Below are 53695 nucleotides of genomic sequence, written 5' to 3'. Positions count from 1 at the left end.
TGGCGGCTTTAGCGCGGTGGTCCCACCTGACCCCATGCCGAACTCAGAAGTGAAACGCCGTAGCGCCGATGGTAGTGTGGGGTCTCCCCATGTGAGAGTAGGGAACTGCCAGGCATCAAATTTAGCGTGCTGATATGGCTCAGTTGGTAGAGCGCACCCTTGGTAAGGGTGAGGTCCCCAGTTCGACTCTGGGTATCAGCACCACTTTATACTTGGGTTAAAGTTCGGCAAGAAGTAAAAGAATTTGTCTGGCGGCTTTAGCGCGGTGGTCCCACCTGACCCCATGCCGAACTCAGAAGTGAAACGCCGTAGCGCCGATGGTAGTGTGGGGTCTCCCCATGTGAGAGTAGGGAACTGCCAGACATCAAATAAGTGAGAAGGCCATCCGAAAGGATGGCCTTTTTGCGTTTCTACGCTACACAAACTGTAGGCCGGGTAAGGCGAAGCCGCCACCCGGCATAACAAAGGATTAATGAATCACCTGCGATAAAAATGCCCGCGTGCGTTCTGACTTCGGATGCGCAAAGAACTCATCCGGTGGTGCCTGTTCGACAATCTCTCCACGATCCATAAAGATCACCCTGTCAGCGACAGTTCTGGCAAACCCCATCTCATGCGTCACGCACAGCATCGTCATCCCGGATTGCGCCAGCCCAATCATGGTATCCAGCACCTCTTTCACCATTTCTGGATCCAGCGCTGATGTCGGCTCATCAAACAACATTATCTTAGGTTTCATGCATAGGGAACGGGCGATGGCCACACGCTGCTGCTGACCGCCGGATATCTGCCCAGGGAATTTATTGGCATGTTCAGCAATACGCACACGCTCCAGATAATGCATTGCCAACGCTTCGGCCTCTTTTTTCGGCATCTTTTGAACCCAAATGGGGGCCAGCGTGCAGTTTTGCAGAACGGTCAGATGCGGGAACAGATTGAAGTGCTGGAACACCATCCCCACTTCCTGTCGTACACGGTCGATATTGCGAATATCTTCATTCAACTCGATACCATCAACCACAATACGCCCCTGCTGATGTTCTTCAAGATGGTTAATACAGCGAATAGTTGTGGATTTGCCTGAACCGGAAGGACCACAAAGTACGATACGTTCGCCCTGCTTCACCTTGAGATTGATATCCTTCAGGACATGAAATTGTCCGTACCATTTATTGACGTTTTCCAGCGTAATCATCGCGTCGGCAGGTGTCATAGTAATCTGGCTCATAATTTCCTCAGTGCGGTGTACGCCCGGTGTTAAAGCGCTTTTCCAGATGCTGGCTATAGCGCGACATGCTAAAACAGAAGATCCAGTAGATCAGGGCAGCGAAGACATATCCCTCGGTGGACATACCCAGCCAGACAGGGTCAACGGTAGCCTGCTGCACGCTGCTAAAGAGATCGAACAATCCGATGATGATCACCAGACTGGTATCTTTGAAGAGGGCAATGATCGTGTTGACCAGACCCGGAATGACCAGCTTGAGTGCTTGCGGGAGAATGACCAGACCCTGCGTTTTCCAGTAACCGAGTGCCAAAGATTCAGCGGCTTCGTACTGGCCTTTAGGCAATGCCTGCAGACCACCACGCACAACCTCAGCAACGTAGGCTGACTGAAACAGAATCACCCCGACCAGGGCGCGGATCAGTTTGTCTATCGTTGTGCCTTCTGCCATAAACAGCGGCAGCATGACCGACGACATAAACAGAACGGTGATAAGCGGTACGCCACGCCAGAACTCTATGAAAATAACGGAGAGGACGCGTACGACCGGCATTTTTGAACGCCGTCCCAGAGCCAGTAAAATCCCCCACGGCAGAGCGCCAGCGATCCCCACAGAAGCAATAATGAGCGTCAGCGTCAGTCCGCCCCACTGACGGGTTTCAACACGCTCGAGCCCCAGAAAACCGCCATACAACAATACCCAAACAATAATCGGATAAACAACAGCCCAGCTCGCAATGTATCGGCCACGGTGAGGAAGCTTTTTCCAGAACATTACGGCGATGGAGAGCAGACCGATAACCAGCGCCAGATTAATCCGCCAGCGCTGTTCATGTGGGTACAATCCATACATGAACTGACCAAAACGTTCGTGGATAAAGACCCAGCATGCACCCGCTTTCGTACAATCCGCGCGTGTGGAGCCCACCCAGTTCGCCTGCAGGAAAGCCCAGTTAAGCAGCGGCGGGATCAGTTCCCAGATTAACCACAGGCACACAATCGTCAGCAGGCTGTTACTCCAGCTGGAGAACAGGTTCTTACGTGCCCAGATAATGAAGCGCCCACCTGTTGTGCTGGCAGGACGCGAGGAGTGCGACAATATCGCTTTTGTCATCATGGATCCTTAGCGCTCAACCAGTGCTATACGGCGGTTATAAAGGTTCATCAACAATGAAATCATCAGACTGATGATCAGATAAACAGACATGGTAATGGCAATAGTTTCAATCGCTTGCCCGGTCTGGTTAAGCACGGTCCCAGCGAACAGTGACACCATATCGGGGTAGCCGATGGCTGCGGCCAGTGATGAGTTTTTGACAATATTGAGGTACTGGCTGGTCAGTGGCGGGATGATGACCCGTAAAGCCTGCGGAATAATGACCTGGCGAAGCGTCACGGTATTTGGCAAGCCCAGTGAGCGCGCCGCCTCGTGCTGCCCGTAAGGAACAGCCTGGATCCCGGAGCGGATGATCTCCGCAATAAATGCGGAGGTATAAATCGAGAGCGCCAGCGTCAGCGCGGCCAGTTCAGGAATTAACACCATGCCGCCCTGGAAGTTAAAACCACGCAGATGCGGAATATCCCAGTGCAAGGCTGCGCCAAAAAGCCAGTGGGCGACTGACGGCAGGCCAATAATCAGTGCAGCGCCAACCGGCCATGTTTTACGCAACTGTCCGGTTTTGATCTGATGCTTACGGTTATAGCGGAACACGCCGACAGAAATCGCGAGTGCAATAATTATTGCGATGATGAAGGCATAAAGCCCTTCAGCGACCTGCGGAGAGGGTATGTATAACCCGCGGTTGCTCAGAAAAAGAAGATCGAAAGCATCCACGGCCTGGCGAGGACCCGGAAGGTTACGCAGGACAGCGAAATACCAGAAGAAAATCTGCAGCAATGGCGGGATATTACGAAAGGTTTCGATATAAATGGTCGACAGTTTCCGCAGCAGCCAGTTTTCAGAAAGTCGGGCCAGACCAAGGAAAAAGCCGAGTACGGAAGCGAACACAACACAGAGCGCTGACACCAGCAGCGTATTCAGCAAACCTACGATGAATACGCGTCCATACGTATCGCCTTCCTGATAATCAACAAGATGCTGAACAATGCCAAAACCCGCGCTGCGATCCAGAAAGGCAAAACCCGAGGTGATGCCTCGGTTATTCAGGTTGGTAACGGTGTTGTGGATTAAATAAATGGCGATAACCACAACCACGACAACAGCAATAATCTGGAAAAGCCAGGCGCGGACCGCGGGATGAGAAAAGGACAGCGATCCTTTTACGGCTAAGCGGCGATGGGACATAAAAAACCTCGGTAACCATGACTCTGGACTGGGCACTGCGCTTGCAGTGCCCGTTACAGCAAAGACTTAACGTACAGGCGGCGCGTACTGAATACCGCCGTTATTCCAGAGATTGTTCTGGCCGCGTTTGATCTTCAGCGGGCTTTCCGAACCCACGTTGCGCTCAAAGATCTCGGCATAGTTACCGACCTGTTTAATGATGTTATAAGCCCACTTGTTATCCAGCTTCAGGTCCTTGCCGAAATCACCCTCTTTGCCCAGAAGATGTGCCATATCCGGCGTGGACGGATTAGCGGTTTTCTCATCGACGTTTTTCGAGCTGATGCCCATCTCTTCGGCATTCAGCATGGCAAACAATGTCCAGCGAACAATGGAGAACCAGTCCTCATCGCCGCGGCGAACGACGGGGCCAAGAGGCTCTTTGGAGATCACTTCAGGCAGGACAATCCACTCGGCAGGGTTGCTCAATTTGATGCGTAATGCGTAGAGCTGTGACTGGTCAGACGCCAGGGTATCGCAACGGCCTGACTCCAGCGCCTTAGCCGACTCATCGGAGCGATCAAAGGTGACTGGGGTGTACTTCATTTTATTGGATTTGAAGTAGTCCGCGACGTTAAGCTCTGTGTCAGTACCCGCCTGGATGCACACAGTCGCACCATCCAGCTCTTTAGCGCTTTTCAGACCGGCTTTATTGTGAGTAAGGAAGCCGATGCCGTCGTAATAGGTGACGCCGGTAAATGACATTCCCATTCCCGCGTCGCGCGAGGAGGTCCAGGTCGTATTGCGGGAGAGCATATCAACTTCGCCAGACTGTAGCGCAGTGAAACGTTCCTTCGCCGTCAGTGGAGTATATTTTACTTTGCTGTCATCACCGAAAACCGCTGCGGCAACGCCACGGCAGACATCAACGTCAATACCGGTAAACTTGCCGTTCGCGTCGGCATAGGAAAAGCCTGGCAAACCGTCACTGATACCACATTGTACAAAACCTTTCTTTTTAACGGCATCCAGCGTCGTGCCCGCCTGCGCCTGTCCGGCTACAGCAAACAACACGCTCGCGGCGGCCAGGCTGGCTATCATCGTCTTTTTCATAATGGATCCTGTGTGGCGAAATTTATCGTTATAGAGGCGTTTTAAAACGCTTTTACCTGTCTGTGGCTTTGGCCAACGTTTATAAAGCAAACGTAATGCCAGGTTTTGCGCTCGATTAAATAAAGACAAGTGAACGCATAATGCTGAGTGTAGACAGGCTTAAATAAATCGAATGCCCCGAAACGGTGCGAAATTCCAACCTGCGCCACAAATTAGAGCAAAAGTTGGTTGAAGGATAAGGTTAAAGCCAGAGGTAGTTTCTGCCGTGAATATTGGCAGGGTATTAAATGGATTTAATATGTGAATATCATCACGATGGAATTGGTAATTCGTCAAGATAAGCAATAAAGATGTGACGTAAATCTTATAAAAAATACCAAGCGTGAATAAAAGAGGGCTCTTTTTTTACTTATATGAAATTAGTGCACTATTTAAAAGCAAAAGCGCGGACAGAGCCGCGCTTTCAGGAATGAGTCATGCCCCAGTGGTTATTTGGTCAGAGCCACGATACCCAGCGTCAGACCCGCTATTGCGGCAGCACCGCCAGCGATAGCACCGGCTGTTTCCCAGTTATCCTGGGTGGTGCCTTTCATGCAGGTGTTGGTATGAACCAGTCGGCCTTGATCGTCGTATACCGGTACACATGGAGAATCGTGCGCGCAACCAGCAAGCAGCGCAGCGAGAAGTGCAACGGAAATGAATCTTTTCATGATGTTACCTCAGTGTTTTCTCACATTCGCCATAAAGCCAAAACGGCAATTAACGAATTAGAGGCTATTTTACCACCGGTAGAAGTTCGCGTTGCAGGGGGAATAATCTCAAATTATGTGAATTGTAAAAATCATGGAGAAAAATGAGCGACAAAAAGAATTAATGGAGAAAATATGAAGCTGAAGAAATTTAAAACTGTTGTTTACCTTAAATAAAAAGGCACCAGAGGTGCCTTTTAGGGATGGGTTATTCTTTATGGCTTGTGAATCGCCGACGGACAACCACGAAGAATACGGGTACGAAGAAGATAGCCAAAAGCGTTGCGGATAGCATTCCCCCCATAACGCCCGTACCGACGGCGTTTTGCGCGCCGCTCCCGGCACCGGTGCTTATTACCAACGGCATGACACCCAGAATAAAGGCCAGCGAAGTCATCAGGATAGGACGAAGGCGCATCCGGGACGCTTCCAGCGTCGCTTCAATTATCCCTTTGCCCTCCTTCTCCATCAGATCTTTGGCAAACTCTACAATCAGGATGGCATTTTTGGCCGATAATCCAATTGTTGTCAGAAGGCCGACCTGGAAATAGACGTCATTGTTCAGTCCTCGCAATGATGCTGCGAGAAGCGCGCCTATCACCCCCAATGGCACAACCAGCATGACGGAGAATGGAATAGACCAACTCTCATACAGCGCAGCCAGGCATAAGAACACCACTATCAGTGAGATAGCATACAACGCTGGTGCCTGGTTGCCTGAAAGTCGTTCCTGATATGACATACCTGTCCAGTCGTAGCCGATTCCAGAAGGCAGTTTTGAGGCGAGGCTTTCCATCATGACCATTGCTTCACCGGTACTTTTGCCTGGTGCGGATTCACCGAGGATCTCCATTGATGGCATGCCGTTGTAGCGTTCAAGGCGAGGAGAACCATACACCCAGTGGGCGTTGCTAAAGGCCGAGAACGGTACCATTTCACCATTTGCGCTACGCACGTAAAGGTTGTTGATGTCTCCCGGCAACATGCGGAAGCGGGCATCGGCCTGGACGTACACTTTTTTCACGCGGCCATGATCGATAAAGTCATTTACGTAAGTGCCCCCTAATGCCGTCGAGATTGTCTGGTTGACATCAGAGAGGCTGATACCCAGTGCCTGTGCTTTCTCCTGATCGACATCCAGTTTGAACTGAGGGGTATCTTCCAGACCGTTAGGACGCACTCGAACCAGCAGGTCGGGGTGCTCCTTTACCATGCCGAGCAGTTTGTTACGCGCCTGAGTTAACTGCGTATGTCCCAGGTTGGCCTGATCGATCAGTTCGAAATCGAACCCTGTTGCAGTCCCTAACTCGATAATTGCGGGCAGGTTAAAGGGAAACACGAGGCCATCTTTGATCTGGCTGAACGCTTTCGTCGCGCGACCTACAATGGCTTCAACGCTATTCTTCTCACCCGGGCGTTCTTCCCAGGGTTTCAGGCTGACGAAGGCGATACCGGAGTTTTGCCCCTGGCCGCTAAAGCTAAAACCATTAACGGTAAAGACGGACTCAACATTCGCTTTCTCTTTGGTCAGGTAGTAATCCTGAACCTGGTCGAGGACCTGCTGCGTACGCGTCTGGGTTGCACCTGCCGGGAGTTGAACCATCGTCATAAATACCCCCTGATCCTCTTCGGGCAGGAAGGAGGTAGGTAAGCGCAGGAAAAGCACCGCCATCCCACCGACAATAATGACGTACACCACCAGATAGCGCCCTGTCTTACGCAAAATACCACTCACGCTGTTGCTGTAGTGCTCCACGCTTTTATCAAAGAGCGCATTAAACCAGCCGAAGAAACCACCTTTTTTCTCATGATGGTCGCCGGATACGGGCTTAAGCAACGTTGCACAAAGGGCGGGCGTCAGGATTAGCGCAACCAGTACGGACAAGGCCATAGCGGAAACGATAGTCAGCGAGAACTGGCGATAGATTGCCCCCGTCGAGCCGCCAAAAAAGGCCATCGGAATAAAGACCGCCGAGAGCACCATGGCGATCCCCACCAGTGCGCCCTGGATCTGCTCCATCGACTTCTGCGTGGCCTCTTTCGGTGGCAGCTTGTCCTCGACCATGACACGTTCAACGTTCTCAACGACCACGATAGCATCATCGACCAACAGGCCTATCGCCAGCACCATCCCAAACATCGTCAGGGTATTGATGGAGAAACCAAACGCCGCCAGAACCGCGAAGGTACCCAGCAGAACGACCGGCACCGCGATAGTCGGGATGAGCGTCGCACGCAGGTTTTGCAGGAACAGGTACATGACCAGGAAGACGAGAATGATCGCCTCGAACAGGGTTTTCACCACTTCGTGGATGGAGATTTTCACGAACGGCGTGGTGTCATAGGGATAGACAACCTTCAATCCTTGCGGGAAGAATTGCTGCAGCTGCGCCAGCTTACTCTTAATTGCTGCCGCCGTATCCAGCGCGTTTGCCCCGGTTGCCAGCTTGATCCCGAGACCCGTAGCCGCCTGCCCGTTGATCTTGGTGACCATGTTGTAGTTTTCGCCGCCCAGCTCAATGCGAGCCACATCCTTCAGGTGCACCATGGAGCCGTCTTGGTTTACCTTCAGCGTCACGCGGCCAAACTCTTCCGGCGATTTTAGGCGGGTTTGCGCGATGATAGAGGCGTTCAATTGCTGGCCCGGAACAGATGGCGTTCCACCTAGCTGACCGGCCGCAATCTGGTCATTCTGCGTTTTCAGCTGATTGATAATATCCAAAGGCGTCAGCTGGTATTTATTCATCGCATTGCTGTCAAGCCAGATACGCATCGCATATTGCGCACCGAACAGCTGCACATCACCAACACCCGTTGTGCGACTAATCGCATCTTTCACATTCGACGCGACGTAGTCAGAGATATCATCCTGTGTCAGGTTTTTATTGTCCGATACAAAGCCCGCAACCAGCAGGAAGCTACTGCTGGATTTTTCAACGCCAATCCCTTGCTGCTGTACTTCTTGTGGCAGCAGCGGCATGGCGAGCTGAAGTTTGTTTTGAACCTGAACCTGCGCGATGTCCGGATCTGTACCCGACTCGAAGGTCAGAGTGATGGTGACGTTACCCGCAGAATCGCTGGTGGACGACATATACATCAGATTATCGATGCCGTTCATGTTCTGCTCGATAACCTGCGTCACGGTATCCTGCACCGTCTGGGCGTCAGCGCCAGGGTAGGTTGCTGTGATGGCAACAGCAGGAGGGGCGATGGTCGGATACTGCGCAACGGGCAGTTTCAGAATAGCCAGCCCGCCCGCAATCATCAAAATAATAGCGAGTACCCAGGCGAAAACCGGCCTTTGAATAAAGAAATTAGCCATGTCGTTGTCCTTAACTGGCAGGCGTTGCAGCGGTGTCAGGTGTCGCCACGACGGTGACGCCAGGACGGACTTTTTGCAGGCCGCTGACAATCACGCGGTCGCCATTTTTCAGCCCTTCCGTCACCAGCCAGCGGTCGCCAATCGCCTGAGGTGCAACGACGGTCCGCGATTCAACCTGGTTTTTATCGTTAACCACCATCACCGTTGCGTCACCGCGCGGTGTGCGGGTCACGCCCTGCTGCGGAACCAGAATGGCATTCGGCTGTGTGCCTTCATCAATGCGCGCGCGGACAAACATACCGGGTAAGAGTTGATGCTGAGGATTTGGGAAGATCGCGCGCAGGGTAATCGAACCGGTGCTTTCGTCGACCGTCACATCGGAGAACTGCAGCGTACCCTTCTGCGGGTATGGCTGACCGTTTTCCATCAATAGCTCAACGGTGCTGGTGGCGTCCCCTTTTTCCAGGCTGGTCTGTTTCAGGCGCATAAAATCATTGCTGGACTGAGTCACATCGACGTAGATGGGATCAAGCTGCTGTACCGTTGCCAGGGCGGTAGCCTGCCCGTTAGTGACGAGAGCCCCTTCAGTGACGCTGGATTTGCCGATACGTCCGTTGATGGGTGATGTCACTTTGGTATAGGCAAGATTGATGCGGGCGCTTTCAACACCGGCCTTCGCGGCAACGACGCTGGCATCGGCCTGTTGCGCCGTCGCCACTGCCTGATCGTATTCCTGCTTGCTGACATACTGGGTGCCGACCAGCGGGACATAGCGTTTCACCGTCAGATGCGCAATATTCGCTGCCGCCTGCGCTTTCGCCAGTTCGCCTTTCGCACTGTCATAGGCCGCCTGATACGTTGCAGGATCGATTTGATAAAGGGAGTCGCCTGCCTTCACATCACTGCCTTCTGTGAAGTTACGGCGCAGAATGATGCCGCTAACCTGAGGACGAACCTCCGCAACGCGATACGCATCTGTCCTGCCAGGAAGTTCCGTTGTGACTGCCAGTGGAGCGCTTTTGACAATGTGTACACTCACCTGAGGGGCTTGTGGATGTTGTTGCTGGTTTTCCTGCCCATCGCATCCGGTGAGCAGTGCGGCGCAGACAATAAAACCGGCTAAGGGTAAGAGTCTGAAATGATTCGTCATTACTGTTCCTTTAACTACCCATTAACCGATATTTGCCGTAAATCGGTGACAGGGGCAGGGTACAAATACAAAAATGTAGCTGCATATAATAATGAGGGTATTTAATGTTTTTTAATTTATAAGTGCGAATGAAGAGGGGGGGAAGACAAAAATCAGAATCAGACCGGGTCCATTAGACGATATACTTACGCATGAATAATCAAGTAAATGGGATTTAATGGTCTTATTCATATCCGGGGTGAATTTAATTACCTTCATACATTCATCTTAATTATAAATTAAGAGGATTGACTTTTTTTGTGCAAAATTAAAACCGATTTTAGGGAATACTTTGTTACCTGACTCCAAAATTAAGTCTTCAACGTGTGAATAACGAGTAACTGTCTATGGCGCGTAAAAAGAAAGAAGATGCCCAGAAAACCCGGCAATTGCTGATCGAGGCGGCAATCGGTGAGTTTGCTACCCGTGGCGTAGCCAACACGACGCTTACGGACATCGCTGATGCCGCAAAGGTTACGCGCGGCGCAGTCTACTGGCATTTTTCCAGTAAAGCCGAAATATTTAATGCCATTTGGGAGCAGCAGATCCCCCTGCGTGAAATTATTCGTGACAGGCTATCGCTCACCGAAAATGATGACCCATTGTTAATGCTCCGTGAGCAATTTATCACAGCGTTGCAATATATCGCGCGTGAACCACGGCAGTGTGCGCTTTTACAAATCCTGTATCATAAATGTGAATTTAAAAATGATATGATTTCAGAGTGTGAAATTCGTAAACGTATTGGTTTTAACAATGATTATCTGCGCGCGACGCTGGAGAATTGCATTTCACGGAAAGTGATTTCACCGCAGGTTAATGTTGATTTGACGCTGATCGTTCTCCATGGCTTTTTTAGCGGGATAATTAAAAACTGGTTAATGAATAGCGACAGTTTTAATCTTTATCAGCAGGCACCCGCTCTGGTCGACAACATCCTGGGGACACTCCCTGTGATACGCGTGTCGCCGCAGGATGACGTTTATACTTCCGCGCCGGGCAACATCTCCCCATGTTCACAAAGTGCCTCAATGGTTTGAGCACTGACCGGCTTACCTAACAGATAGCCCTGGAGCGTGTGACAGCCCAGCTCTGTCAGAAACGTTTGCTGTGCTTCGGTTTCCACACCCTCCGCCACCACTTTTAGATTGAGCGTTTTTGCCAGCGCCACGATGGCTGAGACAATGGTGGCATCTTCACTTTCCCCACTCAATTCCTGCACAAAAGCACGATCAATTTTCAGTTCACTGGCGGGTAGGCGCTTAAGGTATAGAAGGCTTGAATACCCGGTTCCGAAGTCATCAATGGAGGCTTTCACCCCGGCATTGGTCAGTTCTGTCAGTACCCGCACGCTTTCGTCAGGGTTGCTCATCGCTGTGGTTTCGGTCACTTCAAGGATCAGCATTTCCGGAGGGACGTCGTGACGGGTCAGGCAGTCGAGCACCGTTTTTACCAGTGAAGGTTGTTCAAACTGCAGCGTCGACAGGTTCACTGCCATCGACCAGTTACGGTGCCCCTGTAGGTGCCACTCACGCAACTGGCGACAGGCTTCATTGATAACCCAGTTACCGATGGGAATAATCAGACCCGTTTTTTCTGCCAGCGGCAGGAAGAGTTCGGGCGCCAATAATCCCTGCTTCGGATGCTGCCAGCGTAGTAGTGCTTCAAAACCGAGGAGGGGGCCAGCAGGTGCATGGAATTTAGGCTGATAGAGCAAACGAAGTTCATCGCGATCGATGGCCAGCCACAGATCGTTCATCAACTGCAGATGGGTCTGCGCCAGCGTATTCATGGAGGGCTGGAAAAAATGATACCCGTTCCGGCCCATATGTTTTGTGTGGTACATCGCCGCATCGGCATTGAACATCAGCTCGCGATCGGTTTGGCCGTCATGCGGGTAAAGCGCGATCCCAATGCTGAGGGTCACCACCAGTTCATAAGGTTCCAGGTTAAACGGGTTATCTATAGCGCGAACCAGCGAATTGGCCAGCGAGGCCGCATCATCCGGGCCTTCACTCTCCGCCAGCAGAACAAATTCATCGCCACCGATACGGGCGAGAGTGAACTGGCCCTTCAGTGGCAGCAACAACCGCTCCGTCACGGCGACCAAGAGTTTATCGCCGACATCATGTCCGTAGGCGTCATTGATGGTTTTAAACCCGTCGAGATCCATGAACATCAGCGCAAAGTGCGTACCCTCGCGGTCTGCTTTACTGATAGCCTGATCGAGTCTGTCTTCCAGCAGGATACGGTTGGGCAAACGCGTCAGGGTATCGTGCAGCGCCAGTTGCGCGAGTTCCCGGTTCGCTTCTGCAAGCGACGAGGCCAGAAGGGCAGTACGTGCCTGAAGGCGGGCATCCAGCATCGACACCAGCAGGGTGATCCCGAGAATAGAGAGTGCGACGACGCTGACCAGCACCGCCAGCCAGCTCCCGTTGATACCTTCATGGTGAACCATTGTGGACATCGGAAACTGCGCCGCTTTCATGCCTGCATAGTGCATCCCGGCAATCGCAATTCCCATCGTGATGGCGGCCCCCATGCGCATCAGCACGACCTGCGCGGCTTCGTGACGCAGGCGGAAGGTCAGCCATAATGCTGCGAGTGAAGCGGCAAGCGCAATCGCGACCGAAATGGCCACCCAGACCTTGTCCCAGATAATCCCGGGCATCACTTCCAGCGCCGCCATGCCGGTGTAATGCATGGCAACAATACCGCTTCCCATCACCAGCGCGCCGGGCAACAGTCGGCGCAAGCGTAATTGCTCGCAGCTCACGAGCCATAGCGCAAAAAGCGACGAACCCACGGCGATAAGCATGGATAACACCGTCAGGGAGGCGTTGTAGCTCATGCTCATGGAGAGGTCCATCGCCAGCATGCCGATAAAATGCATGGCCCACACGCCAATACCCATTGCAATACCGCCGCCAGCCAGCCAGACGCGGGCAGCGACGCCCTGGCTCCCGGCAACGCGTGCAGCCATGTTCAGCGCGGTATACGCAGCAAGGATGGCAATAACAAAGGAGAGGACTACCAGGATATGATTGTATTGGCTGACCAGCATGGACGGTTCTACTCGAGTGTGAGGTTACGCAAGAGCGGTTGGGAAGGGCGAGACATTATCACCGTAAGGTAATGACTCAAAGGGATTTAAATCCCCGTTTTTACTGTGTGATTATCGTGTTTTTGGCGATGTTCGCAGGCTAGTCGAGCTCAGCGCAATTGACCAGTTTTAGAGGATTCACGGAATTCATATTGCGGCACTTATCGGTTTCGGTGCTCATCAGTTCAATCCACTGCATCAGCAGCGCATCGAAAATGAAAACAGAGACAGCAAAAACAACCAGCCACCAGTATTTACGAATCATTGTGCCATTCCGCAGGAAAGAACCAGTAAGGTGCTGGAAATATACACGAAAAGTCGCGCTTTAAAAGCGGGAGAGGTGAAGGTTTACAAAGCGTTGACGGTTGCCATTATGGGCAATAAAAAAGGCGCTTCCCCATGCCGAAGAGCGCCTTTTTAAACAAGCATTTAACTGATTAGTATCAGTTCATGCCGTATTTTTTCAATTTCTTACGCAGAGTACCACGGTTGATACCCATCATCAGCGCAGCGCGGGTCTGGTTACCGCGGGTGTATTGCATCACCATGTCCAACAGTGGCTGTTCAACTTCAGCCAGTACCAGCTCATACAGGTCATTAACATCCTGACCGTTCAGTTGAGCAAAATAGTTCTTCAGTGCCTGTTTAACCGAGTCACGCAGGGGCTTTTGAGTTACCTGGTCCTGGGAGTTAACGGTAGATACGGTCAGTACGTCAGAATTTACGCGTTGTTCGAACATAGTTCTGTCAGCTCTTTATTTCATTACGCAAGATTTTCGAAGTATGCCTCCAACGCCTCCAGCTGTACGCTGGCATCCTCTATGGCGTTGAATGTGCGCCGAAACTGGTCATTTGGAGCGTGCTCCTGGAGATACCAGGAGACGTGTTTACGCGCAATTCGGTACCCTTTTGCCTGACCGTAGTGGTCATGCAGTTCCCGAACATGCGAACAAAGCAAGCGCTTAACCTCTGCCAGAGGCAGCGGAGCAAGCAGCTCCCCAGTGTCCAGATAATGCTGGATTTCCCGAAAGATCCAGGGTCTTCCCTGAGCGGCACGTCCTATCATCAGAGCATCAGCTCCCGTATAGTCGAGCACAGCTCTGGCTTTAAGCGGGTCAGTAATGTCACCATTCGCGATAATCGGAATGGAAACTTTCTGCTTAACTGCCCGAATGCTGTCGTATTCAGCTTCACCGTTGAACAAACAGGCGCGAGTGCGTCCATGAATGGTCAGGGCCTGAATGCCACAGTCTTCGGCCAGTTGGGCAATCTCTACACAGTTACGGTGTTCCGGCGACCAACCCGTGCGAATCTTTAACGTAACAGGAACGTCCACTGCGCTGACAACCGCCGTCAGGATTGACTTCACCTGGTCGGGGTATTGCAGAAGGGCTGAACCTGCAAGCTTGCGATTCACTTTCTTGGCCGGGCAACCCATATTGATATCAATAATTTGGGCACCACTTTCCACGTTGATACGCGCGGCGTCTGCCATCTCTTCAGGCACGCTTCCGGCAATTTGCACGGTGCGAATACCTGGCTCATCCACATGCACCATCCGCAAACGGGACTTATCGCTTTCCCACACTTGTGGGTTAGACGACATCATCTCGGAAACGGTTAATCCTGCTCCCATCTCGTAGCACAACGTCCTGAACGGCCGGTCGGTAATACCTGCCATTGGCGCTGCGATCAGGCGATTTCTGAGCTGGTGGTGTCCGATGCGCATGAGTTAAGAAATGACCATACTGTGACTGCAAGGCGGCGTATATTACGCATTTTTTGCACGAGATGAAAGGCCAAACTTTGAACAATCCACTGCTGTAGATCAAGGAATCGCCGCTAAGACTATTCGGGGAAAATTATTCACTATTTAAATCATTGTGTTATGCATTAATGGTTATTTTATGGGCGCTTACAATTTCCCGTAACTTCTCATCATTTCTGAATAAATGAATCACTTCAGCGGGATAATCTGCTGTTTTTAACAGCAGATTATCCCGCTTCTTTGCGATCTGCGTCGCATTTTAGAACATCATCTCAGCGCGAAAAATGCACATTATTCAACGACGACGCGGCCATGAAGTGACTGTACCGGACGGTTATTATCGTGATGCATCGTGTGGGTGAATTTATCCAACTGTTCTGCTGAGACGGTCAGCGGATGCTTGAGCACAATCCAGGTGACGCCCTCGGAGCACGGTGGGGTGGTGAGTGACCCGCTAAAGCGCCAGTACGTCTTATCTTTTGGCAGCAGCTGGTTCATGTCGAGGTTTGGCTTGATGCTGACGTTCTGGTCAACCTGGCCCGGCATCACGCCCCAGAGTTTATCCAGCTCAGCGTTAGCGGTACCTTGATTAAACATCACGGCAACCACCACCAGCTCACCCTTCTCGTTCTTATGCACCAGATGCATTTCCATTGCGAACGCCTTACCGTGCACCGTGTTTTCACTCGGCGCGTGGAAGTGGAACTGCTGTAAGGTCCAGGTTTGGTTATCGAGGGTAATGCTGTCGCGGGTGTCTGCCTTTTCAACGGCCTGAATAGTATGTCCGTTGTTTGTCAGCGTAACGGGGCCGTCAATATAGTGTGTTTCCAGGGGGGAGAGGTGTGCTTTCGCGGTGGAATCGATGTTAATGGGAGACTGGTTCATCCCGTTTTTACAGGTCTTGTACGCCTCGTCCAGTTCGCCCCAGTGCTCCGGTGCGCCTTCTCCTTGATAGCTCCAGTGTGATGCGATAGCGGAAGCCGAGACCATGCTCAGCGCCAGCAGTGCTGCCTTGCCATAAACGTGTTTCATTACATTCTTCCTGTGAATTTTATTATTCAAATCAAAATTAAAACGCATGATTTGTGTGGTTATTTTAGCGGAGACAGGTGAAAGGCGGGAGAAATATCAGAGGGAAAAAGGCGTGGTCAGAGGACCACGCCAAAGGCTTATTTTTTACGACCGGTAATGCGGCACCACTCTTCTTTCTCAACCACCGGGTCGAGCGCGAAGAGATCGGCATAGGCTTCACAGACGCTGTCAGCCTGGCTTGCCAGAATACCAGAAAGCCCCAGCAGACCGCCCTCAACGGGCAGCACGCTGATTAACGGTGCCAGTTCACGTAATGGGCCAGCCAGGATGTTTGCCACTACCACGTCGGCTTTCATGGCCTCAGGTTGAGCATCAGGCAGATACAGCTCCAGACGGTCGGAAACACCGTTACGTTCGGCATTATCGCGGCTGGCCTGAATCGCCTGCGGATCGATATCGATCCCGATGGCTTTTGCCGCGCCCAGTTTCAGGGCAGCAATCGCAAGGATCCCGGAACCGCAGCCGAAGTCGATCACTGTCTTGCCTTCCAGATCCAGTCCGTCCAGCCACTGCAAACAGAGTGAGGTTGTTGGATGGGTGCCGGTCCCAAACGCCAGACCCGGATCAAGCATCACGTTGACCGCATTCGCGTCCGGAACGTCGCGCCAGCTTGGGCAAATCCATAAACGCTTGCCGAACTGCATCGGGTGGAAGTTATCCATCCACTCGCGTTCCCAGTCTTTGTCTTCCAGCTGTTCGATTTTATGCACAAAGCCTGCGCCCAGCAGCGGATGGTTTTCCAGAAGGGCAACCACCTCTTTCATATCGGTTTCCGCATCGAACAGGCCGATAACGTCGGTATCACCCCACAGGCGGGTTTCGCCCGGCAGCGGCTCAAAGACCGGCGTGTCATGCGTGTCCTGGAAGGTGATTGAGACCGAACCGGCCTCCATCAGCGCATCGCTCAGCTCTTCGGCATTCGCGCCGGTTGTGTTCAGTTTTAGTTGGATCCACGGCATGGCAAAACTCTTTATTTATCAGTAGAAATCATAGCGGGTTGTGGAACGGGCTGACCGAAACGGTTCCCCACCACAAACGCCAGTAAACTTAGCAGTAACGAAGGCACAATCGGATGGAAGCCCAGATACTGAATTTTAAATGTTGCGAGCACGGCGTAAAGCACGCCGCCGACAATCATGGCGCTCAGCGCGCCTGCAGCATTCGCGCGCTCCCAGTAGAGCCCTAACACCAGCGGCCACAGGAAGACGGCTTCAAGTCCACCAAATGCCAGCAGATTCAGCCAGATGATCATCTCCGGTGGGCGCCATGCGGCTAACAGCAGCAATGCGCCTAACACCAGCGTAATAACGGCCGACATGCGCTTCAGGCGTCGCTCATTTTTGACCTGCTCCGGGCGCAGGTTCAGATAAAGATCTTTAATGATCGTAGCGGAACTTTGCAGCAGCTGAGCGTTGATTGTCGACATGATGGCGGCCATCGGTGCGGCAAGGAAAATCCCGGCAGCGAACGGCGGAAGCACTTTGACCATCAGCGTTGGGATCACCAGATCCGGCACGGTGAGATCGGGGATCACCGCGCGCCCTAATGCGCCCGCCAGGTGCATACCAAACATCAGGATCGCGACAACGATAGTGCCGATAATGATACCCCGGTGCACGGCTTTGCTGTCTTTATAAGAGATACAGCGCACGGCCGTATGCGGCAGACCGATAACCCCAAAGCACACTAATACCCAGAACGAGGTCATAAATGCTGGAGAAAGGATGTCATCGGCGCCCTGCGGCGAAACCAGTTTTGGATCGATCGCCTCGAGCGTTTCAACCGCATGGCTCAGGCCGCCCGCGGCGTGGACGATGCCGACCAGCAGGACGATAGTGCCGATAAGCATAACCATGCCCTGCATCGTGTCGTTCAGCACGCTGGCGCGGAATCCACCAAACGCGGTATACAGCGCAATGCTGACCCCGAAGATGATCAGGCCTGTCTCGTAGGGGATCCCGGCAGCCGTTTCCAGCAGGCGCGCCCCACCGATAAACTGTACCGTCATCGCGCCAATAAAGGCCACCAGCAGGCTTAAGCTGGCCAGCCACACCAGTAAACGGCTCTGGTAACGTGCAAACAGCATATCGTTGAGCGTCACGGCATTGTAACGGCGCGCCAGAATGGCAAATTTTTTGCCCAGTATGCCGAGCGAAAGCCAGACGGCAGGCAGCTGGATCATTGCCAGCAGCACCCAGCCTAACCCGTACTTATAGGCGGCACCGGGTCCACCGATAAATGAACTGGCGCTGATGTAGGTCGCGGTCAGCGTCATGGCCAGCACCACGCCGCCCATCGAGCGGCTACCGAGGAAATACTCGTTCAGGAAGCTACCTGTCGTGCGTTTCCGCATGGCGTAAACGGATAAACCAAACACCACTAACAAGTACGCGATAAGCGGCAGAATGACTTCAAGCTGCATCATCGTCCTCCAGCGGAATATCGCGGTAGATGAATTTGACCATTGCCCAGCACAGCAGGATAAACACCACAGGCACCAGCAGGCAGGCCATTTCGAACCAGTGCGGCAGGCCGGTGATGCCAATAGCGGAGTCTGGTAAGTAAGCAGTTACTAACCATGCGGCAAGATAGAGAAGGGTCAGCCACAGCGCCCAGCGCGCTTCTTTATGGGCCTGAACAAAACGTTTGTCCATTTTTTGTCCCTTGTGGATGAAGAAAGCGGGGATTGTACATGATGAGGCTTTCCAGGCCCCAGAAATAAAAAAGGCCGGATAATCCGGCCTTTTCGCGTTGCTGCAGTCTTACTTCTCGTGCAGACCGAGTTTTTTCTCCAGATAGTGGATGTTAGTCCCACCATTCTGGAAGTGCTCGTCGCTCATGATGCGCATCTGCAGATCGACGTTGGTTTTGATACCGTCGATGATCAGCTCCTGCAGGGCGTTCTTCATGCGGGCAATCGCCACGTCACGGTTTTCGCCGTAGCAGATAAGCTTACCGATCATTGAGTCATAGTACGGCGGTACGGTGTAGCCGGCGTAGATATGAGACTCCCAACGCACACCAAAGCCACCCGGCGCGTGGAAGCGCGTGATTTTACCCGGGCTTGGCAGGAAGGTATTCGGGTCTTCGGCGTTGATACGGCATTCCACCGCATGGCCTTTCACCACAACTTCTTCCTGTTTGATGGACAGCGGCTGGCCTGCAGCGATACGCAGCTGTTCTTTGATCAGGTCAACGCCGGTGATCATTTCTGTCACAGGGTGTTCAACCTGAATACGGGTGTTCATTTCGATGAAATAGAACTCGCCGTTTTCGAACAGGAACTCAAAGGTACCTGCACCGCGATAGCCGATATCGACACACGCTTTGGAGCAACGCTCGCCGATATAGCGACGCAGTTCCGGGGTAATGCCCGGTGCTGGCGCTTCTTCGACCACTTTCTGGTGACGACGCTGCATGGAGCAGTCACGTTCTGCCAGATAGATGGCGTTACCCTGACCGTCAGCCAGCACCTGAATTTCGATGTGGCGTGGGTTTTCCAGGTATTTTTCCATGTACACCATGTCATTGCTGAAAGCGGCTTTCGCTTCTGCTTTGGTCATGGAAATGGACTGAGCCAGTTCAGCATCGCTGCGCACAACGCGCATACCGCGACCGCCGCCACCGCCGGACGCCTTGATGATAACCGGGTAGCCAATGCGTTTAGCATGAGCACGGTTAGCATCCATGTCGTCGGTCAGAGGGCCGTCAGAGCCGGGTACGGTTGGAACACCGGCTTTTTTCATCGCGGTGATTGCAGACACTTTGTCACCCATCAGGCGAATGGTGTCGGCTTTCGGGCCGATGAAGATAAAGCCAGAGCGTTCAACCTGCTCAGCAAAGTTGGCGTTCTCAGAGAGGAAGCCGTAACCCGGATGAATTGCCACCGCGCCGGTGATTTCAGCGGCGCTGATGATAGCCGGGATGTTCAGATAGCTTTTTACGGACGGAGCCGGGCCAATACAGACCGTCTCATCCGCCAGCAATACGTGTTTTAAATCGCGATCCGCGCTTGAGTGCACGGCCACGGTCTTGATGCCCAGTTCTTTACAGGCACGAAGAATACGCAGTGCAATCTCGCCACGGTTGGCGATAACAATTTTATCCAGCATGTTCGCCTCGTTACTCGATGACGACCAGCGGCTCGTCAAATTCTACCGGCTGACCACTTTCGACCAGAATCGCTTTCACAGTACCTGACTTGTCAGCTTCGATCTGGTTCATCATTTTCATCGCTTCAACGATGCACAGGGTATCGCCTACGTTGACTTTCTGACCCACTTCGATGAACGCCTTCGCGTCCGGGCTCGGGGTGCGGTAGAAAGTACCAACCATTGGGGAACGTACGATGTGACCACTGATTTCTGCAGCTGCTGCAGGTGCGGCTTCTGCGGCTGGCGCAACGGCTGCGGAAAGCGCAGGCTGCTGCACTGGCGCAGCATAAGCTTGCTGCATTACCGGGAAGCTAGCGGCTGGGGCTGCACGGCTGATGCGTACAGACTCTTCGCCTTCAGAAATTTCCAGTTCGGAGATGCCTGATTCTTCAACCAGCTCGATCAGTTTTTTAATCTTACGAATATCCATGAGTGGGTTCCGTACTCTTGTTTAGTTTGATTGTGACAAGCGTTTTACCGCTGTCTGTAAAGCGTATGAATAACCGTCTGCACCCAGACCACAGATCACGCCAGCAGCGATATCTGACAGATAGGAATGGTGGCGGAACGGCTCTCGGGCGTGCACGTTACTCAGGTGGATCTCGATAAACGGGATACTCACCGCGAGCAGTGCGTCGCGAATAGCTACACTGGTGTGCGTAAACGCGGCCGGATTGATCAGGATATAGTCCACATTGTCTTTAGCCTGATGAATACGGTCGATGATTGCGTACTCCGCATTTGACTGAAAATGGTCCAAATCGACATTCAGCGAAGCTGCTTCCGTCATCAGACGGTTAACAATTTCACTCAATGTTAGCGTGCCGTACTTCTCTGGCTCACGGGTGCCGAGCATGTTCAGGTTCGGTCCGTTCAAAACTAAGATCTGGAATTTATCCGCCATTGTGCCGCTATCTCCTGCGAATTTCCGGTAAAAAACAAAATATACCTTCGATGCGCGATTGTCACCTAATCAGAGTCTGAAAACTCCATCAGGAAAACCAAAGTCGCACATTATAACGATTTCGTAGCATTTGGCAGCTAAATACTGGTCTTATCAGGGAAGATTATCAACCGCTATCGGAAAAAGATTCACGGTCGATAAGTAATCTGCGGGAAAACGCACAGTTTCGCGAACTATCGCAACCACTGGCGGAACTTCTTGTAACGCCACGCTAAAAGCGCCAGTGCCAGCAGGGCATAGATGACCGGCTGAGGTGATAAAATCTTCACTGACCACAGGTAGTGGATGGGCGCGAGGATCGCGACAAGATAGACGAAGTTATGCAAGAGCTGCCAGCGCCTGCCCAGTTTTCGCTGGGCATATTGCGTGGAGGTCAGCGCTAATGCCAGCAACACCAGCCAGCTGACGATACCCAGCGTCAAATACGGGCGCGTAACCAGCTCGCGGCCTAACAGTGCCAGATTATTAATGCCCAACTCCAGAAGCGCGTAGCTGGTGAGGTGCAGCGTCGCCCAGGCAAAACACCATAACCCCAGCAGCCGACGGGTGCGTATCAAAAGTGGCTGTTTAGCGTAGCGTGCCAGCGGCGATATCAGCAAGGTTGCCAGTAAAAATTTCAGAGCCATCCTACCGGTAAAATGTTGAATATCTTTCGCTGGATCGGCGCTGAATGCGCCGTGACTGACCGCCCAGAACAGCCAGATAAAAGGAAGCAGCCCGGCCAGGTGCAATAACACTTTGAGCCAGGTGATATGCTTAACGGTTAAACGCACTCAGAAGTTCTCCCGTAAATTCAGCCCGCGATAGAGTGACGCCACTTCATCCGCGTAGCCGTTAAACAGCAGCGTAGGCTGACGCTTCACATCCAATGCGCCGCCAGAGCCGATAAACCGCTCGGTGGCCTGCGACCAGCGCGGATGGTCAACATGGGGGTTCACGTTAGCAAAAAAACCGTACTCGCCGGGGGCCGCCAGGTTCCAGGTGGTCGGCGGACGTTCGCGGGTAAGCTTAATGCTGACGATAGATTTAATCCCCTTAAAACCGTATTTCCACGGTACGGTCAGGCGAACAGGCGCACCGTTTTGCGGTGGAAGCGCTTTGCCGTAAACCCCAACGGTCAGCAGGGTGAGCGGATGCATGGCTTCGTCGAGGCGTAACCCCTCCACATAAGGATACTCAAGCCCGCCGCCGATGAATCGGTCCTTCTGGCCTGGCATCTCGTCCGGGGCGTAGCGCGTCTGGAAGGAGACGTATTTTGCATTGCTGGTGGGTTCAACCAGCGCCAGCAGCTTGTGCAGCGGGAAGCCGACCCAGGGCACCACCATCGACCAGGCCTCCACGCAGCGCATGCGATAGATACGTTCTTCGAGCGGGAAACGTGTGGTGAGGTCGTGATGATCCAGCGTGAGGGGCTTTGCTACCTCGCCGTCGATTTTCAGGGTCCACGGATCGGTTTTCATGCTGCCTGCATTGGCGGCAGGATCGGCCTTATCCAGACCAAATTCGTAGAAGTTGTTATAGCCGGTAACTTTATCTTCCGGCGTGAGCGTCAGTTTGTTTTGCCATTCGGCCGGTTTCGTAAAGGTGAGCGGGGCACCGGAAGGGGCTTTCGGACGATCGTTGCCTTTAAACCAGTCGAGCAGATCGGCATGAGCCGCAGGAGTAAGGGTCAGCGCAGTGGCGCTGATGCCAAGCATTTTCAGGATCTGGCGGCGCTGTAACATAAAGACAGATTCTGACGTTACGTCGGCTTCCGTCAGTTTTCGGTTTTTCATGGCATCCTCCGTCATGCGTTTTTCTAAGCATGACGGAGGAGAAGCGTTAGCGCGAATATGTCACGAAAAATTGAAGATTAGGCAATTTTTACCAGCGCACGACCGTGGAACTGGTTATCCATGATTTTACTGGCATATTCAGATGCCTGGCTGAGCGTAATCTCAGTGGCGCTCTGGGTATAGAATGATTCAGGGAGGTCGCGCGCCAGACGTTCCCAGGCTTCTGCACGACGGGTAGACGGCGTCATCACGGAATCTACACCCTGCAGGCGAACGTTACGCAGAATGAATGGCATCACGGTGGTTGGCAGGGCAAAACCGCCCGCCAGGCCACAGGCCGCCACGCAGCCGCCGTAGTTCATCTGTGCCAGCACTTTCGCCAGGACTTTGTCACCGACGGTATCCACTGCTCCCGCCCAGATCTGTTTTTCCAGCGGGCGAGTTTCGGCAAACTCTTCGCGGCCCAGAATGCGGTTGGCACCGAGTTGACGCAGATAGTCATGGGTGCTTTCGCGGCCAGACACAGCAGCAACCTGATAACCCAACTTGTGCAGCAGCGTCACCGCCGTGCTACCCACGCCACCGCTGGCACCGGTCACGACAATCTCACCGGACTCTGGACGAATACCAGCATCTTCCAGCGCCATCACGCACAGCATGGCGGTAAACCCTGCGGTACCGATGATCATCGCTTTGCGACCATCCAGTCCTTTTGGCAGCGGTACCAGCCAGTCACCTTTCACGCGGGCTTGTGAGGCCAGCCCGCCCCAGTGATTTTCTCCCACCCCCCAGCCCGTGAGCAGTACTTGCTGACCCGCATGGAAGCGAGGATCTTCGCTGGTATGCACGCGGCCCGCAAAATCGATCCCTGGCACCATCGGGAAATTTCGGATGATTTTACCCTTACCGGTAATTGCCAGTGCATCTTTGTAATTTAAACTGGACCAGTCGATATCGACGGTTACTTCGCCTTCGGGCAGTCGACTCTCTTCAATGGCTTGCACCGAGGCAAGCGTTTTGCCGTCCTGCTGTTCTAAGATCAAAGCCTGCATACAGGGTCCCCATTACGATTAAGATGATTGGAAAATAACGTCCGAAGACTATACTCGCTCAGTGCAACGCTATGCCGATTTAACGCAATAAATTGCCAGATACACCCGATTTGGTAGTATGCCGCATCTCAAATGCAAGTTAGCGCTTACTCGCTACCCCATCAACCCACGGAGTAATCTCAAGGATGCGATTAACGACGAAGTTCTCGGCTTTTATCACCCTGCTAACGGGGTTAACGATTTTTGTCACCCTGATTGGCTGCTCCTTAAGTTTTTATAATGCCATCCAGGACAAGCTGGTTAATCGGGTAGAGTCGGTTGCATCGGTTATTGATACGCGTTTGATTACAACTTCATTCCCGGCACTGTCGCCAGAGCTGGATGAGCTGATGGTGCCGGTTGATATTGTTCGGGTCGATATCGTCCAGGGAAAGCAGACAGTGTTCAGTCACACCCGGCGGGGGAGCTACCGTCCAGCCGGTACGGTCAGTCATTATCGGGTCGTCACGGTCGATTCGCTTAAACATCCGGGTATGACCATTCGCATGGTCTATCAAGATCCGATGGCCAACTATTTTCACTCGTTGATGACCACCGCGCCTCTCACCATTGCTGTTGCTTTTATCGTGCTGCTTATTTTTCTGGCGGTTCGTTGGTTGCGCCGTCAGCTTGCCGGACAAGAATTGCTTGAAACACGCTCCGTAAGGATCCTGAACGGCGAGCGTGGCCCGCAGGTGCGGGGCTCGGTCTATGAATGGCCGACGCGCACCAGTAGCGCACTGGATGTGTTGCTCTCAGAAATCCAGTTCGCCAGCGACCAGCGTAGCCGCATGGACACGCTAATCCGCTCTTACGCGGCACAGGATAATAAAACCGGTCTGAATAACCGTCTCTTTTTTGATAATCAGCTGGCGACGTTGTTGGATGACTCCGAAAAGGTGGGTACCCACGGCGTAGTCATGATGGTCCGCTTGCCTGATTTCGATCTGCTGCGCGACACCTGGGGACAGCGTGTGGCGGAAGAGAACCTCTTTACGCTGATCAATCTCCTGTCTACTTTTATCATGCGCTACCCCGGGGCGCTGCTGGCACGTTATCACCGGAGCGACTTTGCCGTGTTATTGCCGCACCGCACGTTGAAAGAGGCGGAAAGTATCGCCAGCCAGCTGCTGAAAGCCGTCGATTCGCTGCCGCAAAGCAAAATGCTCGACAGAGACGATATGGTTCATATGGGGATCTGTGCCTGGCGCGGTGGGCAATCGACTGAGCAGGTGATGGAGCATGCGGAAGCCGCTACCCGCAACGCCGTATTGCAGGGCGCAAACGGATGGGCGGTTTACGACGATTCGCTGCCGGAAAAAGGACGCGGAAACGTGCGCTGGCGTACTTTGATTGAGCAAATGCTCAGTCGTGGCGGGCCACGGATCTATCAAAAACCGGCGGTCCTGAAAAATGGAAATGTGCACCACCGCGAGTTGATGTGCCGTATTTTTGACGGCTCGGAAGAGGTTATTTCTGCTGAATACCTGCCGATGGTGCTGCAATTTGGATTATCCGAAGAGTATGACCGCCAGCAGATAACCCGGGTGATTCCGTTTTTATCGTTTTGGCCGGAAGAAAACCTGGCATTACAGGTTACCGTAGAGTCGTTAATACGCCCGCGTTTTCAACGCTGGCTGCGCGATACTTTAATGCAATGCGAAAAATCGCAACGCAAACGCATTATTTTTGAACTTGCTGAGGCGGATGTAGGTCAACACATCAGCCGGTTGCGTCCGGTGGTGCGTTTGATCAATGCGTTGGGTGCGCGAGTAGCGGTCACGCAGGCCGGTTTAACGCTGGTCAGTACCCGTTGGATCAAGGAGCTGGATGTTGAGTTATTAAAGTTACATCCAGGTCTGGTAAGGAATATCGAAAAGCGCACGGAAAACCAGCTGCTGGTACAGAGTCTGGTGGAAGCATGCAAAGGAACGCAAACGCAAGTATTTGCCGCAGGCGTGCGTTCGCGAAGTGAATGGCAGATGTTGACAGAGCGCGGTGTAACAGGAGGTCAGGGGGATTTTTTTGCCGCCTCTCAGCCGCTTGACACCAATGTGAAAAAATATTTGCAAAGATACTCTGTTTGACCTGCCGTTTAATTTGTTTTCACGTAGAATATCGCGCCTGTAGCTTTGAGTATGACGAGCAAAACGCCAGTGAACGACCTTTAACGGGTTACAAATGAACATGAGGGACGCTGCTGTTTACTCAGCCCTGAGGGAATCCGGGGATGCATTTGTAACAAAGGAAACGTACTGCACAAATTTTCACCGCTGCAGATGATTTTTGCGCCTTGTCGCTGCTGCGTGTGGTTGGTAAAGTAAGCGGATTTTGTTTTCCGCCCCAGCTTTCAGGATTATCCCTTAGTATGTTGAAAAAATTTCGTGGCATGTTTTCCAATGACCTGTCCATTGACCTGGGTACCGCGAATACCCTTATTTATGTAAAAGGACAAGGCATCGTATTGAATGAGCCTTCTGTTGTGGCCATTCGTCAGGATCGTGCTGGCTCGCCAAAAAGCGTGGCCGCAGTGGGTCATGACGCGAAGCAGATGCTGGGTCGTACCCCTGGCAACATTGCCGCAATCCGCCCAATGAAAGACGGCGTTATCGCTGACTTCTTCGTGACTGAAAAAATGCTTCAGCACTTCATTAAGCAGGTTCACAGCAACAGCTTCATGCGCCCAAGCCCGCGTGTGCTGGTGTGTGTGCCCGTTGGCGCGACTCAGGTTGAACGTCGCGCAATCCGTGAATCCGCACAGGGTGCCGGTGCACGTGAAGTGTTCCTGATTGAAGAACCAATGGCTGCGGCAATCGGTGCGGGTCTGCCTGTTTCCGAAGCGACCGGTTCTATGGTGGTGGATATCGGTGGTGGTACCACTGAAGTGGCCGTTATCTCCCTGAACGGCGTGGTGTACTCCTCTTCCGTGCGTATCGGTGGTGACCGTTTCGACGAAGCCATCATTAATTACGTGCGCCGTAACTACGGCTCTCTGATTGGTGAAGCCACCGCAGAGCGTATTAAGCACGAAATCGGTTCTGCTTACCCAGGCGATGAAGTTCGCGAAATCGAAGTTCGCGGTCGTAACCTGGCTGAAGGCGTTCCACGCGGCTTTACCCTTAACTCCAACGAAATCCTGGAAGCGTTGCAAGAGCCGCTGACCGGTATTGTGAGCGCGGTAATGGTTGCGCTGGAACAGTGCCCGCCAGAGCTGGCGTCCGATATCTCCGAGCGCGGTATGGTTCTGACCGGTGGTGGTGCGCTGCTGCGTAACCTCGACCGCCTGTTAATGGAAGAGACAGGAATTCCTGTCGTAGTTGCAGAAGATCCACTGACTTGCGTAGCCCGTGGTGGTGGCAAGGCGCTGGAAATGATCGACATGCACGGCGGCGACTTGTTCAGCGAAGAGTAGTCATTGTGAAAGGGTAGCGCATTGCTACCCTTTCTCTCTGACGCGAGAATACGCATAGCCTATGAAGCCAATTTTTAGCCGTGGCCCATCGCTACAGTTTCGCCTTATCCTGGCGGTTCTGGTTGCGCTTGGGGTCATTATTGCTGATAGCCGCCTCGGTACGTTCAGCCAGATCAGAACGTACATGGATACCGCCGTCAGTCCTTTCTACTTTGTATCAAATGGTCCCCGTGAACTGCTCGACTCCGTTTCTCAAACGCTGTCTTCACGCGACCAACTCGAACTCGAAAACCGGGCATTACGTCAGGAACTGCTGCTGAAAAACAGCGAACTGCTGATGCTGGGACAGTACAAGCAGGAAAACGCGCGTCTGCGCGAGCTGCTTGGCTCGCCGCTGCGTCAGGATGAGCAGAAAATGGTCACGCAGGTGATCTCTACCGTCAACGATCCGTACAGCGATCAGGTGGTGATCGACAAAGGCAGCGTCAACGGTGTATACGAAGGCCAGCCTGTTATCAGTGATAAAGGCGTTGTGGGTCAGGTCGTGGCGGTTGCCAAACTGACCAGCCGCGTGCTGCTGATTTGTGATGCCACCCATGCGCTGCCGATTCAGGTTCTGCGTAACGACATTCGCGTGATTGCGGCCGGTAACGGCTGTACGGACGATCTGCAACTCGAACACCTGCCTGCCAACACGGACATCCGTGTGGGTGACGTGCTGGTGACGTCAGGTCTGGGCGGACGTTTCCCTGAAGGCTATCCCGTTGCGGTTGTCTCTTCCGTGAAGCTGGATACACAACGTGCGTATACCGTCATCCAGGCGCGTCCGACCGCCGGTTTACAGCGTCTGCGCTACCTCCTGCTGCTGTGGGGGGCCGATCGTAACGGCGCCAATCCGATGACGCCTGAAGATGTGCATCGCGTGGCAAATGAGCGTCTGATGCAGATGATGCCTCAGGTTCTCCCTGCGCCAGACGCGATGGGGCCGCCTGCGCCTGTACCGGCTCCTGCTACGGGATTAACGCAGCCGCCACCGCCACCTCAAGTGTCGGGTGGAGGGCAGTAGTGGCAAGTTATCGTAGCCAGGGACGCTGGGTTATCTGGCTCTCATTTCTTATCGCATTGTTGCTGCAAATCATGCCCTGGCCGGACGACATCCTCGTTTTCCGGCCAAACTGGGTATTGCTCATTTTGCTCTACTGGATCCTCGCCCTGCCGCACCGCGTAAATGTGGGCACAGGTTTTGTGATGGGTGCCATACTGGATCTCATTAGCGGCTCTACGCTTGGCGTACGCGCGTTATCCATGAGCATAATTGCGTACCTCGTCGCACTCAAATTCCAGCTCTTTCGTAACCTCGCGCTCTGGCAACAGGCGCTGGTGGTGATGTTGTTGTCACTTGCTGCGGATATCGTTGTTTTCTGGGCAGAGTTTTTAGTGATCAACGTCTCTTTCCGACCGGAAGTGTTCTGGAGTAGTGTAGTAAACGGTGTGCTCTGGCCATGGCTGTTCCTGCTGATGCGTAAAATTCGCCAGCAGTTTGCCGTGCAGTAAAAGGTTTCTATGACGTCTATCTATCTTGCCTCTGGTTCTCCGCGTCGCCAGGAGTTGCTCACTCAGTTGGGCGTCTCCTTTGAACGTATCGTTACGGGTATTGAAGAGAAACGTGCTGAGGGTGAAAGTGCTCAGCAGTATGTTTCCCGTCTGGCACGTGAAAAAGCGCAGGCTGGCGTGGTGCAAACGCCGCGTGACCTTCCGGTTTTGGGGGCGGATACCATCGTTATCCTTAACGGTGAAGTGCTGGAGAAACCGCATGACGCTGACCATGCAGCGCGAATGCTACGTAAAATGTCCGGGCAAACGCATCAGGTGATGACAGCCGTTGCGCTGGCGGACAGTCAAAACGTGCTGGATTGCCTGGTCGTGACGGACGTGACGTTCAGAGTGCTTACCGACGACGAGATCGCCGCTTACATTGCCAGCGGTGAACCGATGGATAAAGCAGGTGCATACGGTATTCAAGGGTTGGGTGGCTGTTTTGTCAGGAAGATTAATGGCAGCTATCACGCCGTAGTCGGCTTACCGCTGGTGGAAACGTATGAGTTGCTGAGCAATTTTAACTCACTGCGTGAGGGAAGGGATAATTATGACGGCTGAATTGTTGGTAAACGTAACGCCCTCGGAAACCCGTGTGGCCTACATTGATGGTGGCATTCTTCAGGAAATTCATATTGAGCGTGAAGCGCGACGCGGAATCGTAGGCAATATCTACAAAGGTCGTGTCAGTCGTGTACTACCGGGTATGCAGGCGGCTTTTGTAGATATTGGACTCGATAAGGCGGCATTTCTTCATGCTTCCGATATCATGCCGCACACCGAGTGTGTGGCAGGTGAAGAGCAAAAACAGTTTGCCGTCCGCGACATCTCCGAGCTGGTGCGTCAAGGCCAGGATCTGATGGTGCAGGTGGTGAAAGATCCGCTGGGTACTAAAGGTGCCCGCCTGACCACCGACATCACGTTACCTTCCCGTTACCTGGTCTTTATGCCGGGTGCCTCGCACGTGGGGGTTTCCCAACGTATTGAGAGCGAAACCGAACGTGAACGTCTGAAAAAAGTCGTCAGCGCCTACTGCGACGAACAGGGCGGGTTTATCATCCGTACCGCCGCGGAAGGGATCAGCGAAGAAGACCTGGCATCCGATGCGGCCTACCTCAAGCGCGTCTGGACCAAAGTGATGGAGCGTAAAAAACGCAACCAGACCCGCTATCAGCTGTACGGTGAGCTGGCGCTCGCGCAGCGTGTACTGCGTGATTTCGCCGACGCGCAGCTTGACCGCATTCGCGTGGATTCCCGCCTGACCTATGAAGCGCTATTGGAATTTACCGCCGAGTACATCCCGGAAATGCCGGGCCTGCTGGAGCATTACTCTGGCCGCCAGCCGATTTTCGATCTCTATGATGTCGAAAACGAAATCCAGCGCGCGCTGGAGCGTAAGGTCGAGCTGAAATCCGGTGGCTATCTGATCATCGATCAGACCGAAGCGATGACGACCGTGGATATCAACACCGGGGCGTTTGTCGGCCATCGCAATCTGGATGACACCATCTTCAACACAAATATCGAAGCCACGCAGGCCATTGCTCGCCAGCTTCGTCTGCGCAATCTGGGCGGCATTATCATCATCGACTTTATCGATATGAGTAATGAAGACCATCGCCGTCGCGTGCTGCACTCGCTTGAGCAGGCGCTGAGTAAAGATCGCGTGAAAACCAGCATCAACGGCTTCTCTCAGCTGGGTCTGGTGGAAATGACCCGGAAACGGACCCGCGAAAGCGTGGAACATGTGCTGTGTAACGAGTGTCCAACCTGCCACGGACGCGGTACGGTAAAGACGGTTGAGACCGTCTGTTATGAAATCATGCGAGAAATCGTGCGCGTCCATCATGCCTACGACTCAGACCGTTTTCTGGTCTATGCTTCCCCTGCGGTGGCGGAAGCCCTGAAAGGCGAAGAGTCGCACGCGCTGGCGGAAGTGGAAATCTTTGTCGGCAAGCAGGTAAAAGTACAAATCGAACCGCTCTATAACCAGGAGCAGTTTGACGTCGTGATGATGTAAACCGCAGTTCGCTGCGAGACCAAAGCTGACAAGGAGAGATGCGTGAGGCGATTGCCGGGGATTTTACTGCTTACAGGGGCAACGCTGGTCGTGATTGTCGCGTTGCTCGTGAGCGGGCTACGCCTCGTTCTGCCGCATCTGGATAGCTGGCGCCCGCAGGTGCTGGCGAAAATCGAATCCGCCACCGGCGTGCCGGTGGACGTAAGCCAGATCAGTGCGAGCTGGCAGAACTTCGGTCCAACGCTCGATGCGCGGGATATCAATGCCAGCCTGAAAGACGGCGGCCATCTGAAAATTAAACGCGTAACGCTGGCGCTGGATGTCTGGCAAAGCCTGCTGCATCTGCGCTGGCAGTTTCGCGATCTCACCTTCTGGCAACTCCAGTTTCTGACCAATACGCCGCTGCGCAGTGGTGATGGCGATCAGGGATTGGAAACCAACCGCATCAGCGATCTCTTCCTGCGTCAGTTCGATCACTTTGATCTCCGCGACAGCGAGGTGAGCTTTATTACCCTTTCGGGGCAGCGTGCCGAGCTGGCGATCCCACAGCTGACCTGGCTGAACGGTAAAGACCGTCATCTTGCCGAGGGACAGGTGAATCTCTCCAGCCTGAATGGGCAGCATGGCGTGATGCAGGTGCGTATGGATCTGCGTGACGACAATGGGTTACTGAACAACGGTAAGGTTTGGCTGCAGGCCGATGACGTCGATGTGAAACCCTGGCTGGGTGACTGGCTGCAGCAAAACATGCAGCTGGAAACCGCGCGTTTCAGCCTTGAAGGCTGGATGACGCTGACAAACGGGGAATTCGCCAGCGGCGACATCTGGCTGAAGCAGGGGGGCGCGAGCTGGAAAGCGGAGAACCAGCAGCATCAGCTTTCCGTGGATAATCTCACTGCGCACGTGACTCAGGAGAAAGAAGGCTGGCAGTTTGCTATTCCCGATACGCGCATCACCATGGACAACAAGCCGTGGCCACGCGGTGCGCTGACGCTGGCCTGGATGCCGGAACAGGATGTCGGCGGAGCAAGCAGCAAACGCAGTGACGAGCTACGTATTCGAGCCAGCAATCTGGATCTGACCGCCATCGAAGGGCTGCGCTCGATGGCCGCAAAACTCTCGCCTGACCTTGGTGAGATCTGGCTGGCCACGCAGCCGAGCGGGACGATCGACGCCCTGGGGCTGGACATCCCGCTTCAGGCGACGGAGAAAACGCGCTTCCAGGCCACATGGAAAGACCTTGCCTGGAAGCAGTGGAAACTGCTGCCAGGCACAGAACACTTCAGCGGCAAACTGGAAGGTAGCGTGGAAAACGGCAGGCTGACGGTCGATATGCACGACGCCAAAATGCCGTATGAAACCGTCTTCCGCGCCCCGCTGGAAATCGAGCATGGCAACGCTACGCTGAGCTGGCTTAAAAATGACAAAGGTTTTCAGCTTGATGGCCGCGATATTGATGTCAAAGCAAAAGCCGTACATGCACGCGGGGATTTCCGCTATCTGAAGCCCGAAGGCGATGAGCCGTGGCTGGGGATTCTTGCAGGGATCAGCACTAGCGACGGCTCGCAGGCCTGGCGCTACTTCCCGGAGAACCTGATGGGCAAAGCGCTGGTGGATTACCTGAGCGGCGCGATCCAGGGCGGGCAGGCGGATAACGCCACGCTGGCCTATGGCGGTAATCCGCATCTGTTCCCTTACAAGCATAATGAAGGCCAGTTCCAGGTGCTGGTGCCGTTGCACAACGCCACTTTCGCCTTCCAGCCGGGTTGGCCTGCGCTGAAAAATCTGGATATTGAACTCAACTTCCTCAATGACGGATTGTGGATGAAGTCAGACAGCGTTGCGTTGGGTGGCGTGACGGCCAGCAATCTGACGGCAAATATCCCGGACTATTCCAAAGAGAAGCTGCTTATTGATGCGGATATCAATGGCCCGGGCAAGGCGGTTGGGCCGTATTTTGAGGATACGCCGTTGGATGATTCCCTGGGAGCCACCCTTCAGGAGCTACAGTTGGATGGCGATGTAAGTGCTCGCTTACATCTGGATATCCCGCTGGACGGTGAGATGACCACCGCGAAAGGTGATGTTCGTCTGAACAACAATAGCCTGTACATCAAACCGCTCGACAGCACGCTGAAAAACCTCACGGGGCAGTTCAGCTTCGTGAACGGCAACCTGAAGAGTGAGCCACTTAAAGCGAACTGGTTCAATCAGCCCGTCAATATTGATTTCTCAACCACCGAAGGGGAAAAGGCCTATCAGGTGGCGGTTAATCTGGATGCTAACTGGCAGCCTGCCAGAATGGATGTTTTGCCGAAGCCAATCGCGCAATCGGTGGAGGGCGCCGTTTCCTGGAACGGTAAGGTCGCTATCGATCTGCCTTATCACGCCGGCGCCCGCTATAAGGTCGATATCACTGGTGACCTGAAAAACATCAGCAGCCAGCTTCCCGCGCCGCTGGATAAACACGCCGGGCAGGCGCTGCCAGTGAAGCTCAACGTTGATGGCAACCTCAATAGCTTCGCGCTGACCGGCAGCGCAGGCGAGACAAACCACTTCAACAGCCGCTGGCTGCTTAACCGCAAGCTTACGCTCGACAGGGCCATCTGGACGACTGACAGCCGCACCACGCCGCCGCTGCCTGAACAGGCAGGCATTGAACTTAACCTTCCGGCGATGGATGGTGCCGAATGGCTGGCGCTCTTCCAGAAAGGCGTGGGGCAGAACGTAGACGAGACCGCTCAGTTCCCGCAGACCGTGACCCTTCGCACGCCTGCGCTGACGCTAGGCGGACAGCGGTGGAACAACCTGAGCATTGTCTCTCAGCCGACGAGCAACGGGACAAAGGTTGAGGCTCAGGGCAGGGAAATTAACGCCACGTTAAATATGCGCGATAACGCGCCGTGGCTGGCCGCGATCCGCTACCTCTACTACAACCCGACAGTCGCGAGCAGTAAAGACCAAGGCGAAGGCCCGTCGCCGTTCAGTAACGCTTCCCGCATTGATTTCAGCGGCTGGCCCGATCTGCAGCTACGCTGCGCGGAATGCTGGCTGTGGGGGCAAAAGTACGGACGCATTGACGGAGATGTTGCCATCAAAGGCAATACGTTGAGCCTGACCGGTGGGCTGGTCGATACCGGCTTTGGCCGCCTGACGGCGGCGGGCGAATGGGTCAATAACCCAGGTGAGCAGCGCACCTCGCTGAAAGGCGACATCAAGGGCAACAAGCTGGACGCAGCGGCTAACTTCTTTGGCATCACCACACCGCTTCGCGGCTCGTCATTTGACGTCAATTACGATCTGCACTGGCGCGCGGCGCCGTGGAAGCCGGATGAGGCTTCGCTCAACGGGATACTGAAAACCCAGTTCGGTAAGGGTGAAATTGCCGATGTGAGTACCGGGCGCGCCGGGCAGATCTTGCGCCTGCTGAGTTTTGATGCCCTGCTGCGCAAGCTGCGCTTCGATTTTAGCGACACCTTCAGCGAAGGTTTCTACTACGACTCCATTCGCAGTACGGCGTGGATCAAGGACGGCGTCCTGCACACTGACGACACGCTGGTCGATGGCCTGGAAGCGGATATCGCCATGAAAGGCTCGGTTAACCTCGTGCGTCGCGAGCTGGATATGGAAGCCGTGGTGGCGCCGGAAATTTCCGCAAGCGTGGGCGTTGCGGCGGCCTTTGTGGTGAACCCGATTGTCGGTGCGGCGGTGTTTGCCGCCAGTAAAGTGCTGGGGCCACTGTGGAGCAAGGTCTCGATTCTGCGCTACCGCATCACCGGTCCGATCGATAAACCGCAGATTAACGAGGTGCTGCGCCAGCCGCGCAAAGATGCACAGCAATGATTTGACGTGGGCAGGTAATTGCCTCACTCTCAATAAATACGATCTTTTTACCGCCACGGGCGGCAACGAACGAGTAGCAATACGATGAGTCTGAACCTGGTAAGTGAACATTTGCTCGCAGCGAACGGCCTGAGCCATCAGGACCTGTTCTCCATTCTTGGTCAACTGACCGAACGCCGTCTCGACTACGGCGATCTCTATTTCCAGTCGAGCTATCACGAATCCTGGGTTTTAGAAGACAGCATCATTAAAGATGGTTCTTATAACATCGATCAGGGCGTCGGCGTGCGTGCCGTCAGCGGCGAAAAAACCGGTTTTGCCTATGCCGATCAGATTAGCCTGGCTGCCCTGGAGCAGAGCGCGCAGGCCGCGCGTACTATCGTGCGTGATACGGGTGATGGCCGCGTGAAAACCCTGGGCGAAGTGCAGCACGCTGCGCTGTATACCAGCATCGATCCGCTGCAGAGCATGAGCCGCGAAGAGAAGCTGGATATCCTGCGTCGCGTGGACAAAGTGGCGCGCGCTGCGGATAAACGCGTGCAAGAAGTGTCTGCCAGCCTGAGCGGCGTCTATGAACTTATTCTGGTAGCAGCGACTGACGGAACCCTGGCTGCTGATGTGCGTCCGCTGGTGCGTCTCTCCATTAGCGTACAGGTCGAAGACGACGGCAAGCGTGAGCGCGGCTCAAGCGGTGGCGGCGGTCGTTTTGGTTATGACTGGTTCCTTGGCGATGTTGACGGTGAAGCACGCGCTGACGCGTGGGCAAAAGAAGCCGTGCGTATGGCAATGGTGAATCTCTCAGCTGTCGCGGCTCCCGCAGGATCATTTCCGGTTGTTCTGGGCGCTGGCTGGCCGGGCGTGCTGTTGCACGAGGCGGTGGGCCACGGTCTGGAAGGCGACTTTAATCGTCGCGGAACGTCCGTATTCAGCGGTCAGATTGGGCAGCTCGTCTCTTCTGAACTGTGTACCGTCGTGGATGATGGCACCATGCTCGATCGTCGCGGCTCGATTTCTATCGACGACGAAGGTACGCCAGGCCAGTACAACGTGCTGATTGAAAACGGTGTGCTGAAAGGCTACATGCAGGACAAACTCAACGCGCGCCTGATGGGCGTTGCGCCGACGGGCAACGGCCGTCGTGAATCCTACGCGCACCTGCCGATGCCGCGCATGACCAACACCTATATGCTGCCGGGCCAGTCCACGCCGCAGGAGATTATCGAATCCGTCGATTACGGGATCTTCGCGCCAAACTTTGGCGGCGGCCAGGTGGACATCACCTCCGGTAAGTTTGTTTTCTCCACGTCAGAAGCGTATCTGATCGAGAAAGGCAAAGTGACCAAAGCGGTGAAAGGCGCGACGCTGATTGGCTCCGGTATTGAAGCCATGCAGCAGATCTCCATGGTCGGCAACGATCTGAAGCTGGATAACGGCGTGGGCGTCTGCGGTAAAGAGGGCCAGAGCCTGCCGGTTGGCGTGGGCCAGCCAACGCTGAAAGTGGACAACCTGACGGTGGGCGGCACAGCCTGACCTGACCATGCATAAAAAAAGGCGCTACTGATGTAGCGCCTTTTTTTTAACGTAAGTTACCCAGCGGTATCTCCGGATCCGGCTCGTGAGTGATGCGATTACGCAAATCACGGCGAATGATTTCGATCGACCAGAACCAGACCAGATGGCCCACGATCTCTGACACGTGTTCATACCACGGCAGCTCAAACAGCGGTGGCGTCAGCCCCATCAGCGGGAAGGAGATCATATGAACAAAAAGCTGAGCTAACGCACCCGCCAGCAAACCCTGCCAGAGTTTAATTTTCGGGAAGACTTCAGCAACTACGCAATAACCTACGGCGAACACGATTGAGAAAATAATATGTGTTACGCCGACCCAGTTAAATATATGTCCGGCAAATGTATAAACCGCCGCGTTAGGATCGACGACGCCCAGCCAGTCGCGCAAAAAAACATAAGGTGGGTTTAAAAAATTGCGGGAACAGTCAATCTGACTTGCTGCCCGTAATAATTGCTCTGGCCCGCATGCGCCGGTAAATAAATCTGTCGGACTGCGTGGCGGAAGCGGCACCTCGGCTCCCCATTTGACAAACGCGGAGACAATCCCTGCAATCAAACCAATGAACGCGGCGAGTCCATAGCGCCTGCGCGAAGGCGGTGTTTGTTCGAATATATTCATTTCTTTTCCTTGTTTAACGTCATCCTGCGAAATACATTTTATTATTCATGTTGGTAACAAATATATAACAGTCTGATGCTCAGACTGCTTATAAGGTAAATGGCGGGTGGCGGGAGTGTCAATTAGCCATTCCTGAGAGGAGGGCGGAAATATTCCAGGATGAATGTGAGTACCATCCGGGGAATATTCATGCCAGATATGATTATAGCGATTACTTTATTACTCCTTTCTTCTGCCGCGCATCCCCTGAAACAGCTCCGCCACTTCGACAAAATACTCGGTCAGATAGTTAATACACACCTGTACTTTGAGAGGCAGTTTGTCCTTCTCGGTATACAGAGCGTAGACCGGACGTGGATCGGACTGGTAACGCGGGAAGAGGATCTCCAGTACGCCGCTGTTGATCTCATTGATCACCCACATCAGCGGCACGTAAGCGATCCCGGCCCCGGCGACCAGCCAGCGGGAGATCGTCATCGGATCGTTGGTGACGAAGCGGCCTTCCGGCAGCAGTTTGGTGGAGATCCCCTCCGGGGCAATCAGTTCGAATTCGTTGTCCGGGCGCACGCTGTATTCCAGCCACGAGTGGTTGCTGAGATCGGCAGGCTTCTCCGGAACGCCGTACTGCGCCAGATAGCTTTTTGAGGCGCAGACCACCATCGGCATGCTCCCCAGCCGACGCGAAAAGAGGCTTGAATCTTGTAACGCCCCGACGCGGATCACCACATCTAATCCGTCGGCGATCAGGTCCGGCGCAGGGATGCCCGTCACCAGATTCACCGTTAAACCCGGATACTCTTTCAGCATTTCCGCCGTCATGGCAGCGAGAACATTTTGTGCCATAGTTGAAGAACACCCAATGCGCAGCGTGCCGATGGGGGTGTTATTGAAGGCGTAGAGCTGTTCGTGCACATCCTGCACTTCGTGCATCATTCGGCGGCAGCCCTGGTAATAAATTTTACCGGCTTCCGTCAGGCCAATGCTGCGGGTACTGCGGTTGAGCAGCTTCACCTGCAGCTCATCTTCCAGTTTTGACACCGTCTGGCTGATGGAAGAGACACTCATCTGCAATTGACGCGCAGCGGCGGTAAATGAGCCGAGCTCCACCACTTTGGCGAAGACGGACATGCGTTTTAAACGTTCCATTGTTCACTCTGGCTTAAAAGTGATTTAGATCACATATTATAGATAACAGCATAACAGTTACGTTAATATATTATTAATTACATAACGGCTGCGCCATTCTCGCCCGGCGTTTCTTGCTCTCCTGCGATGGCGTGCGCTAAAAAAAATCTGAAGCCTGCACTCTCTCTTATCAAGGTCAACATGAGTCTGTTTCCTGTAATCGTGGTGTTCGGTCTGTCGTTCCCACCGATATTTTTCGAGCTTCTTTTATCACTGGCGATCTTCTGGCTGGTGCGCAAGGTGCTGGTCCCTACCGGGATCTACGATTTCGTCTGGCACCCTGCATTGTTCAATACCGCGCTGTATTGCTGCCTGTTCTATCTGATATCGCGCATGTTTGTCTGAGGTTGATGTGAAAACGCTAATAAGAAAAGTCTCCCGCACTGCCATCACTATGGCGCTGGTCGTTCTGGCGTTTATCGCCATTTTCCGCGCCTGGGTTTATTACACGGAATCACCGTGGACGCGCGATGCGCGTTTCAGCGCCGATGTGGTGGCGATTGCCCCCGACGTGGCCGGTCTTATCACCGCGGTTAACGTCCACGATAACCAACTGGTGAAAAAAGATCAGGTTCTGTTCACCATTGACCAGCCCCGTTATCAAAAAGCGTTAGAAGAAGCGGAAGCGGACGTGGCCTATTACCAGGCGCTGGCTGCGGAGAAACGCCGTGAAGCCGGTCGCCGTAACCAGCTGGGCGTTCAGGCAATGTCCCGCGAAGAGATTGATCAGTCCAACAACGTGCTGCAAACCGTGCTGCACCAGCTGGCGAAAGCGCAAGCAACGCGCGATCTGGCGAAGCTCGATCTCGAACGCACTGTGATCCGCGCGCCGTCCGATGGCTGGGTCACCAACCTGAACGTCTATGCCGGGGAATTCATTACCCGTGGCTCCACCGCCGTAGCGCTGGTTAAACAGCACTCTTTCTACGTGCTCGCCTATATGGAAGAGACCAAGCTGGAAGGGGTACGTCCAGGGTATCGCGCGGAGATCACGCCGCTCGGCAGCAACCGTGTGTTTAAAGGTACCGTCGACAGCGTCGCGGCAGGGGTCACCAACTCCAGTAGCTCTAACGATACCAAAGGGATGGCGACGGTGGATTCTAACCTGGAATGGGTCCGTCTGGCGCAGCGCGTGCCGGTACGTATCCATCTTGATGAGCAGCAGGGGAACCTGTGGCCTGCGGGCACCACGGCAACGGTGGTCATCACCGGGGAAAAAGACCGCGATGCCAGCCAGGACTCTATTTTCCGTAAAATCGCCCACCGCCTGCGCGAGTTTGGTTAATCGTTATGGGACTCTTTTCCATCGCCAGCCAGCACATTCGCTTCGCCGTGAAGCTGGCATGTGCCATCGTGCTGGCGCTGTTTGTCGGCTTTCACTTCCAGCTGGAAACGCCCCGTTGGGCGGTGCTGACGGCAGCTATCGTTGCGGCTGGCCCCGCCTTTGCCGCGGGCGGTGAACCCTACTCTGGCGCCATCCGCTACCGCGGTATGCTGCGTATCGTCGGGACGTTTATCGGCTGTTTCGCCGCGCTCACCATCATTATTTTGATGATCCGCACCCCTCTGCTGATGATCATGGTGTGCTGTATCTGGGCAGGGTTCTGCACCTGGGTCTCGTCGCTGGTCAAAGTTGAAAACTCCTACGCATGGGGGCTGGCGGGCTATACCGCGCTGATCATTGTCATCACCATTCAGTCCGAACCGCTGCTTGCTCCGCAGTTTGCGGTTGAACGCTGCAGCGAGATTGTCATTGGTATCGTCTGCGCGATCGTTGCGGACCTGCTTTTCTCCCCGCGCTCCATCAAGCAGGAAGTGGACCGTGAGCTCGACGCGCTGATTGTTGCCCAGTACCAGTTGATGCAGTTGTGCATCAAGCACGGTGACAGCGAAGAGGTCGATAAAGCGTGGAGCGGCCTGGTGCGCCGCACGCAGGCGCTGGAGGGGATGCGCAGCAACCTCAATATGGAATCTTCGCGCTGGGAACGCGCCAACCGTCGCCTGAAAGCGATCAATACCGTTTCCTTAACGCTGATCACCCAGGCGTGCGAAACCTATCTGATTCAGAATACCCGCCCGGAGGTGGTAACGGACACGTTCCGTGAGCTCTTTGACGAGCCGGTCGAAACGGTGCAGGACGTGCACCGACAGCTCAAACGCATGCGTCGCGTTATCGCCTGGACGGGGGAGCGCGATACGCCGGTGACGATTTATACCTGGGTTGGGGCTGCGACGCGCTACCTGCTCCTTAAGCGCGGTGTGACGGGTAATACCAAAATCAGCGCGGCGGAAGAAGAGGTGCTGCAGGGCGAAGTGGTGATCAAGCCGGAATCCGCCGAGCGCCATCATGCCATGGTCAACTTCTGGCGTACCACGCTGGCCTGCATGCTCGGCACGCTGTTCTGGCTGTGGACCGGCTGGACGTCCGGTAGCGGTGCGATGGTCATGATTGCCGTCGTTACCGCACTGGCGATGCGTCTGCCCAACCCGCGCATGGTCGCTATCGATTTTCTCTACGGCACCATTGCCGCACTGCCCATTGGTGCGCTCTACTTCCTGGTGATTATCCCATCGACGCAGCAAAGCATGCTTCTGCTCTGTATTAGCCTGGCGGTAATGGCATTCTTTATTGGGATAGAAGTGCAGAAGCGCCGCCTGGGATCGCTGGGGGCGCTGGCCAGTACCATTAACATTATTGTGCTGGATAACCCGATGACCTTCCATTTCAGCCAGTTCCTCGACAGCGCGTTAGGTCAGCTGGTGGGCTGTTTCCTGGCGATGATGGTGATTCTGCTGGTGCGGGATAACTCTCAGGCGCGGACCGGTCGTGTGCTGTTGAATCAGTTTGTTTCGGCTGCCGTTTCATCTATGACAACCAACGCCGCACGCCGTAAAGAGAACCACCTTCCGGCGCTTTATCAGCAGCTTTTCCTGCTGCTCAATAAATTTCCGGGGGACGTTGCCAGGTTCCGTCTGGCGTTAACCATGATCATCGCGCACCAGCGCCTGCGGAATGCGCCTGTGCCGGTTAACGACGATCTGTCTGCCTTCCACCGGCAGTTGCGCCACACGGCTGACCATGTGATCGCGGCGTCCAGCGATGACAAACGGCGTCGCTATTTTAAACAGCTGCTTGAAGAGTTAGACATCTACCAGGAGAAGCTTAAGGTCTGGGACGCGCCGCCTCAGGTAACCGAGCCGGTTGGGCGATTGGTCTTCATGCTCCATCGCTACCAGAATGTCCTGACTGACAATTAAGTGAGATTAAAAACCGACGCCAAAAGCGTCGGTTTTTTTGTGGCTATACTTAGTTCTGCAGGCTCTTACATTCAGGAAGGGAGGACACATGACTACCCAGGCTCTCCAGGACAACATTCTTTTTCAAAACGGATATCTTGTTAACGGCATCTGGAAAACACTCGACACCACGTTTGACGTGCTGAACCCGGCGACAGGTGAGGTGATCGCCAAAGTGGCGAAAGCCGGTAAAGCGGAAACCGAAGAAGCGATTGCCGCCGCGACCAAAGCCTTCCCCGCGTGGCGCGCCAAAACCGCGAAGGAGCGTTCGACGATCCTCTACCGCTGGTATGAGCTGATTATCGAAAACAAAAGCTGGCTTGGACGGCTAATGACCACTGAACAGGGCAAGCCCCTGAAAGAAGCCGAGGGCGAAGTGGAGTATGCCGCCAGCTTTATCCAGTGGTTTGCTGAGCAGGCCAAGCGCGCGAACGGTGAAATTATCCCTCCGGTTAAACCCGGCTCCCGCATTCTGGCGACCCGCGAACCTATCGGCGTGGTTGCCGCCATTACGCCGTGGAACTTCCCTATGGCGATGCTCACCCGCAAGCTCGGTCCGGCGTTGGCCGCAGGCTGTACCGGCGTGATCAAACCCGCCAACAATACTCCGCTGAGCGCTTTTGCACTGCTCACACTGGCGAAGCAGGCCGGTGTGCCAGACGGCGTACTCAATGCGGTGGCGGGCAATACGCATGAAATCAGCGACGCGATCATGGCAAGCCATGATGTGCGCAAAATCTCGTTCACCGGGTCAACCTCTGTGGGGAAAACCCTGGTGCGCAACGCTGCCGAGACGATGAAGAAAGTGTCAATGGAGCTGGGGGGCAATGCGCCCTATATCGTTTTTGAGGATGCAGATATTGATGCAGCCGTTAAGGGCGCGATTGCGAACAAGTTTCGCAATGCCGGGCAGGTCTGCGTCAGCGTAAACCGTTTTTATATTCAGGAAACGGTCTATGACAAGTTTGTGAACCAGCTCGCCGATGCGGTAAACGCATTGAAAGTCGGCAACGGTCTGGAAGAGGGCGTCGTTGTCGGCCCGCTGATTGACGGTTCCGCCGTCGATAAAGTACGCGAACATGTGGAAGATGCCGTTGCAAAAGGCGCCACGGTGCTGGCAGGCGGCAAAGCGCATTCCCTCGGCGGCAACTTCTGGGTGCCCACGGTACTCGGTGATTGTCATGAAGGAATGAAGCTGGCGGAAGAGGAGACGTTTGGACCGGTGGCAGCCTGCTTCCGGTTTACGTCGGAAGATGAAGTGATTATGCGCGCCAACAACACGCCTTACGGGCTGGCGGCCTATTTCTATACTCAGAACCTGTCGCGCGTGTTCCGCGTCTCACAGGCGATTGAAAGCGGAATGATTGGGATTAACGAGTGTGCCGTCTCCACCGAACTGGGACCGTTTGGCGGCGTAAAAGAGTCCGGGCTGGGGCGCGAAGGTTCCGTGCTGGGGCTGGAAGAGTTTCTGGAAGTCAAAACCCTGCATATCGGGGGATTATAATAGACAGGGCGGCATATTCCGCCCGCCTGTACCGGGTGGCTGGCAATGAAAACGTATACCTTTGATTTTGACGAAATCGACAGTCAGGACGACTTTTATCGAGAATTTACCCGGGTATTCAACCTGGAGCGGGAAAGCGTCACCAATCTGGATACGCTGTGGGATGTGGTTACCGGCAGTCAGTTGCCCTTACCGCTGGAGATCGAGTTCATTCATTTGCCCGACAAGCTGCGCAGACGCTTTGGCGCGCTGATCCTGCTGTTTGATGAAGCCGAAGAAGAGTTGGAAGGACAGTTGCGTTTTAATGCGCGACATTAAAAAAAGCCCCTGACCGTGAGGCCAGGGGCAAGTCGTATGCGCAGATACGACGAGGGTTTATTTATACAGTTCAGCAGTTGCGTGCCAGGTGTCACCGCTACGCGCCTCAATGATGCGATAAGAGGATGCACCTTTTTCTTCCGCTTTCTTGTTCAGCATCTCATGCATATCCATCGGAGACGTACCGACCGCGCCAATAGACACCGTGCCGATTGCCTCACGGGATTGCGCCTGATCTGCGTTGATGGAATCAGCCGCAAAAGCGCCGAATGACAGGACAGACAGGATACTCAGAGCCGCTACAGTAGTTTTGATTTTCATGATTCTTTACCTCGTCGAATTTTTTAGTGGGGTCTTGCTTTGTGACCCTCATCACAAAATCAAGTATACACTAATAACGCGATAAATTAATACCAGGCTAATTGTTTCATGTGTTATTACGTGTTAACGGATAAGATTTATATAACCAAAATGCATAAAAATGGTTGCTTTATCATCAACTTATAATGTTAAAGTCAATAAAATCATAGGGATATAGTACTTTGATATTTTGTGCGGTTTTGCGCCTGAGTATTCACCAGATGAATGTTAATGGCTGGTAAAAAGCACTATTTGTCAAAGTAAGGGGCAGTAGAAAAGAGGGAATAACGTAACGGGGGCAGAACAATCCCCGCAGCAGGCCGCGGGGAGGAGGATTACAGTTCCTGTTCGAACAGGACCAGAATCGCTTCGTAGAGATCTTTCACCGAAAAACCGTTTGCCGGGGTGGTAAAGATGGTGTCATCACCAGCGATGGTGCCGAGGATTCCTTCCGCTTTACCTAATGAGTCCAGCAGGCGAGCAATCAGCTGCGCCGCGCCCGGACTGGTGTGGATAACCACCACGGCATCGTTATAGTCGATGTCGAGGACCAGGTTCTTCAGCGGGCTGGAGGTGGTCGGCACGCCAAGTTCAGCAGGCAGGCAATAGACCATTTCCATTTTGGCATTGCGGGTACGCACTGCGCCAAACTTGGTTAACATACGGGAGACTTTCGACTGATTGATGTTTTCGAAGCCTTGTTCCTGCAACGCCTGAACAATTTCTCCCTGAGAACTGAATTTCTCTTCTTTGAGTAGCGCTTTAAACGCCTTCACTAATTCTTCTTGCTTAGACGAGCTTCGCATAAGTCACCCGGAATATGACGATAGAAACAACATTATTATGCATGTGGATGAATTTTTATGCAAACTATCTACCTGGTGCCAGGCTGAAATAATGTTATGAAAGGGAGCGATTTTATCAGATTTCGTTATCGGAAAACATGCCTGGGTCACGCCGCGCAAATAAGCTTAAAAGTAAATTAAATGTTATCAAAATGATGTTGTTTTGGTGGTGTGGCAAGGTGTATTGTAACCACCTCTTATTTCGTTGCTGCCCGCTGCCCGATAGCATTCAGGCGAAGGTGAAAGACGCGCGACCTCAAATTCTTTAGCTACGAAAATTGTAATTATTTACTCGCTGAATTATGGTCGCCGCAACGGAGTTACAGATACTTAAAGTTAACCATAATAAGGAGTTTAGGATGAAAGTTGCAGTCCTCGGCGCTGCTGGTGGTATCGGCCAGGCGCTTGCCCTACTACTGAAAACCCAACTGCCTTCAGGCTCAGAACTCTCCCTGTACGATATTGCTCCGGTAACCCCAGGTGTGGCGGTTGACCTGAGCCACATCCCGACCGCTGTGAAAATCAAAGGCTTCTCCGGTGAAGATGCGCGTCCTGCGCTGCAGGGTGCTGACGTCGTACTGATCTCTGCGGGTGTGGCACGTAAACCTGGTATGGATCGTTCTGACCTGTTTAACGTCAACGCGGGCATCGTGAAAAACCTGGTTCAGCAGATCGCTGAAATCTGCCCGAAAGCCTGTATCGGTATCATCACTAACCCGGTGAACACCACCGTCGCTATCGCAGCAGAAGTGCTGAAGAAAGCGGGTGTTTACGACAAGAATAAACTGTTCGGCGTGACCACGCTGGATATCATCCGTTCCAACACCTTCGTCGCTGAGCTGAAAGGCAAGCAGCCAACGGAAGTGGAAGTGCCGGTTATTGGTGGTCACTCTGGCGTGACGATCCTGCCTCTGCTGTCGCAGATCCCAGGCGTGAGCTTCACCGAGCAGGAAGTGGCTGACCTGACTAAACGCATCCAGAACGCGGGCACCGAAGTGGTGGAAGCGAAGGCGGGTGGCGGATCGGCAACCCTGTCTATGGGTCAGGCGGCGGCGCGTTTCGGTCTGTCTCTGGTTCGTGCTCTGCAGGGCGAGAAAAATGTTGTTGAATGCGCTTACGTTGAAGGCGACGGCGAACACGCTCGCTTCTTCTCTCAGCCGCTGCTGCTGGGCAAAAACGGTATTGAAGAGCGCAAATCCATTGGTACGCTGAGCGCGTTTGAACAAAACGCGATGGAAGGCATGCTGGATACGCTGAAGAAAGATATCACTCTGGGCGAAGAGTTCGTTAACAAGTAAAACGTTCTCTCCCTTTGTAGTTCGGGTAAGCGTAAGCGCTACCCGGCAAAAAAAACCGAAGCACAGGCTTCGGTTTTTTTATACACATCAGTTTGTCGCCGGGTATTCCTGAATCGTCACCTGAATCGTCAGCTTCTTATCATTCCGCATGACTTCAACAGGGATGATTGAGCCAGGGCGGATTTCCGCCACCTGATCCATCGTTTCGAGAGCAGAAACGGCTGGCGTGCCATTAACCGACACAATGACATCATTAACCTGAATCCCCGCATTCGCGGCCGGGCCACCAGGCGACACTTCATTCACCACGATCCCCTGAATCTGGTCGATTCCACCGCCCTGGGTATGCATCGGCGCAATTTCACGTCCACCGATACCAATGTAGCCACGGATCACGCGCCCGTCGCGAATGAGCTTGTCCATGATCTTGGTTGCCAGCTGGAACGGAATCGCAAAACCAATCCCTTCCGGCGTCTCGCCATCGTTACTCTTATCGAACGAGAGGGTATTGATGCCCATGAGCTCACCCAGTGAGTTCACCAGCGCGCCGCCGGAGTTACCGTGGTTGATAGAGGCATCGGTCTGAAGGAAATTCTGCCGCCCAGACGGGTTCAGGCCGATTCGACCGGTGGCGCTGATAATCCCCTGGGTAATAGTCTGGCCCAGGTTGTACGGGTTACCAATCGCCAACACGACGTCGCCAATATGTGGCGTGCGTTTACGGTTGATCGGAATGGTGGGCAGGCCACCCGTGGCGTTGATCTTAAGAACCGCCAGGTCGGTGAGGCTGTCCGAGCCCACGAGTAATGCTTCAAATACGCGACCATCCTGCAAGGCGACGATAATCTGGTCGGCATCGTTAATCACGTGCTTGTTGGTAATGATGTAGCCACGTTCATCCATAATTACGCCGGAGCCGAGCGTGCGGATCTCCAGCTGGTTATGGGCCGAGGTATTCAGTCCTCGGTTATAAACGTTGACCACGGCGGGTGCGGCACGGCGAACAGCCTGATTGTAAGTGGCTGGCGTTTCATCCGTACTGTCAAACTGGGGGGCCGTCAGTTTGTTGAACTGACGCAAAGACGGCATAGCCACCAACAGCAGGCCAGCAACGATCAAACCGATAGCAATGGAACGAAAGAGCTTTAAAAGCATGATGCGCGTGTCGTTAAAAAATGAACGGTTTGCAGCATAACATGAGTTTTCCGGACATCACATGCAGCGGTGATGTCCGGGGTCGCAAATGCTTAGCGCAATAAAATATAGATAGTCTCTTTGCCACGCATAACCTGCAGGGCAATGACCGTTGGCTTACTTTCCAGCACCTTGCGCATTTCTGCAATAGATTGCACGCGAGTGCGGTTCACGCCGATGATGACATCATCCTGATGCAATCCCGCCTGTGCGGCAGGGCTGCTCTTCTCGACGGTATCAATAGTAATGCCTTTCGTGCCGTCTTTAAGCTGGCCGTCGCTTAACGTCGCGCCTTGCAGGGCCGGGGCGATAAGCTCCGCGCTGGCGGAAGAAGAGGTGCTCTTATCCAGCGTGACTTCAACGTCCAGCGGTTTGCCGTCGCGAATCAAACCGAGTTTCACTTTGGCGCCAGGCTCGGTGGTGGCAATGCGAGAACGCAGTTCTGCGAAGCTGTTCAGCGGTTTATCGTTCAGGCTGACGATGACGTCGCCGGATTTCACGCCTGCTTTCGCCGACCCGGAATTTGGCAGCACTTCGCTGACAAACGCGCCGCGCTGGACGTTGACGTTAAAGGCTTTGGCGATATCCGCGCTCATCTCCATCCCTTTGATGCCCAGCAGTCCACGTTTGACTTCACCAAACTGAATGAGCTGTTGAGACAGGGTTTTGGCCATATTGCTCGGTATGGCAAAGCCAATCCCGATACTGCCGCCGCCGGGCGCGAGGATCGCCGTGTTGATACCAATAAGCTCACCGTTCAGGTTGAGCAGGGCACCACCCGAGTTACCGCGGTTAATAGACGCGTCGGTTTGAATAAAGTTTTCCAGCCCTTCCAGGTTCAGGCCGCTGCGCCCAAGTGCGGAGACGATCCCGGAGGTGGCAGTCTGGCCCAGGCCGAAGGGGTTACCGACGGCGACGGCAAAATCGCCCACGCGCAGCGTGTCGGAGTCCGCAATGGTAATCTGCGTCAGGTTGCTGGGTTTGAGGATCTGCAGCAGCGCAATATCGCTCTGGTCATCGCCGCCGATCAGTTTGGCGTCAAATTCGCGGCCATCATTGAGCTGGACGCTGATCTTATCCGCCTGACTGATCACGTGGTTGTTGGTCAGGATATAGCCCTTGGCCGCATCAATGATCACCCCAGAGCCCAATCCTTCAAATGGCTGCGCCTGCTGGTCGGGAGATTCATCACCGAAGTATTTCTTCAGTTCTTCCGGCACGCGCTGGCTTTGCCGCGCGGTGCCTTCGACCTGGACGCTGACCACGGCGGGCAGCACTTTTTCCAGCATCGGCGCGAGGCTAGGAATGGCTGCCTGTCCCGGCACCTGCGAAGGCAGTGCCGCGTGGGCAGGGAAGGACGCCGAGAGAGATAACCCGACACTTAACGCTAAAGCGCTCAACAGCTGGTTTTTTTTCTTCATTGATGCTGACTCTCGTATCCTGGAATGAAAGAAGAACGGCCCAAAAACATCTTGATGTTATTGAATTTTCAACCGCTGAACAATGAGGTGTTTGACTAAATAATAGCTGGGGACGGGAAGAAAGGACGGGCGCAAGAGATGCGCCCGTAAAATTTATTCATGTTTTGCGATTAATCGCGTTTTGCGCCACCGCGCAGCAGGCCGGACGCGCCGTCCGAATAGTCGCGTGGCATCTGAACCGGAGCCTGATCGTTACCTGCTTCAGAGTCTGCCAGACGGTTGCGGAACGGGTTCGTTTCTGCGGTCATTTCCGGCAGCAGGCTGCTGGAGCTTTTCGCCATGTGTTGATACAGCTGGCGATAGTCGGTCGCCATGTTGTCCAGCAGCTCGGCGCTACGGGCAAAGTGGCTGACCAGCTCTTCACGATACTCTTCCAGTTCGGCTTTGTTCTTTTCCAGTTCGTACTGCAGTGACTGCTGCTGACGCAATTTGCGATTACCGAAACGCATGGCCACAGCACCGATGACGATGCCGACGACTAAACCGATTAGCGCATATTCCCAGGTCATGAACTTCTCCCGTTGTCTTGTTGTTCCGTAGGGTGTTGGCTCGGCTCCTGCCTGTGCCTGATATTGCCACTATAACCGCTATTTCTTCAGAAGTGGAATCCTGACGTATCATCGCGTAGTGTAGAACGGCCTTTTTTTCATCAGTCGCGCCTGCTGATGAGTCATAACCGAAGGAATAACCATAAGATTATGCAAAGCCTGTCCCCCTCATCGCGTTACCAACTGGCCCTGAACGAGGGCTCACATCAGCCGGATGACGTCCAGCGTGAAGCGGTTAATCGCCTGGATACGATTTATCAGGAGCTCACAGCGAAACCCGCAGAGGCGGTGCAAGGCGGTGGGCTGAAGGCGGCATTCGGTCGGTTGTTGGGAAAAAAAGAACTTCAGGTTAACGCGTCGGTACGTGGCTTATATATGTGGGGGGGCGTCGGGCGCGGTAAAACCTGGCTGATGGACATGTTCTACCAGAGCCTGCCGGGCACGCGTAAACAGCGCCTGCATTTTCACCGCTTCATGCTGCGGGTTCACGAAGAGCTGACGGCATTGCAGGGCAAAAGCGATCCGCTGGAGATTGTGGCCGACCGCTTTAAGGCGGAGACGGACGTACTCTGTTTTGACGAATTTTTTGTTTCCGATATTACGGATGCGATGCTGCTGGGCGGGTTGATGAAAGCGCTGTTTGCGCGTGGGATTACGCTCGTGGCGACCTCGAACATCCCGCCGGACGAGCTGTACCGCAATGGTTTGCAGCGCGCGCGCTTCCTGCCCGCTATCGATGCGATAAAACAGCATTGCGACATCATGAACGTCGACGCGGGCGTGGATTACCGCCTGCGCACGCTGACTCAGGCCCATTTGTGGCTTTCGCCGTTGAACGCAGAAACCACAAACCAGATGGATAAACTGTGGCTGGCGCTGGCGGGGGCAAAACGTGAGCGCACCCCGGAACTCGAAATTAACCACCGTCCCTTACAAACTCAGGGCGTAGAAAATCAAACCCTGGCCGTCTCCTTTGCGACACTCTGCGTCGATGCCCGCAGCCAGCATGATTACATCGCGCTTTCGCGCCTGTTCCACACCGTGATGGTGCTGGATGTGCCGGTGATGACGCGCCTGATGGAAAGCGAAGCGCGACGCTTCATTGCGCTGGTGGACGAGTTTTACGAGCGCCACGTTAAGCTGGTGGTCAGCGCCGAGGTACCTTTATATGAGATTTACCAGGGCGAGCGGCTGAAGTTTGAGTTCCAGCGCTGCCTGTCGCGCCTGCAGGAGATGCAGAGCGAGGAATACCTCAAGCTGGAGCATATGCCGTAAAAAATGCCACCCTCTCCCTGAGAAGGGAACCCTGTAGGCCGGGTAAGGCGAAGCCGCCACCCGGCATTTGCCACACCCTCGAAAAACCCAATTTGAATCGCATTTAAGGGTCGATCTTTGACCTCAACTTCTCTATAATCTTGCGACCCCACGTTACGAGAAGGTTTTTTTCCCGAAACTTTCTATGTGTCGGCATGTGCTATTCGAAGGGGTAGGTTTGCCGGACTTTGTCGTGTGAGCCTCAACTGACTAAACGTTTGGGTGTTCACCAACGTGTAACTTATTATTTGGGTAAGCTTTTAATGAAAACTTTTACAGCTAAACCAGAAACCGTACAGCGCGACTGGTATGTTGTTGACGCGACCGGTAAAACTCTGGGCCGTCTGGCTACTGAACTGGCTCGTCGCCTGCGCGGTAAGCATAAAGCGGAATACACTCCGCACGTTGATACCGGTGATTACATCATCGTTCTGAACGCTGATAAAGTTGCTGTAACCGGCAACAAGCGTACTGACAAAGTGTACTATCACCACACTGGCCACATCGGTGGTATCAAAGAAGCGACCTTTGAAGAGATGATTGCTCGCCGTCCTGAGCGTGTGATTGAAATCGCGGTTAAAGGCATGCTGCCAAAAGGCCCGCTGGGTCGTGCTATGTTCCGTAAACTGAAAGTTTACGCAGGCAACGAGCACAACCACGCGGCACAGCAACCGCAAGTTCTTGACATCTAATCGGGATTATAGGCAATGGCTGAAAATCAATACTACGGCACTGGTCGCCGCAAAAGTTCCGCAGCTCGCGTGTTCATCAAACCGGGCAGCGGTAAAATCGTAATCAACCAACGTTCTCTGGAACAGTACTTCGGTCGTGAAACTGCCCGCATGGTAGTTCGCCAGCCGCTGGAACTGGTTGATATGGTAGAAAAACTGGATCTGTACATCACCGTTAAAGGTGGTGGTATCTCCGGTCAGGCAGGTGCGATCCGTCACGGTATCACCCGCGCTCTGATGGAGTACGACGAATCCCTGCGTTCTGAACTGCGTAAAGCTGGCTTCGTTACTCGTGACGCGCGTCAGGTTGAACGTAAGAAAGTGGGTCTGCGTAAAGCACGTCGTCGTCCACAGTTCTCCAAACGTTAATCCATTCTGCTTACGCAGAACGATTGGCGAAAAACCCGCTTCGGCGGGTTTTTTTATGGATAATGCGTAGGTTATCCACAACATGAGTTGATATATCTCCTCTTTTTCCACATTTCCAGAATCCCCTCACCACAAAGCCATCAAAATCTGGTAAACTATCATCCAATTTTCTGCCCAAATATCGGTGAATACTCGATTTTTGTTCGATTCTTGAACAATGTGTTTTCTCTGGGATGGGCAATACATCATCTGGCTGGCCCTGGTGGGCCGGTAGCAGTAAAATTCTGAATATACCTGGAGGTTTTCATGGCTGTCGCTGCCAACAAACGTTCGGTAATGACGCTGTTTTCTGGTCCTACTGACATTTATAGCCATCAGGTTCGTATCGTGCTGGCCGAGAAGGGTGTCAGTTTTGAGATCGAGCATGTGGAAAAGGATAACCCTCCTCAGGATCTGATCGATCTCAACCCGAGCCAGAGCGTACCAACGCTGGTGGATCGCGAGCTGACCCTGTGGGAATCCCGTATCATTATGGAATACCTGGATGAGCGTTTCCCGCATCCGCCACTGATGCCTGTTTACCCTGTTGCGCGTGGTGAAAGCCGCCTGTACATGCAGCGTATCGAAAAAGACTGGTATACGCTGATGAACGTTATCGTTAACGGTACGTCGTCTGAAGCGGATGCTGCACGTAAACAACTGCGTGAAGAGCTGCTGGCAATCGCGCCAGTATTTGGTCAGAAGCCTTTCTTCCTGAGCGATGAGTTCAGCCTGGTCGATTGCTACCTTGCACCGCTGCTGTGGCGTCTGCCTACGCTGGGTGTTGAGTTCAGCGGCCCTGGTGCGAAAGAGCTGAAAGGCTACATGACGCGCGTATTTGAACGCGACTCTTTCCTGGCTTCTCTGACTGAGCCGGAACGTGAAATGCGTCTCGGCCGAGGCTAATGACTGTGGAAATGTCACAACTTTCCCCACGCCGTCCGTATCTGCTGCGCGCCTTCTATGAATGGCTGCTGGATAACCAGCTCACGCCGCACCTGGTTGTGGATGTGACGTTGCCGGACGTGCAGGTTCCTATGGAATATGCACGTGACGGACAGATCGTGTTGAACATTGCGCCGCGCGCGGTGGGTAACCTTGAACTGGCAAACGACGAAGTGCGCTTTAACGCGCGTTTCGGCGGTGTGCCGCGTCAGGTTTCTGTGCCGCTGGCAGCCGTACTGGCTATCTACGCGCGTGAAAACGGTGCGGGTACCATGTTTGAGCCGGAAGCGGCGTATGACGAAGATGTTGCCAGCCTGAACGATGATGACGCTACCGATGAGCGCGAAAGCGACACGGTGATGTCAATTATTGATGGCGATAAACCCGATCATCACGACGACAACGATCCTGATGACAATCCGCCTCCGCGCGGTGGCCGTCCGGCGTTGCGCGTTGTGAAATAATCAAACAGGCCCTCCGGGCCTGTTTTGCTTTCTGCCCCTTTTCGCCCCCTCTAATTTCCTGTGTTATGATGAGCCGTTTTCCTTCTATGGCACCGGACTGCAATGAAACCGACCGATCTTAAAGCTGAAAACTCTGATGAAACTATTGGCCGCAGCCTGCATCGTCGTCCGCTGGCGCGCAAAAAGCTGTCTGATATGGTGGAAGAAGAGCTGGAGCAGATGATCCGCCGCAAGGAGTTCGCCCAGGGAGAACAACTGCCCTCCGAACGCGAGCTGATGGAGTTCTTCAACGTGGGCCGCCCTTCGGTGCGTGAGGCGCTGGCGGCGCTAAAGCGTAAAGGGCTGGTGCAGATCAACAACGGCGAACGTGCCCGCGTCTCCATGCCTTCAGCCGATACCATCATCAGCGAACTTTCTGGCATGGCGAAAGATTTCCTGACACAGCCCGGCGGCATTGCCCATTTTGAGCAGCTACGCCTGTTCTTTGAATCCAGCCTCGTTCGATTTGCCGCTGAGTTTGCCACTGACGATCAAATCGCTCAGCTGACAAAAGCGCTGGAGATCAACAGCCAGTCTCTGGATGATAATGCCCTGTTTATTCGATCCGACGTCGATTTCCACCGCGTGCTGGCGGAGATCCCCGGCAATCCGATCTTTAACGCGATCCACGTTGCGCTGCTCGACTGGCTGATCGCCGCGCGTCCAAAAGTGCCGGATGCCGAGCTGTATAAGCATAATGAAGTCAGCTATCGCCAGCATATTGCGATCGTCGATGCGATCCGCCGCCGCGATCCGGATGAGGCCGATCGCGCGCTCCAGACCCACCTCAACAGCGTTTCTGCCACCTGGCACGCTTTCGGCCAACATACAAAAGCCAAAAAATAACGATCCTTTAGTGAAGCAGATCGCAAT

General features: G+C 53.8%; 49 protein-coding genes, 1 tRNA gene and 2 rRNA genes. 24 read left to right on the top strand and 28 right to left on the bottom strand.

What is annotated here, in order from left to right:
• From rrf (AC2T6E_RS14775) to rrf (AC2T6E_RS14765), 3 genes are all read left to right on the top strand, one after another.
• Positions 1–114: ribosomal RNA gene (gene rrf / locus AC2T6E_RS14775) — 5S ribosomal RNA — on the top strand; the annotation flags it as partial.
• 14 nt (positions 115–128) lie between these two features.
• Positions 129–204, top strand: a tRNA-Thr gene (locus tag AC2T6E_RS14770).
• 43 nt (positions 205–247) lie between these two features.
• Positions 248–363: ribosomal RNA gene (gene rrf, locus AC2T6E_RS14765) — 5S ribosomal RNA — on the top strand.
• 106 nt (positions 364–469) lie between these two features.
• Here the strand turns inward: rrf (AC2T6E_RS14765) and AC2T6E_RS14760 are convergent.
• The 7 genes from AC2T6E_RS14760 to AC2T6E_RS14730 form a co-directional block, all read right to left on the bottom strand.
• Positions 470–1228, bottom strand: coding sequence for an amino acid ABC transporter ATP-binding protein (locus AC2T6E_RS14760; RefSeq protein WP_010436211.1), 759 nt, complete (start codon positions 1226–1228; stop codon positions 470–472).
• 7 nt (positions 1229–1235) lie between these two features.
• Positions 1236–2339 (bottom strand): amino acid ABC transporter permease, encoded by a 1104-nt coding sequence (locus tag AC2T6E_RS14755; RefSeq protein WP_010436209.1) that lies wholly within the window; start codon positions 2337–2339, stop codon positions 1236–1238.
• A gap of 9 nt (positions 2340–2348) precedes the next feature.
• Positions 2349–3530, bottom strand: coding sequence for an amino acid ABC transporter permease (locus tag AC2T6E_RS14750; RefSeq protein ID WP_460212709.1), 1182 nt, complete (start codon positions 3528–3530; stop codon positions 2349–2351).
• Positions 3531–3596: 66 nt separating this feature from the next.
• Positions 3597–4622, bottom strand: a complete 1026-nt coding sequence (locus tag AC2T6E_RS14745; protein WP_010436204.1) for an amino acid ABC transporter substrate-binding protein — start codon at positions 4620–4622, stop codon at positions 3597–3599.
• A 488-nt stretch (positions 4623–5110) separates the two neighbouring features.
• Positions 5111–5332, bottom strand: a complete 222-nt coding sequence (locus AC2T6E_RS14740; protein WP_006178893.1) for a lipoprotein — start codon at positions 5330–5332, stop codon at positions 5111–5113.
• Positions 5333–5579: 247 nt separating this feature from the next.
• Complete coding sequence (locus AC2T6E_RS14735; protein WP_214594702.1) at positions 5580–8693, bottom strand: efflux RND transporter permease subunit; 3114 nt, start codon at positions 8691–8693, stop codon at positions 5580–5582.
• A 10-nt stretch (positions 8694–8703) separates the two neighbouring features.
• Entirely contained in the window at positions 8704–9843 is a 1140-nt protein-coding gene (locus tag AC2T6E_RS14730) for an efflux RND transporter periplasmic adaptor subunit (RefSeq protein ID WP_108416095.1), read from the bottom strand.
• 386 nt (positions 9844–10229) lie between these two features.
• Between AC2T6E_RS14730 and envR the strand changes: the two genes are divergently transcribed.
• Positions 10230–10922, top strand: coding sequence for an acrEF/envCD operon transcriptional regulator (envR, locus tag AC2T6E_RS14725; protein WP_214594701.1), 693 nt, complete (start codon positions 10230–10232; stop codon positions 10920–10922).
• Here envR and AC2T6E_RS14720 read toward each other — a convergent pair.
• The 14 genes from AC2T6E_RS14720 to acuI form a co-directional block, all read right to left on the bottom strand.
• Entirely contained in the window at positions 10865–12946 is a 2082-nt protein-coding gene (locus AC2T6E_RS14720) for a putative bifunctional diguanylate cyclase/phosphodiesterase (RefSeq protein WP_486692307.1), read from the bottom strand. The genes envR and AC2T6E_RS14720 overlap by 58 nt on opposite strands.
• 139 nt (positions 12947–13085) lie before the next feature.
• Positions 13086–13250, bottom strand: coding sequence for a DUF2556 family protein (locus tag AC2T6E_RS14715; RefSeq protein ID WP_108416098.1), 165 nt, complete (start codon positions 13248–13250; stop codon positions 13086–13088).
• A gap of 178 nt (positions 13251–13428) precedes the next feature.
• Positions 13429–13725, bottom strand: coding sequence for a DNA-binding transcriptional regulator Fis (fis, locus tag AC2T6E_RS14710; protein WP_000462905.1), 297 nt, complete (start codon positions 13723–13725; stop codon positions 13429–13431).
• 23 nt (positions 13726–13748) lie between these two features.
• Positions 13749–14714, bottom strand: a complete 966-nt coding sequence (gene dusB, locus AC2T6E_RS14705) for a tRNA dihydrouridine synthase DusB (RefSeq protein ID WP_010436190.1) — start codon at positions 14712–14714, stop codon at positions 13749–13751.
• A 330-nt stretch (positions 14715–15044) separates the two neighbouring features.
• Complete coding sequence (locus AC2T6E_RS14700) at positions 15045–15785, bottom strand: carbonic anhydrase (RefSeq protein ID WP_108416099.1); 741 nt, start codon at positions 15783–15785, stop codon at positions 15045–15047.
• Between the two features lie 137 nt (positions 15786–15922).
• On the bottom strand, positions 15923–16804 hold the full coding sequence (prmA, locus tag AC2T6E_RS14695) for a 50S ribosomal protein L11 methyltransferase (protein WP_089598437.1): 882 nt from the start codon (positions 16802–16804) through the stop codon (positions 15923–15925).
• A gap of 11 nt (positions 16805–16815) precedes the next feature.
• On the bottom strand, positions 16816–18267 hold the full coding sequence (gene panF, locus AC2T6E_RS14690) for a sodium/pantothenate symporter (protein WP_108416101.1): 1452 nt from the start codon (positions 18265–18267) through the stop codon (positions 16816–16818).
• Positions 18257–18499, bottom strand: coding sequence for a YhdT family protein (locus AC2T6E_RS14685; RefSeq protein ID WP_108416102.1), 243 nt, complete (start codon positions 18497–18499; stop codon positions 18257–18259). Before AC2T6E_RS14685 ends, panF begins: the two co-directional genes overlap by 11 nt.
• A 108-nt stretch (positions 18500–18607) precedes the next feature.
• The gene (accC, locus tag AC2T6E_RS14680) at positions 18608–19957 is read right to left on the bottom strand and encodes an acetyl-CoA carboxylase biotin carboxylase subunit (protein ID WP_010436177.1); all 1350 of its coding nucleotides are present in this window, start codon (positions 19955–19957) and stop codon (positions 18608–18610) included.
• A 10-nt stretch (positions 19958–19967) separates the two neighbouring features.
• A complete protein-coding gene (gene accB / locus AC2T6E_RS14675) occupies positions 19968–20429 on the bottom strand; it encodes an acetyl-CoA carboxylase biotin carboxyl carrier protein (RefSeq protein WP_010436174.1) in 462 nt (153 codons plus the stop codon).
• Positions 20430–20450: 21 nt separating this feature from the next.
• Positions 20451–20903, bottom strand: coding sequence for a type II 3-dehydroquinate dehydratase (gene aroQ, locus AC2T6E_RS14670; protein WP_108416103.1), 453 nt, complete (start codon positions 20901–20903; stop codon positions 20451–20453).
• Positions 20904–21136: 233 nt separating this feature from the next.
• A complete protein-coding gene (gene msrQ / locus AC2T6E_RS14665; RefSeq protein ID WP_126545360.1) occupies positions 21137–21736 on the bottom strand; it encodes a protein-methionine-sulfoxide reductase heme-binding subunit MsrQ in 600 nt (199 codons plus the stop codon).
• A complete protein-coding gene (msrP, locus tag AC2T6E_RS14660; RefSeq protein WP_109492450.1) occupies positions 21737–22738 on the bottom strand; it encodes a protein-methionine-sulfoxide reductase catalytic subunit MsrP in 1002 nt (333 codons plus the stop codon).
• A 77-nt stretch (positions 22739–22815) separates the two neighbouring features.
• On the bottom strand, positions 22816–23790 hold the full coding sequence (gene acuI, locus AC2T6E_RS14655) for an acrylyl-CoA reductase (NADPH) (RefSeq protein WP_253178443.1): 975 nt from the start codon (positions 23788–23790) through the stop codon (positions 22816–22818).
• A gap of 185 nt (positions 23791–23975) precedes the next feature.
• Between acuI and csrD the strand changes: the two genes are divergently transcribed.
• The 8 genes from csrD (at position 23976) to tldD (ending at position 36230) form a co-directional block, all read left to right on the top strand.
• Entirely contained in the window at positions 23976–25916 is a 1941-nt protein-coding gene (gene csrD / locus AC2T6E_RS14650) for an RNase E specificity factor CsrD (protein WP_486692301.1), read from the top strand.
• Between the two features lie 281 nt (positions 25917–26197).
• Complete coding sequence (gene mreB, locus AC2T6E_RS14645; RefSeq protein WP_000913396.1) at positions 26198–27241, top strand: rod shape-determining protein MreB; 1044 nt, start codon at positions 26198–26200, stop codon at positions 27239–27241.
• Between the two features lie 61 nt (positions 27242–27302).
• On the top strand, positions 27303–28307 hold the full coding sequence (gene mreC, locus AC2T6E_RS14640) for a rod shape-determining protein MreC (RefSeq protein WP_010436162.1): 1005 nt from the start codon (positions 27303–27305) through the stop codon (positions 28305–28307).
• Positions 28307–28795 (top strand): rod shape-determining protein MreD, encoded by a 489-nt coding sequence (gene mreD / locus AC2T6E_RS14635; RefSeq protein WP_010436160.1) that lies wholly within the window; start codon positions 28307–28309, stop codon positions 28793–28795. The genes mreC and mreD overlap by 1 nt, the downstream gene beginning before the upstream one ends.
• A 9-nt stretch (positions 28796–28804) precedes the next feature.
• A complete protein-coding gene (locus AC2T6E_RS14630) occupies positions 28805–29398 on the top strand; it encodes a Maf family protein (protein WP_089598445.1) in 594 nt (197 codons plus the stop codon).
• The gene (gene rng / locus AC2T6E_RS14625) at positions 29388–30857 is read left to right on the top strand and encodes a ribonuclease G (protein ID WP_010436156.1); all 1470 of its coding nucleotides are present in this window, start codon (positions 29388–29390) and stop codon (positions 30855–30857) included. The genes AC2T6E_RS14630 and rng overlap by 11 nt, the downstream gene beginning before the upstream one ends.
• Positions 30858–30899: 42 nt before the next feature.
• Positions 30900–34700, top strand: a complete 3801-nt coding sequence (gene yhdP, locus AC2T6E_RS14620) for an AsmA2 domain-containing protein YhdP (RefSeq protein WP_486692297.1) — start codon at positions 30900–30902, stop codon at positions 34698–34700.
• 84 nt (positions 34701–34784) lie between these two features.
• Positions 34785–36230, top strand: coding sequence for a metalloprotease TldD (gene tldD, locus AC2T6E_RS14615; protein ID WP_108416109.1), 1446 nt, complete (start codon positions 34785–34787; stop codon positions 36228–36230).
• A 46-nt stretch (positions 36231–36276) separates the two neighbouring features.
• Here tldD and AC2T6E_RS14610 read toward each other — a convergent pair whose 3' ends face one another.
• Together AC2T6E_RS14610 and aaeR are read right to left on the bottom strand one after the other, a co-directional pair.
• On the bottom strand, positions 36277–36891 hold the full coding sequence (locus AC2T6E_RS14610; RefSeq protein ID WP_010436150.1) for a YagU family protein: 615 nt from the start codon (positions 36889–36891) through the stop codon (positions 36277–36279).
• A gap of 219 nt (positions 36892–37110) precedes the next feature.
• A complete protein-coding gene (gene aaeR, locus AC2T6E_RS14605; RefSeq protein ID WP_042715199.1) occupies positions 37111–38037 on the bottom strand; it encodes an HTH-type transcriptional activator AaeR in 927 nt (308 codons plus the stop codon).
• Positions 38038–38217: 180 nt separating this feature from the next.
• On the opposite strand from aaeR, the gene aaeX reads away from it, so the two are divergent.
• The 5 genes from aaeX (at position 38218) to AC2T6E_RS14580 (ending at position 43195) form a co-directional block, all read left to right on the top strand.
• Positions 38218–38421 carry a p-hydroxybenzoic acid efflux pump operon protein AaeX gene (gene aaeX / locus AC2T6E_RS14600; protein WP_003860416.1) on the top strand — a complete coding sequence of 68 codons (204 nt, stop codon included), beginning with the start codon at positions 38218–38220 and terminating at the stop codon, positions 38419–38421.
• Positions 38422–38428: 7 nt separating this feature from the next.
• Positions 38429–39361, top strand: a complete 933-nt coding sequence (gene aaeA / locus AC2T6E_RS14595) for a p-hydroxybenzoic acid efflux pump subunit AaeA (RefSeq protein ID WP_042715204.1) — start codon at positions 38429–38431, stop codon at positions 39359–39361.
• A gap of 5 nt (positions 39362–39366) precedes the next feature.
• On the top strand, positions 39367–41334 hold the full coding sequence (gene aaeB, locus AC2T6E_RS14590) for a p-hydroxybenzoic acid efflux pump subunit AaeB (RefSeq protein ID WP_108416110.1): 1968 nt from the start codon (positions 39367–39369) through the stop codon (positions 41332–41334).
• An 88-nt stretch (positions 41335–41422) separates the two neighbouring features.
• The gene (locus AC2T6E_RS14585) at positions 41423–42877 is read left to right on the top strand and encodes an NAD-dependent succinate-semialdehyde dehydrogenase (RefSeq protein WP_042715202.1); all 1455 of its coding nucleotides are present in this window, start codon (positions 41423–41425) and stop codon (positions 42875–42877) included.
• A gap of 45 nt (positions 42878–42922) precedes the next feature.
• Positions 42923–43195: a barstar family protein gene (locus AC2T6E_RS14580; RefSeq protein WP_010436138.1), complete on the top strand. Its 273-nt coding sequence runs from the start codon at positions 42923–42925 to the stop codon at positions 43193–43195.
• 57 nt (positions 43196–43252) lie between these two features.
• Here AC2T6E_RS14580 and yhcN read toward each other — a convergent pair whose 3' ends face one another.
• Positions 43253–43516, bottom strand: a complete 264-nt coding sequence (yhcN, locus tag AC2T6E_RS14575; protein WP_010436136.1) for a peroxide/acid stress response protein YhcN — start codon at positions 43514–43516, stop codon at positions 43253–43255.
• 374 nt (positions 43517–43890) lie between these two features.
• Positions 43891–44361: a transcriptional regulator ArgR gene (argR, locus tag AC2T6E_RS14570; RefSeq protein ID WP_010436133.1), complete on the bottom strand. Its 471-nt coding sequence runs from the start codon at positions 44359–44361 to the stop codon at positions 43891–43893.
• A gap of 398 nt (positions 44362–44759) precedes the next feature.
• Here argR and mdh point away from each other — a divergent pair, with 398 nt between their 5' ends.
• Positions 44760–45698 (top strand): malate dehydrogenase, encoded by a 939-nt coding sequence (gene mdh / locus AC2T6E_RS14565; RefSeq protein WP_010436131.1) that lies wholly within the window; start codon positions 44760–44762, stop codon positions 45696–45698.
• Between the two features lie 87 nt (positions 45699–45785).
• On the opposite strand, the gene degS is transcribed toward mdh, so the two are convergent.
• From degS to zapG, 3 genes are all read right to left on the bottom strand, one after another.
• Positions 45786–46853: an outer membrane-stress sensor serine endopeptidase DegS gene (degS, locus tag AC2T6E_RS14560; RefSeq protein ID WP_089598450.1), complete on the bottom strand. Its 1068-nt coding sequence runs from the start codon at positions 46851–46853 to the stop codon at positions 45786–45788.
• Between the two features lie 92 nt (positions 46854–46945).
• Positions 46946–48313 (bottom strand): serine endoprotease DegQ, encoded by a 1368-nt coding sequence (gene degQ, locus AC2T6E_RS14555; protein ID WP_010436128.1) that lies wholly within the window; start codon positions 48311–48313, stop codon positions 46946–46948.
• A 170-nt stretch (positions 48314–48483) separates the two neighbouring features.
• A complete protein-coding gene (zapG, locus tag AC2T6E_RS14550) occupies positions 48484–48882 on the bottom strand; it encodes a Z-ring associated protein ZapG (RefSeq protein WP_010436126.1) in 399 nt (132 codons plus the stop codon).
• Between the two features lie 189 nt (positions 48883–49071).
• Between zapG and zapE the strand changes: the two genes are divergently transcribed.
• The 6 genes from zapE (at position 49072) to nanR (ending at position 53668) form a co-directional block, all read left to right on the top strand.
• On the top strand, positions 49072–50196 hold the full coding sequence (gene zapE / locus AC2T6E_RS14545) for a cell division protein ZapE (protein WP_486692287.1): 1125 nt from the start codon (positions 49072–49074) through the stop codon (positions 50194–50196).
• A 302-nt stretch (positions 50197–50498) separates the two neighbouring features.
• Positions 50499–50927, top strand: coding sequence for a 50S ribosomal protein L13 (gene rplM, locus AC2T6E_RS14540; RefSeq protein ID WP_006178824.1), 429 nt, complete (start codon positions 50499–50501; stop codon positions 50925–50927).
• A 15-nt stretch (positions 50928–50942) separates the two neighbouring features.
• Positions 50943–51335: a 30S ribosomal protein S9 gene (gene rpsI, locus AC2T6E_RS14535; RefSeq protein ID WP_003860436.1), complete on the top strand. Its 393-nt coding sequence runs from the start codon at positions 50943–50945 to the stop codon at positions 51333–51335.
• A 306-nt stretch (positions 51336–51641) separates the two neighbouring features.
• Positions 51642–52280: a stringent starvation protein SspA gene (gene sspA, locus AC2T6E_RS14530; protein ID WP_010436114.1), complete on the top strand. Its 639-nt coding sequence runs from the start codon at positions 51642–51644 to the stop codon at positions 52278–52280.
• A 5-nt stretch (positions 52281–52285) separates the two neighbouring features.
• Complete coding sequence (sspB, locus tag AC2T6E_RS14525) at positions 52286–52783, top strand: ClpXP protease specificity-enhancing factor (RefSeq protein WP_108416522.1); 498 nt, start codon at positions 52286–52288, stop codon at positions 52781–52783.
• A 102-nt stretch (positions 52784–52885) separates the two neighbouring features.
• A complete protein-coding gene (gene nanR / locus AC2T6E_RS14520) occupies positions 52886–53668 on the top strand; it encodes a transcriptional regulator NanR (RefSeq protein ID WP_120159704.1) in 783 nt (260 codons plus the stop codon).
• The last annotated feature ends 27 nt before the right edge of the window (positions 53669–53695 follow it).

The organism is Enterobacter sp. B79-1, assembly GCF_057444735.1.
This window is presented reverse-complemented; position numbering and strand designations above follow the sequence as displayed.

What these genes read in the sequence shown, in the direction of transcription:
- AC2T6E_RS14740 (WP_006178893.1), bottom strand. Translation starts at nt 5,332, where the DNA reads ATGAAAAGATTCATTTCCGTTGCACTTCTCGCTGCGCTGCTTGCTGGT.
- msrP (WP_109492450.1), bottom strand. Translation starts at nt 22,738, where the DNA reads ATGAAAAACCGAAAACTGACGGAAGCCGACGTAACGTCAGAATCTGTC.
- zapE (WP_486692287.1), top strand. Translation starts at nt 49,072, where the DNA reads ATGCAAAGCCTGTCCCCCTCATCGCGTTACCAACTGGCCCTGAACGAG.
- AC2T6E_RS14745 (WP_010436204.1), bottom strand. Translation starts at nt 4,622, where the DNA reads ATGAAAAAGACGATGATAGCCAGCCTGGCCGCCGCGAGCGTGTTGTTT.
- dusB (WP_010436190.1), bottom strand. Translation starts at nt 14,714, where the DNA reads ATGCGCATCGGACACCACCAGCTCAGAAATCGCCTGATCGCAGCGCCA.
- AC2T6E_RS14720 (WP_486692307.1), bottom strand. Translation starts at nt 12,946, where the DNA reads ATGCTGGTCAGCCAATACAATCATATCCTGGTAGTCCTCTCCTTTGTT.
- zapG (WP_010436126.1), bottom strand. Translation starts at nt 48,882, where the DNA reads ATGACCTGGGAATATGCGCTAATCGGTTTAGTCGTCGGCATCGTCATC.
- mdh (WP_010436131.1), top strand. Translation starts at nt 44,760, where the DNA reads ATGAAAGTTGCAGTCCTCGGCGCTGCTGGTGGTATCGGCCAGGCGCTT.
- tldD (WP_108416109.1), top strand. Translation starts at nt 34,785, where the DNA reads ATGAGTCTGAACCTGGTAAGTGAACATTTGCTCGCAGCGAACGGCCTG.
- acuI (WP_253178443.1), bottom strand. Translation starts at nt 23,790, where the DNA reads ATGCAGGCTTTGATCTTAGAACAGCAGGACGGCAAAACGCTTGCCTCG.
- AC2T6E_RS14760 (WP_010436211.1), bottom strand. Translation starts at nt 1,228, where the DNA reads ATGAGCCAGATTACTATGACACCTGCCGACGCGATGATTACGCTGGAA.
- degQ (WP_010436128.1), bottom strand. Translation starts at nt 48,313, where the DNA reads ATGAAGAAAAAAAACCAGCTGTTGAGCGCTTTAGCGTTAAGTGTCGGG.
- mreB (WP_000913396.1), top strand. Translation starts at nt 26,198, where the DNA reads ATGTTGAAAAAATTTCGTGGCATGTTTTCCAATGACCTGTCCATTGAC.
- aroQ (WP_108416103.1), bottom strand. Translation starts at nt 20,903, where the DNA reads ATGGCGGATAAATTCCAGATCTTAGTTTTGAACGGACCGAACCTGAAC.
- accC (WP_010436177.1), bottom strand. Translation starts at nt 19,957, where the DNA reads ATGCTGGATAAAATTGTTATCGCCAACCGTGGCGAGATTGCACTGCGT.
- AC2T6E_RS14735 (WP_214594702.1), bottom strand. Translation starts at nt 8,693, where the DNA reads ATGGCTAATTTCTTTATTCAAAGGCCGGTTTTCGCCTGGGTACTCGCT.
- aaeB (WP_108416110.1), top strand. Translation starts at nt 39,367, where the DNA reads ATGGGACTCTTTTCCATCGCCAGCCAGCACATTCGCTTCGCCGTGAAG.
- rpsI (WP_003860436.1), top strand. Translation starts at nt 50,943, where the DNA reads ATGGCTGAAAATCAATACTACGGCACTGGTCGCCGCAAAAGTTCCGCA.
- sspA (WP_010436114.1), top strand. Translation starts at nt 51,642, where the DNA reads ATGGCTGTCGCTGCCAACAAACGTTCGGTAATGACGCTGTTTTCTGGT.
- AC2T6E_RS14750 (WP_460212709.1), bottom strand. Translation starts at nt 3,530, where the DNA reads ATGTCCCATCGCCGCTTAGCCGTAAAAGGATCGCTGTCCTTTTCTCAT.
- rng (WP_010436156.1), top strand. Translation starts at nt 29,388, where the DNA reads ATGACGGCTGAATTGTTGGTAAACGTAACGCCCTCGGAAACCCGTGTG.
- AC2T6E_RS14700 (WP_108416099.1), bottom strand. Translation starts at nt 15,785, where the DNA reads ATGAAACACGTTTATGGCAAGGCAGCACTGCTGGCGCTGAGCATGGTC.
- argR (WP_010436133.1), bottom strand. Translation starts at nt 44,361, where the DNA reads ATGCGAAGCTCGTCTAAGCAAGAAGAATTAGTGAAGGCGTTTAAAGCG.
- fis (WP_000462905.1), bottom strand. Translation starts at nt 13,725, where the DNA reads ATGTTCGAACAACGCGTAAATTCTGACGTACTGACCGTATCTACCGTT.
- csrD (WP_486692301.1), top strand. Translation starts at nt 23,976, where the DNA reads ATGCGATTAACGACGAAGTTCTCGGCTTTTATCACCCTGCTAACGGGG.
- aaeR (WP_042715199.1), bottom strand. Translation starts at nt 38,037, where the DNA reads ATGGAACGTTTAAAACGCATGTCCGTCTTCGCCAAAGTGGTGGAGCTC.
- AC2T6E_RS14730 (WP_108416095.1), bottom strand. Translation starts at nt 9,843, where the DNA reads ATGACGAATCATTTCAGACTCTTACCCTTAGCCGGTTTTATTGTCTGC.
- AC2T6E_RS14685 (WP_108416102.1), bottom strand. Translation starts at nt 18,499, where the DNA reads ATGGACAAACGTTTTGTTCAGGCCCATAAAGAAGCGCGCTGGGCGCTG.
- AC2T6E_RS14580 (WP_010436138.1), top strand. Translation starts at nt 42,923, where the DNA reads ATGAAAACGTATACCTTTGATTTTGACGAAATCGACAGTCAGGACGAC.
- AC2T6E_RS14585 (WP_042715202.1), top strand. Translation starts at nt 41,423, where the DNA reads ATGACTACCCAGGCTCTCCAGGACAACATTCTTTTTCAAAACGGATAT.
- accB (WP_010436174.1), bottom strand. Translation starts at nt 20,429, where the DNA reads ATGGATATTCGTAAGATTAAAAAACTGATCGAGCTGGTTGAAGAATCA.
- aaeX (WP_003860416.1), top strand. Translation starts at nt 38,218, where the DNA reads ATGAGTCTGTTTCCTGTAATCGTGGTGTTCGGTCTGTCGTTCCCACCG.
- rplM (WP_006178824.1), top strand. Translation starts at nt 50,499, where the DNA reads ATGAAAACTTTTACAGCTAAACCAGAAACCGTACAGCGCGACTGGTAT.
- panF (WP_108416101.1), bottom strand. Translation starts at nt 18,267, where the DNA reads ATGCAGCTTGAAGTCATTCTGCCGCTTATCGCGTACTTGTTAGTGGTG.
- prmA (WP_089598437.1), bottom strand. Translation starts at nt 16,804, where the DNA reads ATGCCGTGGATCCAACTAAAACTGAACACAACCGGCGCGAATGCCGAA.
- nanR (WP_120159704.1), top strand. Translation starts at nt 52,886, where the DNA reads ATGAAACCGACCGATCTTAAAGCTGAAAACTCTGATGAAACTATTGGC.
- AC2T6E_RS14610 (WP_010436150.1), bottom strand. Translation starts at nt 36,891, where the DNA reads ATGAATATATTCGAACAAACACCGCCTTCGCGCAGGCGCTATGGACTC.
- yhcN (WP_010436136.1), bottom strand. Translation starts at nt 43,516, where the DNA reads ATGAAAATCAAAACTACTGTAGCGGCTCTGAGTATCCTGTCTGTCCTG.
- AC2T6E_RS14755 (WP_010436209.1), bottom strand. Translation starts at nt 2,339, where the DNA reads ATGACAAAAGCGATATTGTCGCACTCCTCGCGTCCTGCCAGCACAACA.
- degS (WP_089598450.1), bottom strand. Translation starts at nt 46,853, where the DNA reads ATGCTTTTAAAGCTCTTTCGTTCCATTGCTATCGGTTTGATCGTTGCT.
- AC2T6E_RS14630 (WP_089598445.1), top strand. Translation starts at nt 28,805, where the DNA reads ATGACGTCTATCTATCTTGCCTCTGGTTCTCCGCGTCGCCAGGAGTTG.
- envR (WP_214594701.1), top strand. Translation starts at nt 10,230, where the DNA reads ATGGCGCGTAAAAAGAAAGAAGATGCCCAGAAAACCCGGCAATTGCTG.
- mreC (WP_010436162.1), top strand. Translation starts at nt 27,303, where the DNA reads ATGAAGCCAATTTTTAGCCGTGGCCCATCGCTACAGTTTCGCCTTATC.
- AC2T6E_RS14715 (WP_108416098.1), bottom strand. Translation starts at nt 13,250, where the DNA reads ATGATTCGTAAATACTGGTGGCTGGTTGTTTTTGCTGTCTCTGTTTTC.